Source organism: Parabacteroides sp. ZJ-118 (assembly GCF_011038785.1).
Classification (GTDB): Bacteria; Bacteroidota; Bacteroidia; order Bacteroidales; family Tannerellaceae; genus Parabacteroides.
Map to the genome: position 1 here is coordinate 1 of NZ_JAAKDT010000012.1, position 57,671 is coordinate 57,671.

A 57,671-nucleotide genomic window follows, 5' to 3' on the forward strand; every position below is an offset into this window, starting at 1 on the left:
TTATTGAGGGTCAGAAATCGGGCAATCCGCAAAATAAACAAATCCTAACGGATGAGATTCCGCCTAACTTGTTGTTTTTCGGAGTCCGAGATTCTGCCTGATTCATTCTAAATTTAACGAACTATTGATTTATTTCCCGCGAAGATAATCAAACTCTTTGTAAGAGCCGTTATATCAATCAAACAATTCCTTTTCCGTAAAAGTTCCTGCCTTCTGCTTGTGGGTTATACATCATTCCGGTCAGAGCGAGAAGTTGAAACCCCGCTCAACCAATGTGTTGTATTTTTTCTCGTTGAATTTGTAGAGGAAAGCGCCCCGTTTCGAATTTTTCTTGTCTTTGATATCCAGTTTCTCCAGAATATCCATGGCGTTTAGCTTTTTACGGAAGTTCCGTTTATCTAAAGGGGTTTGGTAGATGGCTTCATACAATGTCTGTAGTTGAGGCAAGGTAAATTGCTCGGGAAGCAAATTGAAACCGATAGGGCGGCTTGCCGCCTTCATTTTAAGGACGGACAGCGTATTGTTTATCATCTGGTTATGGTCGAAAATCAAGTCGGGAAGCTCGGACATCTTGGCCCAAGCAGCGTTATGGTTCTCCAAGATCTCGGGGCTGAAATCATCCATGTTCACCAAGGAATAGTAAGCTACGGAGATAACCCGCTCCCCCAGGTCATACGATATATCTCCGTAAGCCCCTATCTGTTCCATAAAAAGATGTTCAATGCCCGTACAACCGGTTAATACCCGTGACGCTGCTTCATCCACGCTTTCCCCGGATTTCACGAAGCCTCCCATCAGGGACCACTGTCCTTTCATTGGCTCGAACGAGCGTTTGTATAATAAAACATTCAATTCTCTATTGTTAAACCCTAGAATGATACAATCTACGGCAACATAGAATTTGACTTCGTCTTGATAAAAAGCTGCTGACATCATTTTATGGATTTTAAAGATTAACAGAGTTTGCGCGCTCCGTCGCCGATTACTACATTGTATAACTTAGGTTCGCGGCCAAACTTCTCTTTATAAGCGGAGAAAGCCTTCTTTACGAAATCATCGTACAACTCATCCTTAACCAAGTTGATCGTACAACCACCGAATCCTCCACCCATGACACGAGAACCCGTTACGCCACACTCCTTAGCGATATCGTTCAAGAAATCCAGTTCCTCGCAGCTGACTTCATAAAGCTTGCTCATGCCATGATGCGTGCCGTACATCTTTTCGCCGACAGTTTCATAGTCGCCTTCCTCCAGAGCGGCGCATACGTCGAGTACGCGTTGGATTTCCTCGATAACATATTCCGCGCGCATGTAATCTTCGGCGCTGACGTCCGCTTTTACCTCGTTCAGCATCTCCATCGTAGCGTCACGTAAGAACGCTACTTCCGGATGGTTGCGGCGAATGGCGGCTACCACGTTCTCGCAGGACTTACGGCGTTTGTTGTAGGCAGAGGATGCCAACTCATGCTTAACGACCGAATCCAATAACACAAGTTTGTAACCAACCGGGTTAAACGGATAGTATTTATACGCTAAGGAACGGCAATCCAAGCGGATCAGACTTCCGGCCTTACCGAATACGGAAGCGAATTGGTCCATGATACCGCAATTCACGCCACAATAATTATGTTCTGTAGCCTGACCGATCTTAGCCAACTCGAATTTATCGATATTTAGTGAGAATAAGTCATTCAACGCAAAAGCATAAGTGCTTTCCAAAGCGGCAGAAGAAGACATTCCGGCACCCAGAGGCACGTCTCCGGCGAATACGGTATCAAAACCTTGGATATTGCCACCTCGTTTAATAATCTCCCGGCATACGCCAAAGATATATCTTGCCCAGCTTGCGGAAGGAGCGTCCTCCTCAGTCAAGCCAAATTCAGCGTAATCATTTAAGTCGATGGAGAACGCCCGGACTTTACCTGTCCCATTCGGTTTGATCTCGGCGATCATTCCTTTATCTACGGCACCCGGAAAAACGAAACCTCCATTATAGTCTGTATGTTCACCGATCAGGTTAATACGTCCCGGAGATGTGTATAAGCTACCTTCGGTATGAAATAACTCTTTGAATTTAGTTCTGATTTTTTGTTGCATGATACTTAATTTGATTGAGGTAAATAACTGTGAATAAACAAGAAGAAATTATCCATTCAGAAAACTCTGCCGGATAATTTCTTCCTTACTATACTATGTCCTGTCCCTATTATTCAACAGGAATATCTTTGTTTACGTTCTTGCTACCAATCAAAGCGTAATAGAGCAAATAGGCCAATCCCAGGAATACCACCCAGAAGCTGGTAATGAAACCGCCGGCGTCGGCTACGGCTCCTTGGATCAACGGAAGAATACCTCCACCACAAACCATTACCATGAAGATACCGGAAGCGGCTGCCGTATACTTACCTAAACCTTCTACTGCCAAGTTGAAGATACCACCCCACATAATGGAAGTACATAAACCACAAAGCGCCATGAACATGATTCCAACAGGAACCTCAACCATACCGAAAGAGATATCAGACAAAAATACGGGCATGCTAACTTTTGTCGTAGCAGGGGCGAAGATAGCGATCAGGATAAAGATCATACCTACCGTGGCGGCTGACGACAACATCGCCTTACTGGAGATCTTGGCTCCGAAAGAGGCGCCGAACAGACGTCCGATCATCATCAAGAACCAATATGTACCCACGATAGAACCGGCTACTGTAGGATCGATACCGATCTCAGGAGAAGTAGCGAACAAATTCATGAAGTTAGGAATACCTACCTCGACACCTACATACAAGAAGATCGCGATGGCACCTAAAATGAAGTGGCGGAAAGAAAGTGCGCTGTGCTTATCCGGAGTCTTGGCCTCATTTCCCTTCGCCATATGCGGTTCCGGAATTTGCATGCAGAACAATACGATGAATACGACGGCAAAGATGCCCATAGCCAAGAACAATGCCGGGTTTGCGTCGCTGATCTGAGCTTTGGCGGCGTCACCGATCAAATAACCAACCAATACCGGAACGATCGTAGCACCGATAGAGTTCACGGAACCGGCGACCTGAATTAGCTGGTTACCTTTGTTCCCGCCACCACCTAGCGTGTTCAACATCGGGTTTACTACGGTATTCAACATACACATAGAGAAACCGGACACGAAAGCACCTGTCAAATAGACAGCGTAGCTACCCACCACACCGGAAAGATAAGAAATACTTACACCACAGAAACCTACGATGATCGCTAACAAAGCGGTTTTCTTGTAACCGATCTTCTGCAATAACATACCAGCCGGAATACCCATGAAGGCATAGGCGATAAAGTTAGCCGCGTTACCCAGCTGCGACATGAAGTTGCTGGCAGCGAACTGGTTCTTAACGATGATGCCGAATGGGTTCTGTAAACCCGTCACGAAAGATATCATGAAGAAGAGAGCCACCATCATGATAATAGGCAATGTGTAATTCTTTTTTGCTGTTGATTCCATTTCTTTTTTTGTTGTTTTAGATTATTAGATTACTTGAATTGTTCTCTTATTCTACGCTGAATTTATAAATAGTGGTACTTTGGAAAGCCTCGTCCGGGCGGAGAACTGTTGTCGGATATTCCGGTTTGTTAGGACTATCGGGGAAATGTTGGGTCTCCAGGCATAAAGCGGCCCGTTCCGGGTAGCGTTGTCCGTTCTTGCCTTCGAAATTCCCGGTCATCCAGTTTCCTGTGTATAATTGCACGCCCGGTTGAGTCGTATAAGTTTCCATTACGATACCGGTCTTGGGGGAGGAGCAGCGAGCGCAGAAAGAAAGTTCGTTACCCTCTTTGTTCAGTAGGTACGTGTGGTCATATCCCTTACCGAATATAAGCTGTTCGAAATTGTCATTGATGCGTTCGCCCACCTCATGAGGGACCCGGAAGTCCATCGGTGTACCTTCCACCTTCTCTTTAGGTCCGTACGGGATCGCCGTATCGTCTGTGGGCAGATAATAGTCGGCGTTGATCGTGAGGATATGGTCTCCTATATAAGGATCTCCCGCACCGGATAGGTTAAAATAAGAATGATTGGTCAAGTTCAAGACCGTAGGTTTGTCCGTGGAGGCTTGATAGGAGATAACGACCTCATTCTCATTTGTCAGATGATAAGTTACGGTTGTCTTTAATTCCCCGGGGAAACCTTCCTCGCCATCGGCGGAGGTATATTTCAACTCAATGGTTTGCTCGTCTGTTTGTTTGGCGTCCCATACTACCGCGTTGAATCCCTTGATCCCGCCATGCAAGCTATTGGGACCGTTATTTATGGCTAATTTGTCATAAGTAACGCCGTCGATCGTGAATTTTCCTGCAGCTATGCGATTTCCATAACGACCGCAAATAGCACCGAAATAAGGCTCTTCTGATGTTAAGTACTCTTCAATCGAATTATGGCCGGTAACGACATCGGTCATTTTTCCGTTCTTATCCGGAACCATCAGAGAAACGATTTTCGCTCCATAATCCGTGATCGCCAACTCTGCTCCAGCCTTGTTACACAGGACATAAAGGGCCGTTTCTTTCCCGTCAACCAGCTTGCTAAAGTTAGCTGCGGACAAGCCCGACAGTGTATTCATGTTCTTCATGCGTATCAACCTTATTGAAATTGCGTGTAAAAGTAACTTTCTTCTTTGTATTTATAACCTTTTTGAATAATGTTTTATAGCATGATTTTAGATTTGTCTGCCAAAAATATGTAATTACTTAAGTTTTGCGACTGAATTTTAGCCCTTGCAAAACTTGAGCTATCTACATTGATGAGCGAAGTAACTCACTGGAATCCGTCTCGTGTTCCATTGACTTGGCGTCGTATCTCAATGGTTTTCCGGTCGTATCTCAATGGAAAAAATGGGGAGGGCAGGGCGCAAAGGGCGCATCTTTACGTACCTCTGGTATAACTTTATATATACATATAGCATGGGAGATGCTTTGACCGGCTCGGAATTTAATTCATCCAACGGTTTATTTTATTTATTCCGGAAAAAACATTACCTTTGTTCTCGTTTCTTGTTTATGGAAGTTTAATAACGAAAAAAAGACGATCTATGAAAGGAGAAGGTGATGTGTTCAAAAAGTTCCGTGATTCCTTCAGCAGGATGGAGGGGCGTCTCCATATACTAGAACAACGTGTGCCGGTTGAACTTCAAATGGAGTATTTCAAATACTCGGAAAACGTACGGAAGGAAAACCGGCCTCCCCGTCCCTTATCGGAGGATCAGTGCGAGATCCTGTACAACTCTTTGTTGACGGAGGAAACCAAGGACAAGAGGAAGAAGCGGTACCTGCTATCTCAATTGGCTACTTCGAAATCCGTCCGTGCGTATCGCCTGTTGGAGGAATACACCCGGCATCCGGATCCGGAAGTGACAGATTGGGCCTACATGGCTTTGATGGAGTCTCGTATCTCTTTAGAATCCGATTTCTCCGACGAGAAACAGGTTTACATCTCGACTGGCTTGGGGGGAAAAGGGGAGAAGTTGCGTTTCTATGTCTTGATGATGTCTAAAGGCAAGAAGCCTTTCCAAGAATATCAGCGGCGGATAATCGAGCGGGAGTTCGCTTATTATCTGTCGAAAGCGGACTGTGAGATCGAGCGTTTGGAGATCGGTGAGCAGTATGTGGAGTTGGTGTTCTTGATCCCGGTGTGTACGGATATAAAAGCCGCGTTGGAGCGGGTGATCTATGAATGTAACCAATACGGCGATTTCCTCTCGAATGTATTCACGATCACGAATGTCAAGGAATTGACACCCGAGGAGATTTCCGAGATTATAAATAAGAATGGAGACGATTAAGCAAGCCATTAAGTATGGCGTAGTCGGGTTGGGCAATACCTTGGTAACGATGATCGTCATCTGGGTGATGATGAAACTCTTCGGATGCCGGGAAGGTTTATCTAACTTGACGGGATATGTGGCAGGCCTATTGAACAGTTTCATTTGGAACAAGCAATGGACTTTCAAGGGGAGTTCCACCGGATGGACGAAAGGAGCGGTTCGGTTCGCGACCGCTTTCGTTGTTTGTTATGCCTTACAGTACGGATTGGTGCTGGTCTTGAATTCCCGACTCACGATCGATCATTACTACAATCACTTGATAGGAATGGCTTTCTATACGGTGATCAATTTTTTAGTAAACAAGTTTTATACCTTTAAAGCATAAAAGGCATGAAGAAGTTAGCGGTTATAGTCCCGTGTTATAACGAGGAGGCCGTGATCGAGGAATCGTATCGGCGTACGAAAGAGGTCCTGGTCAAGTTGCCGAACCCAACGGAGATTATCTATGTAAACGATGGTAGTCAGGATAAGACGCGGTCTTTGTTGGATCATATAGCCGCTACCGATCCTCATGCGAAGGTGATCCACTTCTCCCGGAATTTCGGCCATCAACCGGCGGTAACGGCGGGTATCAATAATTGTGATGCCGATTTGGCGATTATCATCGATGCCGATATGCAGGATCCGCCGGAATTGATCCCGGATCTGCTGGAGGTGCAGGAGAGAGAGAACGCTAACGTGGTTTATTGCGTCCGTAAGTCACGGGAAGGGGAGAGCCTTTTCAAACTGTTTACTTCCAAGGCTTTTTACCGGGTGATGAATTATATGAGCGAGGTTCATTTCCCGCTGGATACGGGGGATTTCCGTTTGGTGGACCGGAAGGTGATGAATGAGTTCGACCGTTTTAAGGAACGGGGAAAGTATATCCGCGGCTTGATAAGCTGGGTGGGCTTCCATCAGGTGCCGTTTTATTATGAGCGTGAGGCGCGCATCGCCGGCGAAACGAAATATCCTATTCGTAAGATGCTGAAATTCGCGTCAACCGCAATGCTTTATTTCTCAAAGAAGCCGTTGCGTCTGGCGACGAGTCTCGGGTTCATATCCGTATTGGTCGGTATTGTCTTGGCTGTTTGGTTCACGTTAGGCAAGATCTATGGTTTTAGTAACGCCGAGGTCGGTTGGACCTCTATCATGACTTCCATTATCTTCTTTGGAGGGGTACAGTTATTGACGGTCGGCGTGTTAGGACAATATGTCGGTATCCTCTTTGATGAGATCAAGGCTCGTCCCGAATACATCATCGACGAGAAGAAAAACTATTAAAAAACATCGGAGGCGGAATATATACTCATGAATGTAACGGAAGGCATAAAGAACTTGATCATAGACTTGGGCGGTGTGCTTATTAACTTGACTCGCAACCGCTGTATCGAGGCTTTCGAAAATCTGGGCGTGGAGAATATCCGGGAACAGATCACGAATAACTATCAACATAAGGATTTGTTTGAGCGTTTGGAGTTGGGGATGATATCGGTGGCACAGTTCCATGATGATATTCGTGCCTTAGCGGGAAAGCCCCTGACAGACGAACAAATCGACACCGCATGGATCGCCATGCTGGGGGATGTCCCGGGAAACAAGTTGCGTTTGCTATTGGAGCTTCGCGAACGCTATCATACGATGCTTCTGAGTAATACGAACGAGATTCATTGGAGATGGTCCGAAGAGACTTATTTCTCTTATCAAGGTCTTCGCGCCCAAGATTTCTTCCATAAGATTTACCTCTCATACGAATTGCATATGCTGAAGCCGAATGCGGGTGTTTTCGAGTATGTATTGAAGGACTCGAATCTTTTAGCCGAGGAAACGATGCTGATCGATGACGCATCCGTGAATTGCCGGGCGGCTGAATTATTGGGAATGAAGTCTTATACGCCGCAACCCCGGGAAGACTGGTCGCATCTATTCAATTCTCGTTAAAAACGATGGGTGTAGCAGATACCGATCGCATGGCGGTAATTTACAGGATCGTCCACATTGAATATGTGGTAGCGATAATAGAGTTGGAGGTTATTGTTTGGATTTAGCTGGTAATTGCTCCCTGTGGAGAAACAGATCTTATCGGATCGCATCTTATTTCGCGTGTCATTGTAGACTTCGGTATAGACAAAAGGACGGAAACCACTCTCGCCGATCTTGTAGGAGAGGGTCAGCATCGAGCGCAGATAATTCTTGGGGTGTTCGGCATGGACCTTATAGGTGCTTTGAAAACGTTCCCGGACAGAGAGGGTAAAACGTCCGGCCGAATAAGTCCCCGTAGCGTAGAGATAATATCGGTTTCGTAACTCGTCGGATGCCTTGTATCGCACTAGAGACATATATCCGCCCCCTGCTAGAAGATATTTGTTAAACTTGTAGTTTACCTCAACGGTGGTAAGGAACCATTCCGCTTCCTTGAAATCATCTCTCGGGCGGATGTCCTCTTCTACAAGAAAGGATAAGTGCTTATAGATTTTTCCGCGTAGGCTCACCTTGAAATACACACCTGTACCCTCTATTCCGTATAGGGATGAGGTGTATCCCATTATAAAGAATAAGATCAGATAAATGGATCGTTTTGTATAGGATGTGTTTTTCATGTAAAATGACCTCCGTGTGCAAAAATAGTGTTTTTGGATGTAATATCAACACCTCGGGATATTATATCCGATTTTCTAGCTGGAGGCCTGGCTTTGGCGACTACAGGTATCGAGGCGTGGGCAGCCGCGAAAAAGATAGTAGTGTCTAAATTTTGTACACCACTGTCAAATAATTGGACAGTCTGTTTGGGAGAGTGAAATCATACTTATTTGATAATTAAATATTTAGTTGGTTTGGCACACTATTTGAATTAGATATGGTAAATTAAATAATCAAGATAACAAAGATAACAATTAAAACAAATACAGTTATGATTAAGATCGAAGGTTTAAGTAAGTTTTTCCGTACGGAAGAGGTAGAGACAATCGCATTGAACAAGGTTTCTTTGGAGGTAAAGGATGGCGAGTTCGTCGCTGTCATGGGGCCTTCCGGTTGCGGTAAGTCCACGTTGTTGAATATTCTGGGTTTGCTGGATAACCCTTCCGAGGGAAATTACTACTTGGGAGACCAAGAGGTAGGACACTTGAAAGAGAAAGAACGTACACGAGTCCGCAAGGGAAACATCGGTTTCGTGTTCCAGAGCTTCAACTTGATAGACGAGTTGAACGTTTTCGAGAACGTGGAGCTGCCGTTGACTTATCTAAAGATCAAGGCGTCGGAGCGTAAGCAGATGGTAACGGATATTTTGAAACGAATGAATATCAGCCACCGTGCGGCCCATTTCCCTCAGCAACTCTCCGGAGGTCAGCAGCAGCGTGTGGCGATCGCCCGTGCGGTAGTCTCCAACCCGAAGATTATCTTGGCCGATGAGCCAACGGGTAACTTGGATTCCAAGAATGGCGCTGAGGTCATGCAACTGCTCACCGAGCTGAACAAGGAGGGGACGACGATCGTAATGGTAACGCACTCCAAGCACGACGCAGGTTTCGCCCACCGTGTGATCAATCTATTCGACGGTAGCATCGTTTCTTCCGTCAGTGAATTTATCTAGTCAGCATAACAACCGGCTCTAGCGATCATTGGTGAGGATGCGTGATCCTGATATCTTGGGATATCGCCAATGAGAATCCCGGCCCGTAGCATTAAGAACGAACGATAACATGTGATATAAATTACGTATGAAGACTATTTTGAGGAATCTCTTGAGTGTATTGCGCCGTTTCAAGATGGCGGCACTTTTAAATGTATTAGGACTTTCGATAGCTTTTGCCGCTTTCATTTTGATTATGATGCAGGTGGACTATGACCGGAATTTTGACCGGGGATATACGGATACGGAGTCTATATTTCGGGTAGAAGCTATGTTTGAGGATGGCGGGCAGACTCTTATTTGCCGTCCGTTGGCCGATGCTTTTATCCAATCCTCGCCCCATATCGTAGCCGGAACCTTGGTGGATCTTTGGAAAGGAGACTTGTTCTTCTCTGTAGAGGAGAATGGTGTACGGAATACTTTTAAGGAACAATGCATAAATGTTTATCCTGAATTCACGAAGGTATTCGACTTTCAATTTCAGGAAGGAAATCCGGATGCGTTACAGGAGCCAAACGTTGTTTTGTTGCCGCGGAGCATGGCCCGGAAATTATTTGGGAATCAATCGGCTGTAGGCAAGCGATTGATGTTTGAGAATGGGGATCATCTAACGGTGGGTGGAGTGTATAAGGATTATCCACGGAATTCATCTGTACGGAATTGTATTTATCGAAAGATGAACCCGAAGGAAAACTTCCAAAGTTGGGGAAACTGGAATTATTTTTTCTATATCCGTTTGGACGATCCGAAGAATGCCGAGGGCTTATTTGAAAATTTCAAGGCACATTTTGATCCGGCTCTACTGAAGGACAATAGTTTCTCATGGAGGGAAACTGAGATGACTTTCCGCTTTAATCCATTGCCTGACGTTCATTATACGACAGATGTAAAATATGACCTGCCCCCCAAAGCCAGCATGCAAACTTTGATGATATTATTTGCCATAGCTATCGTGATCGTGATAATCGCCGGAATTAATTTTACAAATTTCAGTACGGCACTCGCCCCGATGCGTATGAAGAGTATTAATGCACAAAAAGTATTGGGGGGAGAAGAATCTGCGATCCGTTTCGCCTTGGCCTTAGAAGCGGTATTCATAAGTATCGTCTCTTACTTATTAGGACTACTATTCGTCCATATCGCCGGGAAGACGGAAATCGCTTCCTTGATAAATGCCGATATCTCGTTATCAATGCATATGGGGTTGATTTTGGTTGCCGCACTTATCTCAATAGCCACCGGGCTTCTTGCCGGTATATATCCGGCATATTATATGACTTCTTTCCCGCCGGCTTTGGTGTTGAAAGGTAGTTTTGGTTTGTCTCCGAGGGGACGTCAATTACGTAATGTATTGATTGGAGTGCAGTATGTAGCTTCTTTCGGATTAATCATTGGCGCTACTTTCATGTATTTGCAGAATTATTACATGCAGAATACGCCTCTAGGTTATGATAAGGAAGCGGTGATTGTTACGGATATGAACGGTAAGATCCGGAAAAGTATCGATGCTTTTGCCAGTCAAGTGAAATCGTTTTCCGGCATTGAGGAGATTACTTACGCCGAGAAACTTCTTTCCAGCCAAGATCAATACATGGGATGGGGACGGGATTACAGAGATAAAAACATACAGTTTCAATGTCTTCCCGTTGATCCCTCTTTTCTGAAGGTGATGAACGTGAAGATCTCCGAAGGGCGTAACTTTAGGGAAGAGGATAAAGCGAAACGTCATGGCGCACTTATTTTTAACGAGCGGGCCCGTGCGGAATATGAACTGGAGTTGGGAGCCTTGGTAGATAGTATGGAAATTATCGGTTTCATGCCGGATGTCAAATTCGCCTCTTTCCGTACGGAGGTAACGCCTATGGCCTTTTTTGTATGGGGTACTGATAATTGGGGGACCCAACCTGATTACGCTTATATAAAGGTAAAGGCCGGTTCTGACTTACAGGAAGCTATGCGACATGTCAAGACTACGCTTCAATCCTTTGATCCGGAATACCCGTTTAATGTCCGTTTCTTCGATGAGGTATTGAACGGGCTCTATGAGAAAGAGAGAAGCCTTAGTTCATTGATTACTTTATTTAGTTTGATCGCGATCTTTATCTCGGTGGTAGGTGTATTTGGTTTGGTCGTATTCGATAGCGAGTATCGGAAGAAAGAAATCGGTGTTCGTAAGGTGCTGGGTTCTACCACGGGCGAGATTATCGTGATGTTCAACAAGACCTATATACGTGTTTTATGTATTTGCTTCGGATTGGGCGCCCCAGTCGCGGGTTATGCGGTGAGCCGCTGGTTGGAGAACTTCGCTTATAAGACACCGATGTACTGGTGGGTCTATTTGATCGCTTTCGCGATCATAACGGTTATCACGGTATTGACTGTCACTTTCCAGAACTGGCACGCGGCGAACGCAAATCCGGTGGATAGCATTAAAACGGAATGATAAATGAGGCTATAATAAGATGAAAACGATTATTCGAAACTTTCTGAGTGTGTTGAGGCGGTTTAAAATGGCGACCGCATTGAACGTTACCGGTCTCGCTGTCGCCTTCGCTGCCTTTATCGTGATTCTCATACAAATTAATTTTGAGCGGACCTTTGATCGCTGCCATCCTACCTCCGGAAGGATTTTCAGGGTAGACTTAACGACTCCGGGTACCTTCGGGACGATATTACCCCGTGCTTTTGTGGAGGCTGTTATCCAGTCTTCCCCGCATATCGAGGCCGGGACTTTGCTGACTCCTTCTTTTGGCCAAAATGGCGTTTATCTCTCAATCGACAGGGATGGACAGCCTTTCGGATTTAAGGAGATCGTGACAACCTGCCATGCTACCCTGCCGGGAATATTCGCTTTCCCGATCGTGGAAGGTGATATCGATTGTTTGAGGGATCCTGAGAAAGTAATGGTACCGCGAAGCTTGGCGATGAAACTCTTTGGAGAAGATGCCTCCGCGATAGGCAAAACATTGCGGGCGGAAGAAAGTATCTGGACTAAATCGGTTCAGCTCCTTACGATCGGAGCGGTTTATAAGGATTTTCCGGAGAACACGCAGCTCCGGAACGTGATCTATACGGCGATCGATCCAGATTATAATGTCCGTAATTTTGGAGCGAGTAACTGGGTTTGTTATCTATTGTTAGACGATCCGGCCTTGGCTGATGACGTGGCCGATAATTTCAACCGTCACTTCGATTTCAAAAAGATTGGTCGCGAGGATGAACAAATCTGTTTAGTTCCGTTGACCGATATTTATTACAGGAATGAGACACAAGACGGGGGAACTTTCCGTAGCGGCAGTCGGGAGGTGACGAATTTATTGTTGGGTATAGCCCTGTTGATAATTGTCGTAGCGGGCATCAACTTCACGAACTTCAGCACCTCCCTGGCTCCGTTGAGAATCAAGAGCATCAATACGCAAAAGGTATTGGGTAGCCCGGAAGGTCTGCTACGGAGGGCTTTATGGGTAGAGGCCGTCCTTGTCAGTTTTATCGCCTGGTTAGTGAGTTTATCCATTGTTTGGGGATTAGATATTGTAGAGGCTCTGCCTTTTATCGATGCCGACCTGGATTTAATAGCCAATCTTCCGGTTGTCTTGTTATCCGGTGTTATCGCTTTAATCACGGGCTTGATAGCTGGTATCTATCCGGCTTTTTATATCACTTCTTTTCCCCCTGCGTTGGTGTTGAAGGGCAGTTTCGGATTGTCTCCTGCCGGAAGGAAATTACGTACAGGGTTGATCTGTATCCAATTCGTGGTATCTATCCTCTTGATAATCGGGGCCAGTTTTGTACGTGTCCAGAATGGGTACATGCGTGATTTTTCCTTAGGATTCGATAAAGATCAGGTCGCCGTGGTGGAATTGAATAGTAGGATGTATGATAAACATCATGAGACTTATAAGAATCGCCTGAAAGAATATCCGGGTATCGAGGATGTCGCTTTCTCGATGGAGAAAGTCGGGTCGAAAGACGGATACAATACAAATGAGGTAACTTATAAGGATAAAGCGATCCAATATTTTATGATTATTTCCTCCTCGAATATCTTGCGGGTGTTGGGCATCCCGGTTATCGAGGGGCGTGATTTCTCCAAGGCGGACGAGCTGTCGGACAAAGTCTCTTATATTTTTAATCGCCCGGCGTCGCTGCAAGGAGACATGCGGGCAGGTGACTCTTTCGGGAACTATGCCCCTGGACGTTTGATCGGATTTGTCGGTGACGTGAAACTGACATCCCTCCGGAGCGGAGAGAGTAATATAGCGTTCGTGGTCGGGAACTTTGGCTATACGATGCCCGTATCCTACATCCGCCTGAAAGCGGGCTCGGATATCCACGCGGCTGTCAATCATATTCGTAACGTGGTGACGGAATTAGATCCTTCTTATCCGTTCCATATCGAATTCTATGACGAAATCTTTAATCATCTTTACCGGAAAGAGGAAAATCTGCGCGATCTGGTTACGATCTTTAGTCTGCTGGCGATTATGATCTCTTTGGTCGGGGTGTTTGGCTTCGTGATGTTTGAGACTCAATACCGCCGTAAGGAAATCGGTATCCGCAAGGTACATGGAGCTACGGTAGGAGAGATCCTGTCGATGTTTAACAGGACCTATCTGCGGATCGTAGGTATTTGCTTCGTGATAGCGGCGCCGATCGCTTGGTGGGGCGTGAAGCAGTGGCTCGAGGGTTTCGCTTATAAGACCCCGATCCATGGGTGGGTATTCTTGATCGCCTTATTGCTCGTAACCGTAATCACGCTATTAACCGTAAGCTTCCAAAACTGGAAGGCGGCGAACGAGAATCCGGTAAATAGTATCAAGAGCGAGTGATCCACCATCCCATCTTCCATGCCAGCAGCAAGATAAGCAGGGAAAGGGCCAAGCAGGCCAATAGCAACCAGACGCCCCATCCGTTTACGAAAAGGATGGGAACAAAGGTGATCAACAGGATCTCTATGGGGGCGATAGGCAAGTAAGCCATCGCGTAATCATCCATCGCCTTGCTGGAAAGTTTCGGGTCGACGATCCGCAGCAAGGCGATGCCCATGGCCATCGTGCCGGTCCACCATCCCCAGGCGAAAATCATGCGCTCGAACCAGAACGTCTTGGCTAATCTTCTTCCCAGGAAAAACGTGATGCACCAGACGATCACCACGCCCGCTATGATGAGTACGATAAGTGGGAAGGCATATTTTACGATCACCCCTAACTTGATAGACGCGACGCCACAAGCTACCAGCATATCGGTGAAGGAGCTGCTGAGTCGCTGGGTCGTCTGCGGACAGATGTATCTGGATATGGTTGTCGCATCGAAGAATTTCTTCAACGCTAGCCCGATGATGAAGGCACAACTGAAAACAGGCAGCTCCAATACCGGATAATACATCTTTACGGTTTGGCTGACCAGATATCCCAAGAAGGCCACGACAACTACCAAGGCCACATGGAAGGTCAGCGTATCGATGGATATGGAGGATGTCGTAGCCTCTCCGATGGAATTCCGCTTATCCTCCGGCAGCAATCCGCTTCTCAACTCGTCCGGGAGGTCATCGAAATCCGAGATAAAAGCGGTCTGCTTATGTTTGGCTGCCCATTTGACCATCAGCAACCCTCCGATGATCGAGCAGATAACCCCCACGGTAGCCGTTGTCATGCCTAAACTGCGAGCCTCGTCCCAGCCCATTCCCTCGAATGCGGACCCGATGGCGGCGGCCGTGCCGTGTCCGCCATAAAAGCCTGTTGGCAGCATGATGCCGAAAGCGTCATTCAGATCCGGCCAGATCTGTTTGATCACGTACAATCCGAACAGGCCAGCCAATGCCCACTGCAACAACATACCCACCTGGGCGTACGCCCACATCGGCCCGACCCGTCGCGCCACCTCTCTCATGGATACGTCCGGGGAAGATAAAGGCAACGCACCGAACACCAGGGCGATAAGGATCGCCGCGTAAGTACTTAAGCCGTTGGAAAGCGGAATCCACCCTAGCCCATTCGGCCCGAACGCCAATCCCAACAAACCTGCGATCAAGCTGGGGGGTATGAATAACTGTTGGATCAGCTTTACCTTGACTCGTATGAATTTGCCAACCAACAGGAGTATCGAAATGAATCCAAGGTCCGTAAAGAGTGTCCAAGGAGTGAACGGTGCCAGGTCTACCATAATAACTGCTTACTTTATGTTTGTTTGAATATCCATCCCGCAAATATATTTTATTCCCATGAGAAATACCAGAAGTCTCAGCGAATTCTAGACCTCCATCTCTTTTTTACGGTAAGCGGAGGGTGAGCAACCCATGACTTTCGTAAACGTACGAGAGAAGTAGGCGGCATCCTCGAATCCCAGATGGGTGGCGATCTCGTTCAACTTCATATTCGTCAGCTCGATGTATTCGCAAGCCTTCTGTATTTTCAGGCGTATGAAGTAATTCTTTGGCGAGACTCCGGTCTCGCCAAAGAAAAGGGCTGAGAAGTGGGAAGGGGAATATTTGAAATAAGACGCTACCTCTCTCAAGGTAAGATTCCGGGAGATATTCTCACGCATGTAGTGTATGACTCGTGCCGTAAACGGGTATTCTTTTCGCGAGGGAATCAGAGTATGGCGGAATTGCTCCAGATAGATGAAAGAGGCTAGGAAATTGTAAAGGCACATGGAGGAATAAATCATGTACTCTTTAATATATCCCGAGGAGAAACTGCTATAGATCTCCTCAAACAGTCGCAGCCGGTCTTGCGAACGGGAATACTCATTCGGCAAAATGGTGACGGGAACCGGACACAACGGCAGGAATCGATCGCTAAGCTCGCCCTGGAAGTGTAACCAGTAGATCGTCCATGGATCTTCCTCGTCCGCCCCGAATGAATAGGGTATACCGGGAGGGAGGATGATATATTGGTATTTCTCTACGGTGTATTGTTTACCGAGGATACGATACCACCCTTTCCCCTCCGTACAATAAATGAGCATGGCGTAATCGCAGCCATGTTCTTTTTGGAGAAAATGATATTTAACACGCGGGAAGAAACCTATCTTGCGTACATACAGATTATTGATGAGCGGTTCCCCCCGGTAGCTTGCCAATAGTTCCTCGGGCAAAGAGACAAGCCGTTCTCCCTTAAATCCCTCTTTTATCCTGGCCATGATCGATAAATCATAAGATTGTACAAGTAAATCGGAACAAATGTAGCATTCCTTTCCGGATTATTGAAATAATTTTGCCAACATAAATCATATCCGGTATCTACTTCTTGGATACGATGGGAGGAGGCGATTCAGGATGGCTGAACATCGGTAACTAGGATTTAGGCCCATAAAAACACGATAAAATGAAAAAAAGAACTTATTTATCAGCCGGATTGGCTTTGTTGATCGGGACATTGCCGATTCATGCGTCTTCGGGATTGTCGGATGTCAAGATCCGTGTATTACCGGCGGTTTATAAATCGAGAGACGGGCTGACCCAAAAGGTCGAGATCTCCGTGAGACATGAGGGAGAGCCTTCTACTGTGACGATCCGTTTAGGCGAGCGAAGCCATAAAGAGAGGCTGATGTCCGGGGATAATGTATTCCGGATCGAGATACCCGAGGTTGGCGAGACCCGCCAATTACCGTTGACACTGACAAGCGGGAAAGAGAAAGAGGTGACTACAGTGACTGTGAAACCGGCTCGCCATTGGCAGATAAATATGGTGCAACACACGCATACGGATATCGATTATACCCGTTCCCAAATGGAAATCCTGGCGGAACAGCTCCGGTACATCGATTATGCGCTGGATTATTGCGACGCTACGGATAAATATCCGGATTTCGCTAAGTTCCGCTGGACTTGCGAGATCGCCTGGGCGGTTAGCGAATATTTGAAATGTCGTCCCGCAGGACAGATCGCTCGCTTGAGGCGACGGGTAAAGGAAGGTCGTATCGAATTATCTGCGATGTTCTTGAATTTTGACGAATTGCCGGATGAGCAGACACTTGCCGCTTCCCTTTATCCGATCAAGCAATTCAGGGAAAACGGGATGCGTACCGAGGTAGCCATGCAAGACGACGTGAATGGTATCGGTTGGTGTCTCAGCGAGTATTTCGCAGATGCCGGCGTGAAATACGTGAATATGGGGACCCATGGCCATCGGGCGTTGATCTGCTTTGATAAACCTACGGTGTTTTGGTGGGAATCACCTTCCGGGAAGAAGGTCTTGACTTATCGTGCGGAGCATTATCACCAGGGTAATTTTCTCGGGATTCATACGGATGACTTTGATCGGTTCGAGGAGCGTGTCTTAACTTATCTAGATGAAATGGAAGCGAAAAATTATCCGTATGACATATTAGCGGTACAGCATTCGGGATACCTTACGGATAATGCGCCGCCTTCGACTAAAAGTTGCGAGATGTCACGAAAATGGAACGAGAAATATGAATGGCCGAAATTACGCACGGCGGTAGCCAGTGAGTTCTTTAAGACAGTAGAGAGCCAATATGCGGATCGTATCGAGACCATTCGCGGAGCTTGGCCGGATTGGTGGACGGATGGTTTCGCTTCCGGTGCCCGTGAAGCCACCATATCTCGTGTGACTCACTCGGATGTTATCGCGAGCCAAGGCGGATTGTCATTTGCGAAAATGCTAGGTGCCCAATTGCCGACAGATATCATTGACCGGATTCAGGACATCAACAAAGCCCTTTTGTTTTATGATGAGCATACTTTCGGGCATAGCGAGAGCGTGCGTAACGCTTACGGGCTGGAAACTTGGGAGCAACGCTCCTTGAAACAATCGTACGCGTGGGAAGCCTATCGGCATTCCGGTCTGCTGGGAGAGGCTACCATGGGCATCTTACAATCGTTCGTGCCCCCAAGCGACGTTCCGTCTATCGCCGTGTTCAATACGCTCAACTGGAATTATAGCGGTATCGCCAAAGCTTATGTCGATCATCAGATTCTTCCGAAAGACAAGGCTTTCGAGATCGTGGACGCGGCTGGCAACGTAATCCCTGCGCAAGCCGGTGAGAGTCGTTCCGACGGTACTTATTGGAACTTTTACGTGAAGGATGTCCCTGCCTTGGGATATGTACGGTATTACATAAAGGTGAAGGACGCACCGCATCCGGAAACGCAGGGCGCTACGGAATTAAAGGAGACGCATGTGGAGAATCCTTGGTATGCCATCGATTTCAATACCCGTAAGGGTACGATTCGTAAATTATATGATAAGGATTTGAACAAACAATTGGTTACGCCGGGCGCGGAATGGGAGATGGGAGAGTTTGTTTATGAGATTATCGATAGCCGTCATCCGATGGAACAATATCGTGCTCCCCAATTCCTCCGCCGTCGTCCCGAGAAGATGCGCTTCGAGAAATATGAGAAAGGCGACATCTGGGATACCTATCGTTTCCGGGGAGAAACTGTAGCGGGACGTGAGCCGGATAATTTGATGGTGGAATTCCGCGTGTTTAACGTGACAAAGAAAATAGAGGTGGTTTATCGCCTGCGTAAAAAAGCGGTAACGGATCCGGAAGCGGTTTACATCGCTTTCCCGTTTGAGGTAGAAGACGGAAAGATCCATTTGGATGTACCCGGCGGATCGATAGAGGCGGGTGTAGAGCAAATCCCGGGCTCTTCTAACGATTGGTACACGGTGCAAAACTTCGCTACGGCTCGTAATGGAAAGTCGCAAGTCGTGATAGGCAGCCAAGAAATTCCATTGATGCAATTTGGAGCGATCAATACGGGGCGGTACAAGGCCGGAGCCGTGCCTCAGTCCACGAATATGTATTCATGGCCGATGAACAACTATTGGGTAACCAATTTCAACGCAGACCAAATGGGAGAGATGCGATGGAGTTACTTCATCAGCTCTTCGAGAGACAACTCGATTGAGTATGCGACTAAATTCGCTTGGGAAAACCGAATCCCGTTCTTGACCCGTGTTTTGTCTGCGGGAGATAAAAAGGTGGAGCCTCTCCGATCCGCTTCCATTTTCAAGATCGTACCGGAGAACTTGTTGTTGGTAAACATGCGGCCTGTGGAAGGAGAGAACGCTGTTATGCTTCAACTACGTGAGATAGGCGGGAGGCCCGCTACTTTCTCGGTAGCCTCAGATAAAATTAATTTTGTGAAAACTACGGTCTGTGATGTCGTGGGAGATCCGGTTTCGGGGAATCCATTGGGTTTCGCTCCGTGGGAGAGTAAGTTCGTGAAACTATCTTGGTAAGAGCAAGACGCTATTTTTGCGGGTAAGGCAGGTTAATCCCGCCTTTACTAGGTTATAGTCTCTTGAAGTTTCTATCAGGGGAAACTGTGGTTCCCGTAGGACTTATATGTTTTAGGCTCGTTTGAGGTTTGATTTTCTTGGTTTCAAGGGGTAATTTAGTATAAATGTGTAGTTTTTATAAAAAGTGCCGTTATTTTTAGGATAGTTTAAAAAAAGTTGTAACTTTGCCTCGCTATTTATACGGTAGACCATGGATGGTGCATAAGTCCTACGGGGACTATGTCTGTCTGTAACAACATAACATTGCAGTTGTAAACTGTATTAATCTAAACTTTAATAAAAAACAAAAGCAAGATGACAAAGAATGAATCTAAGCTATTATCCCTCCAAGGGATAGCAAAAGCCTCAGCGTTCTGTTTGCTGCTTTCTGCCTTTTCTGTAGACACCGCCATGGCCGTTCCCGTTTTCGCTGGTACGGTTGATGAAGTGAAGGCCGTACAGCAGGGCAAGAAAGTGACAGGTGTGGTTGTTGACGGTACAGGTGAACCTGTTATTGGCGCTAACGTGGTGGTGAAAGGCACCACGAATGGTACGATCACCGATTTCGATGGTAATTATACGGTCGAGGGTGTGTCTGCGAACGATGTTTTGATCGTTTCTTATATCGGTTACTTATCCCAAGAGATCCTGGTGGGAAATCAATCTTCAATAAAAGTAACTTTAAGAGAGGATACCCAAACTTTGGACGAGGTTGTGGTCGTTGGTTACGGTACGATGCGTAAATCAGACGTGACCGGTTCTATCGGTGTGGCTAAAGGAGATGAATTAACAAAGAACCAAAACTTTAGCGCACTAGACAACTTGCGCGGTAAAGTATCTGGTGTAAATATCTTCTCAAACTCCAGCCAGCCGGGTGCTTACTCCAATCGTGTCGTTATCCGTGGTATGGCGACTATCAACGCATCATCTAACCCGTTGTATGTAGTGGATGGCGTAGTAATGGAGAACTTTGACTTGGTGAACCCGAATGATATCGAGTCCATGGAGGTGTTGAAAGACGCTTCCGCTGCCGCTATCTACGGTGCCCGTGGTGCCAATGGTGTTATCATGGTAACTACAAAGCGTGGTAAGAAAGATGGTGAAGGCGTACAGGTTAGCTATCAAGGTTCTGTCAGCGCAAGCCATATCGCTCGCAAGATGGATACGATGAACGCCCAGGAGTGGTGTGACGCATTCATGATTGGTTTGGAAAACGAGAATAAGTGGCAGGGTAAAAATTGGTCTTTGAACCGTGCTGATTGGTTTAATGACCCGGATTTCTTTGATGCGAGCGGTAATCCTCTGTATGATACGAATTGGCAAGATGAGGCAACTCGTACCGCGGTTTCTCACAACCATCAGTTGAATATACAACAGGCAGGGAAGAACTCTTCAATGGGTGCTTTCTTGAACTATACGGATCAACAAGGTATTGTAAACAATACGTATAATAAGCGTATTAACGCGAAGTTGGCATACGACGCTAATCCTACGAAGTGGTTGTCTACGGCAGTCAATGTATTGGTTAATCATACATGGGGTCGCTATACGCCTGAGGATGGTGGTGGCCAAGAGGCTCGTCGTACCATGATCGAGATGATTCCTTGGTTGCCGGTTCGCGATAAGAGTGGTAAATACACCACTTCTACCTCTTCTTCCATTGGTGATGTATTAGGCTTTGAGGGTATGTCCAACCCGGTCATGATCTTGGATCTGCAAAAACGTATGCGCTACAACACGCAGGTGTTTGGTAACGCAGCTTTGACATTCCACTTGGCTGAGGGTTTGGATTTGAAGACTCAACTAGGTCTCGACCATCATAACAAAACATATAGAGGTTATTCTTCTATCGATCTGAACAACATCTCCATGCCGAATGGTTGGGCTGAGTATCAAAATTGGAATACACTCTATTGGCAGGAAGAGACTTACTTGACTTACAGTAAGGTATTAAATGATCATCGTATCAACGCCATGGCCGGTCTGTCTTGGCAAGAGCGTGTGCAAAAGTGGAATAAGGCACGAACGGAAGGTTTCTCGGATGATTTCTTTGAGGACAATAATATGTCCGCAGGTACAACTCCGTCATCTCCTGAGTCTTCCTACGATCGTTGGGCGATGAACTCTTATTTCTTGCGTTTCGCTTACACCTATAAAGATCGTTACTCCGCAACCGTAACAGGTCGTGTCGATGGTTCCTCTAAGTTTGGTGAAAACAACAAGTACGCATTCTTCCCATCCGCGGGTTTGGCTTGGAATATCTCTCAAGAGGATTTCTTGCAAGATCAAAATACGATCAGCAATTTGAAGTTGCACACTAGCTACGGTTTGACCGGTAACTCCGAGATTAGTACGTATCGATCATTGGCTCGTGTCTCTTCCGGTACGCTTTTGATCAACGATATACGTGCTCCGTATTCCTATATCAGCTCTATGGCGAACCCGGATTTGAAATGGGAGAAGACCGGTCAGTTTGATGTTGGTTTCGAGATCGGATTTTGGCAGAATCGCTTGTCTTTCGATGTAGCTTACTATAACAAGAAGACAACCGACTTACTGTTGGATTGTCCGATTCCTCACACTACAGGTTTCACAACCGTGTATAAGAACATCGGCTCTGTAAGAAACCAAGGTATGGACTTGATGATCAGCGCACGTCCGGTTCAGACTCAAGACTTCAACTGGAACTCTACGATCAACTTAAACTTCAACAAGAACAAGATCCTTCAGTTGGGTGACAATAACGAGGATATCGAGATGAATAGCTGGGTAGGTGGTTCTGAGAGTATCTTGCGTGTGGGCGAGAACATGAGTTCTTTCTATGGTTACAGACGTTTGGGCGTTTATACGGAGGAAGATTTCAACAACGGATTGTGCGAGAAGAACCAGATCGGTCGTGCGAAACGTACGGATAAGAAAGAGATTATCGGTAAAGGTATGCCGGACTGGACTGGAAGCTGGATCAATAATTTCTCTTACAAAAACTTCGATTTGACGATGGACTTGCAGTTCGTATGGGGTGTTGAGACCATGCAACAGTTCTACCACTCTACTTACGACCGTTTCGGTATCACGAATGGTTTGAGCAACATTCTATATGACGCATATAACGGATCGAACCCGAACACGATGCAACAGGCCGTTTACTTGTGTAACTCAGGTCATGCAGGTCAGGATACGACCGTGGATTCTCAATGGATCGCCGATGGCTCTTATTTGCGTTGTAACATGTTGCAGTTAGGTTACACCTTCGACTCGAATGTAATTAGCAAGATTGGTTTATCCGCTTTACGTTTGTATGCGAGTGCGAATAACTTGTTCTTGATTACGGCCAGCGATTTCAATGGTTACGATCCCGAGGGTACATCACAGGGTGATAGTAATAAGTTCGGTCAGAACATGGTATTCTTCTCTTATCCGAGAGCGAGAACTTTCACGTTTGGTGTTAATGTGACATTTTAATTCATTTAATCAGTAGAATTTTTGGAAATGAAAAAAATATTGACAGTAGCGATTGCATGCGCTTGTTTAACCGGGTTCGGCGCATGTAATGATTTCTTGGAAGAGAAACCGAAGTCTTCGTTGACAGCCCCGGATTATTACAAGACAGAGGCTCAAGCCCAGGCTAACGTGAACTATTTGTACCGTACGGGAGCCTCAAATAAGCTCACGGGTGCAGGTAGTGCTTACGTGGGGCCGTTTGCCTCTATCACAGGACAATTGACCGGTTACTTTACAAACAGTTATGAAGGTCAGGAATTGACCTGTAAATATTCTCGCGAGTTGACTCGTCAGCAGAATACGATGACTGTTTCTGTGACGATTGACGGTATATGGGATGATTGCTACAAGGCTATTAACGTAGCTAATGGCGCTATCAAGTATATCCCCGAGATCTCAATGGATCAGTCTTTGGCAAATCGTTTGATTGGTGAGGCAAAGTTCTTTAGAGCCTGGAACTACTTCAACTTGGTGAAGATCTTTGGTGGTGTCCCATTGACAGTAGAACCGTACGAATCTATGGAGAACATGTATTTGGAACGTGCTTCCGTAGAGCAAGTATATGCTCAGATCGAATCCGACTTGAAGGATGCCGTTAACGCTTTGCCGGCTGCTACTTTCTACAACAACAATAACCGTATCACGAAGTACGCTGCCGCTATGGTTTTGACTTCCGCTTACATGCAACAAGGTAAGTATGCCGACGCTGCTTCTGCGGTAAAGACGGTGATCGATTCTCCGCATGCTTTGGCAACCAACGATGACTTAGCGTTGGGTTCTGCCTATAACAAGATCCGTACGACAGACGGTTTGGATGAGTCTATCTATTCTTATGAGTACAATGCGACGATCAGCAACGGTGGCTGGTGGCCTACGTATGCGTTCAACTCAGCTGCTACGGCTATCTTTGGTACGTATTCAATCTTTGAGCGTACATACGGCCCGATAAATCTGTTCTTGAACGTATATCAGGACAACGACTTACGTATCCAGCCAAATCAGTTCTTCCATTGGAATTATACCAATCCGGATAATGGCAAGACTTGGACGGCTCCTAAGGATGCTTGTGGCTGTTGGTTCTGGTATGACGAGGAGGCTTTGTTGAACTCCGGACGTTCTACGAAAGACCGTGATATCTTCCGTTATGCGGAGGCTTTGCTCGATGCTGCTGAATCTATCGCTCAGTATCAAGGTGTAACGGCTGAGGCTGCCGGATATTTGGCGCAGGTTAAGGGTCGTGCGAACATGGATGGCAAGACGGTAACTGCGATTACTGCCGATCTTCAGAAATTAGGTAAGCAGGCCTTCATCGAGGAATGCTGGACAGAGCGTTTGCGTGAGTTCCCGTTAGAATTCAAGATTTGGGATGACTGTGTCCGTACAGGCAAGTTTCCTGTAATCTCTTCTACAGAGAAGGGTAAGGTTACATATGTTGACTTGGTTGGCGCGAAGAATGCTTCCGGTGCGACCTTCAAGTCTTCCGACTTGTTATGGCCGATCTCCTTGAACGAGATGCAACGTAACCCGAGCTTGACTCAGAATGAGGGGTATGCCGCTCAATGATAAATTTCAATAACTGATGGATAGAGAGGGAGGGAATGAGCGATCATCCTTTCCTCTTCTTTTTTTGGTAGCACGGTTAGTCCGCAAGTCGCATGAAACAACATGTAATATACAGAATTTTGAATGGGTTGTCTTAGTATTCTATCCTTTTTTCTAATTCTTTTTGTTAGATTTGCGCCTATATCTGCAGAATGCCAGAGGAATTCATAAGAAAGAAAGGGATATTTCTAAATAAATGACACGAGAACGGATAAATTACAGTATTAATTTAATAGCTATATCATGAAGAAAAAAAGCGTTTGGGCTTTGGCTTTGGTGGCGACGCTGGCGTGGGTCGGGGAATCCGCGGCAGCGGCCGTAAACGAGGCTTTTGACCCTGTAGAGTACGTGAACCCTTTGATGGGTACGCAATCCACTTTTGAGTTGTCTACAGGAAACACCTATCCGGCGATCGCTCGTCCGTGGGGCATGAACTTCTGGACCCCTCAGACCGGTAAGATGGGAGACGGATGGCAGTATGTGTATACGGCTAACAAGATCCGCGGTTTTAAACAGACCCACCAACCCAGTCCGTGGATCAATGATTATGGACAATTCGTGATCATGCCGGTGGTTGGCAAACCGGAGTTCGACCAGGATAAACGTGCGAGCTGGTTCTCTCACAAAGGGGAGATCGCCAAGGCTTATTACTATAAGGTCTATTTGGCGGAGCATGACGTGGTGACGGAACTAACACCGACAGATCGTGCGGCTATGTTTCGTTTCACCTTCCCGGAGAACGAGCATTCCTATATTGTGGTGGATGCTTTGGATAAGGGCTCTTATATCAAGGTCGTCCCGGAGGAGAATAAGATCATCGGTTACTCGACGAAGAACAACGGCGGGGTTCCTGACAATTTCAAGAATTACTTCGTGATCGAGTTTGATAAACCTTTTACGTACGAGGCTACATTTGTCGACGCCTCTTTGAGAGAGGGTGCGAGGGAACAAACGAGCGACCATGTGGGAGCCGTTATCGGTTTCAAGACGAAGAAAGGCGAGATCGTCCACGCCAAGGTGGCTTCCTCATTTATTAGCTTTGACCAGGCCGCTACCAATATGAAGGAATTAGGGAACGATAACTTCGATACCTTGGTCCGGAAGGGTAAGGATATCTGGAATGAGCATCTGGGCAAGATCGAGGTTGAGGGGGGAGATTTGGATCAATACCGTACGTTTTATTCTTGCTTCTATCGTTCCTTGTTGTTCCCCCGTAAGTTTCATGAGATCAACGCTCAAGGCGAGGTGGTTCATTACAGTCCGTATAATGGTGAGGTATTACCAGGCTATCTGTTTACCGATACCGGATTCTGGGATACGTTCCGTAGTTTGTTCCCGTTCTTGAACTTGATGTTCCCGTCTGTAAACAAGGAAATGCAAGAGGGCTTGATCAATACGTATAAGGAAAGTGGCTTCTTCCCGGAATGGGCAAGTCCGGGTCACCGCGGTTGTATGATCGGTAACAACTCGGCATCTGTCCTAGTAGACGCTTATATGAAAGGAGTGAAGGTCGATGATTTGGAGACTCTGTACAAAGGTTTGATTCATGGTACGGAAAACGTTCATCCGGAGGTCTCTTCCACAGGACGCTTGGGACATGAATATTATAATAAGTTAGGATATGTCCCTTACGATGTGAAGATTAACGAGAATGCCGCACGTACGTTAGAGTACGCTTACAATGACTGGTGTATCTGGCGGATCGCCAAACAGCTAGGCCGTCCGAAAAAGGAATTGGAATTATACGCCCGTCGTGCGTTGAACTACAAGAACCTGTACGACAAGGAGACCAAGTTGATGCGTGGTAAGAATGAGAATGGCGAGTTCATGGCCTCGTTCTCTCCGCTGAAATGGGGCGATGCTTTCACGGAGGGCAATAGCTGGCACTATTCATGGTCTGTATTCCATGACCCGCAGGGATTAATCGACCTGATGGGCGGTAAGGATTCATTCGTGATGATGCTTGACTCCGTGTTCGCTGTCCCGCCTTTGTTCGATGATAGCTACTACGGTGGCGTGATCCACGAGATCCGTGAGATGACCGTGATGAATGTGGGTAACTACGCTCACGGTAACCAGCCGATCCAGCATATGATTTACTTGTACAACTACGCAGGGCAACCTTGGAAGGCTCAATATTGGTTGCGTCAAGTTATGAATAAGATGTACACTCCGGGTCCGGACGGTTATTGCGGTGACGAGGACAACGGCCAGACTTCCGCTTGGTATGTATTCTCGGCGTTAGGATTCTATCCGGTAGCTCCGGGTACGACCCAATATGTGTTGGGTGCCCCCTTATTCAAGAAGGCTACGGTCCATTTTGAGAACGGGAACAGTTTGGTGATCAATGCCCCGGACAACAGCGGGAAGAATATCTATATCGAATCCATGACGTTCAACGGCAAGAACTACACCAAGAATTATCTGGATCACAACGACTTGTTTAAGGGTGGCGTGATCAATTTTAAGATGGATGAGAAGCCGAACAGGAATCGTGGCATTAATCCGGAGGATATGCCTTACTCATTCTCCGTAAACGAGGAAGGAATCCATAAACTTTCCCCTGTCTCTGTAAAACCTAGTAAAAAGAAGAAATAAGCAATTAAGATGAACTTCATTCATAAACCAGCAATGTCAGGCATAGCAATATGCCTGACATTTTTCGCGGGACAAGCAGGTCTTGTCTCACGGATTGCCGGGAAAGCCCTTTTGGCGTCCGCTTTCCTATGGGTGTCGTGCTCCGGTGGGGGAGGAACTTCTCCTTCGGCGATGGACCCGGTGGATTACGTGAATCCTTATATGGGAAACATCAGCCATTTATTGGTCCCTACTTTCCCGACCGTGCATCTGCCGAACAGTATGCTGCGTGTATATCCGGAACGTGCGGATTTCACGGGCGACCGTCTAGGCGGCCTACCTATTATCGTGACAAACCATCGTGAGCGTTCTGCGTTCAACCTTTGTCCGTATCAAGGTGACGAATCGGGCTTGCGATCCGTGATCGCTTATAGCTATGACCGGGAGAAGATCCTGCCGTACCGTTATCAGGTATATCTGGATAATGAGGAAATCGGTGTGGATTTCGCTCCATCCCATCAAAGTGCCGTATATTCGCTCACTTTCGGGAAAGAGGGACCGGCTTATCTGATATTTAACAGCCGTAACGGACAGCTACAAGTAAATGGCAACGCCGTAAGCGGTTATCAATATATAGATAAGAAAACGAAAGTTTTTTTGTATGCCGAGACGAACCGGGAGCCTGTGAAAGCGGGTGCATTGTCGAATGGCAGTGTCAAATATAACGAGACCTCCGTGGAAGGTTCCCATGCCGCTATCGCCCTTTTCTTCGGGGAGGACGTGAAGAAACTGGGCGTTCGCTACGGTATTTCTTTTATCAGCGAGGAACAAGCGAAGAAGAACTTGGTGCGTGAGATCGCCGCTTACGACGTGGATGTGGTAGCGAAGATCGCCCGCGACGGCTGGAACGACGCTTTAGGTAAAATACAAGTACAAGGTGGTACCCGGGATGAGAAAACTGTATTCTATACCTCTTTATACCGTTGTTACGAACGCCCGATTTGTTTGAGCGAGGACGGACGTTATTACAGTGCTTTCGACGGGAAGATCCATGAGGATGGCGGACGGCCTTTTTATACGGACGACTGGATTTGGGATACCTACCGTGCTACACATCCCCTGCGTGTCTTGATCGATAATGAGCGTGAGGACGATATCATCAACTCTTATCTCTTGATGGCGGAGCAGATGGGTACCGATTGGATGCCTACTTTCCCGGAGGTGACGGGGGATACACGCCGTATGAACTCAAACCATGCCGTCGCTACTGTGATCGACGCTTACCGTAAGGGCTTGCGTGGTTTTGAGTTGGAAAAGGCCTATATTGCTTGTAAGAAAGGTATCGAGGAAAAGACCTTGATACCGTGGTCTGCCGCTCCAGCCGGTTGGTTGGATGATTTCTACAAGGAACACGGCTATATTCCTGCGTTGAGACCGGGAGAGAAAGAAACGGTACCTAATGTATCCGTCTGGGAAAAACGTCAGCCGATCGCCGTGACTTTAGGTACCTCTTATGATGAATGGTGCTTGTCCCAGATCGCTCAGGAATTGGGAAAGAAAGACGAGGCGGATTATTATCTGTGCCGCTCCTACAACTACCGGAACGTATTTAATCCGGAGACAGGTTTCTTCCATCCGAAAGATAAGGACGGCAAGTTTATCGATCCGTTGGACTACCGCTATGATGGTGGCCTAGGTGCCCGTGATTATTACGATGAGAATAACGGATATATCTATCGTTGGGATGTACAGCATAATATTGGTGACTTGATCTCCTTGATCGGGGGCGATGAGGCGTTTACCTCTGCCTTGGATTCCATGTTCAATACGCCGCTGGGTATGTCTAAGTGGCAATTCTATTCCACGCTCCCGGACCATACGGGTAACGTGGGTATGTTCTCTATGGCGAATGAGCCGAGTTTGCATATCCCGTACTTGTATAATTACGCGGGTAAGCCTTGGATGACCCAGAAACGTATCCGTACCTTGTTGAATCAATGGTTCCGCAATGATTTGATGGGTGTACCGGGTGATGAGGACGGTGGCGGTATGTCTGCTTTCGTTGTCTTCAGCCAGATGGGATTCTATCCAGTGACTCCGGGTTCTCCTACCTACAATATCGGTAGCCCGATGTTTACCGACGTGAAAGTGGATATGGGTAACGGCAATACGTTCGAGATCCGTGCGAATAATGCGTCCGATGAAAATAAATACGTACAATCCGCTAAGCTAAATGGTGTAACCTTGAACCAGCCTTGGTTCAAGCATAGCGATATCGCCGCCGGAGGTTTGTTAGAGTTAGAGATGGGACCGAAAGCGAACAAGGAATGGGGACTGGAAACTCCTCCTCCTTCTGCCGCTCCGATGCCAAAATAATTTCGGGCGTTTGTAGATGGTTGGATCAAACTTAAAATCTATGGATAATAAAATCATATTGACAATAGGCCGCCAATTCGGAAGCGGCGGCCGTGAGATCGGACAACGTTTGGCGAAGGAGTTGGGTATCGGTTACTATGATAAGGAACTGGTTTCCGTGGCGGCCCGTGAGAGTGGATTGTGTGAGGATGTTTTTGAGAAGGTGGACGAGCGTGCCTCCAGCGGTTTATCATATGCTTTTACGATGGGGTACTCTTCTTTTATGGGAGGGATGTTTACACCTTATAATGATATTTTGTCTAATGACGGTCTTTTTAAGATACAGAGCGACGCAATCCGTAAGTTGGCGGAGACTGATTCGTGTGTGTTGGTAGGACGTTGCGCCGATTATATCCTCCGGGATGATCCGGCTTGTTTGAGTTTCTTTATCCATAGCTCGGTGGAGAGCCGGATCCAAAAGATCGTGGAAAGGCATGACGCGACGGTGGAAGAGGCAAGGAACATGATGGAGAAGACGGATAAATCCCGTGCGGCTTATTATAATTATTATACGAATAAGACATGGGGAATGGCTTCTTCTTATAATTTCTCGATTGATGTATCCGTATTGGGAATCGACGAGACCGTGGAATTTATGAAAAACTTTATCGAGCGCAGATTGAACAAGCGTCCGCCTCATTTCGGATAAATCGTGTTTCACATCTAGGTGTTATACTATTTTTTTGTACATTTGCCCCTGGCTTTTCACATAGGGGTGCCCGGTTCATGCGGGCTGAGATTATACCCATCGAACCTGATCTGGGTAATGCCGGCGAAGGGAAAATAAGGTAGAACTAGGGAATAAGGGGGGCGTTACCTCTATGTGCTCCCCGATGTTTAAACTTTAATTAGTTATTTAAGATGGAACAGATTGTTTCAAGTGGAATCATTGGCTCTTACTTCGAGAAGTTGAAGAGGAACTTGTCTGTGGATGTAGCGATCGTGGGAGGAGGACCTTCCGGTATCGTGGCCGCTTATTTCTTGGCGAAAGCCGGTAAGAAGGTGGCGTTGTTTGATCGTAAGCTGGCTCCTGGTGGAGGTATGTGGGGTGGCGCTATGATGTTCAATGATATCGTGGTGCAGGAAGAGGCTATGCCGATTATCAAGGAATTGGGCGTGAGTCATAAGGAAGGTGCTGATGGCACGTATATCATGGATTCGGTACATACCACTTCCGCTTTGATTTATCAGGCGACGAAGGCGGGCGCTACGATCTTTAACTGCTATTCGGTAGAGGACGTGGTGTTTCATAACGATGCCGTAGCCGGTGTGGTAGTGAACTGGGCTCCGGTAATCCGTGAGGGAATGCACGTTGATCCGCTGACGATCATGGCAAAGGCGGTCTTGGAAGGTACGGGGCATGATTGCGAGATCGCCCGTGTGGTAGCCCGTAAGAACGATATCCAATTGAATACACCGACCGGAGGCGTGATCGGCGAGCGTTCCTTGAACGTGGAGCTGGGTGAGCAGACAACGGTGGAGAATACGAAGGAGATCTACCCCGGATTATTCGTTTCCGGTATGGCCGCTAATGGTGTAAGCGGTAGCTTCCGTATGGGACCGATCTTTGGCGGCATGTTGATGAGCGGTAAGAAGGCGGCTGAGTTGATCTGCGAAAAACTTAAAATTTGAGAATTGAGAATTGAGAATTGAGAATTATGGATCGTTGCATCTTTAATTCTCAATTCCCTACGGTTTCCCGTTTTTCCGGGAGATTTTTATTTATCGCAAACGTACAACATTCGTGCAAAAATAAAAAATATCCTTACCTTTGTGCTATGTGTGAGAAAATGAAACATAGGATCGTACAATACGTGGTGCTGGCGGCCGGCATCTTGACATTACTCTCTGTGGTTATCCCTCACCATCATCATCGGGACGGGATGCCCTGTTATCAATCCTTGATCTCGGAGCAAGCGCATGGCGATAAAAACGCTGATACGCATGATTGTGGTTGTGACGGGCATAACTTAGCCTATTTCGGTACGCATATTTCTCACTTTACATATGGGGATGTGGATATACATCTGATGCCGTTACTTGTCTTATTCGATTACATTTATCCACCCGAACCGGCGTTTTGCGGACAGCACCTTGAGCATGAGAACGCCTCGTATATTGAGTCGCTGCACGATACTTGGATAGTGAGCGCCTCGGGACTTCGCGCCCCTCCTATGTCTTGATATCTCGTTTGTGAGAGCGGGTGAGGACTGACTTGCCCCTATTTATATTAGTATTAACGATATCAAGTTTTTTACACAATGAAGAAAATATATTTGGTAGGTGCGATGTGCGCTTATCTGTTTGCCGGTTGTGCGGGAAATGCGCCGCAAGCCGGACACGACCATGAACACGAGGGACACGACCATGAACACGAGGGTCACGACCATGAGCATGAGGCCGGTGGTACCCATCCCGGCGAGATTGTCTTTAAGAAAGCCTTGGCCGAGGCCGTTGGTCTGCAGACCGTAACGGTTAATCCTGCTTCTTTCACGGATGTGATTAAGACGAGCGGGCGAGTAACGGCGGCGCAGGGGGAGGAGTCCGTGATCGTCGCTACCGTACCCGGAGTGATCTCGTTTGGTAGCTTGCCGTTCGTGGATGGTACGGCGGTACGTAAGGGGCAGGCCGTGTTGAGTATCGCTTCTAACACTCTCTCGGATGGCGATGTGGCGGAGAGGGCTAAATTCGCTTATGAGACGGCCAAAAAGGAATATGAGCGTATGCAAGCCTTGGTAGGCGATAAGATCGTATCCGCCAAGGATTTTGAGCAGGCTCGTTTGAATTACGAGAACGCCAAGGTCGCTTATGAGGCGATAGCGGGAAAACAGACAGCTAAAGGTGTGTCTGTAGTCTCTCCCTTGAGCGGTTACCTGAAGAACATCCAAGTGAAAGAGGGTGATTATGTATCCGTAGGCCAGCCTTTGGCTACGATCTCGCAAAACAATCGCTTGGTATTGCGTGCGGACGTGTCTGAGAAATATTACAATAATCTTCCCATGATTCAAACCGCTAATTTTAGGACTCCGTATGATAACGCTCTTTATAAACTGTCTGATTTGCGCGGACGGCTATTATCTTATGGGAAGTCTTCCGATATGAATTCCTCCTATGTACCGGTGACTTTCGAATTCGACAATAAAGGGACGGTTATCCCCGGTTCTTTCGTGGAGATCTTTTTGTTGACAAAGCCGATGGCGAATGTTTTGAGCGTGCCTGTCTCCGCCCTGATCGAGGAGCAGGGTATTTATTCGGTATTTATCCGCCTGGATGAGGAAGGCTATAAGAAGCAATGGGTGACGTTGGGAGCGAATAACGGCTCGGAGGTGCAAATCCTTTCCGGATTGAAGCCGGGTGATGAGGTCGTGACCTGCGGCGCTTACCAGATCAAGTTATCTTCCGCTTCCCATGCGATACCGGCTCATAGCCATAGTCATTAGCAGGAGGGACGTTTCATGTTAAATAAGATAATTTATTATTCATTGCACAACCGGTTAGTAATCTTGGTTTGTGCGCTATTATTGATGATCTGGGGTACGTACACGGCGTTTCATGCGGACGTGGATGTGTTCCCGGACTTGAACGCCCCGACGGTCGTGATCATGACCGAGGCGAACGGTATGGCTCCCGAGGAGGTGGAACGCTTGGTGACATTCCCTGTGGAGACCGCCGTGAACGGTGCGATGGACGTACGGCGTGTGCGTTCCTCGTCTACCACCGGATTCTCTGTGGTTTGGGTAGAGTTTGATTGGGGTACGGATATTTACCGGGCTCGTCAGATCGTATCCGAGAAACTGGCGATCCTGGGAGAGAGCCTTCCCGAGAACGTCGGTAAACCGACTTTGGGACCGCAGTCGTCCATCTTGGGTGAGATGATGATTCTCGGTTTGACCGCTGATTCCACCTCGTTGCTGGACTTACGTACGATCGCCGATTGGACGATCCGCCCCCGTTTGTTGTCTACAGGGGGTGTGGCACAGGTGGCCGTGATCGGTGGTGACATGAAGGAATACCAGATATTGTTGGACCCGGCCCGTATGAAGCATTACGGTGTAGGATTGAACGAGGTATTGGATGTTTGCCGGAATATGAACCGGAACGCCAATGGGGGTGTATTGTATGAATTCTCGAATGAATATATCATCCGAGGTGTCTTATCAACTTCGAAGGTGGAGGAGATCGCTCAGGGCGTGGTGAAGACCGTGAATGAGTACCCGGTTATGCTGGGCGATATTGCTACGGTTAAGATCGGCGGTAAAAGTCCGAAATTGGGAACCGCTTCCGAGCGGACGAAGCCGGCTGTGTTGATTACCGTGACTAAACAGCCGGATACGAGTACGGAGAAATTGACGGAGAAGCTGGATGAGATTGTTGTTGATTTGCGGAAGAACCTGCCGGCGGATGTACATGTCTCTACGGATATATTCCGCCAGAGCCATTTTATCGATAACTCTATCAATAATGTAAAGAACAGTTTGTTTGAGGGTAGTTTCTTCGTGGTGATCGTTTTGTTCCTGTTCTTGATGAATATACGTACGACGGTGATCTCATTGGTAGCCTTGCCGTTATCTTTGCTGGTCTCTATCATCGTATTGCACTACATGGGATTGACGATTAACACGATGAGCTTGGGCGGTATGGCGATCGCTATCGGCTCCTTGGTGGACGACGCTATCGTGGACGTGGAGAACGTGTATAAGCGAATCCGGGAAAACCGACTCTTGCCTCCAGACCGGCAACGCTCTACCCAGGAGGTGGTTTATGACGCTTCCCGTGAGGTGCGTATGCCGATCTTGAACTCTACCCTGATTATTGCGGTGAGCTTTGTCCCCTTATTTTTCTTGAGTGGTATGGAAGGTCGTATGTTGGTTCCACTGGGGATCGCTTTTATCGTGGCTTTGTTTGCCTCTACGTTGGTGGCGCTTACCTTAACTCCGGTGCTTTGTAGCTATTTGCTGAACCGTGAAGCGGCGGGAATGAAGGAACTGCGTGAGGCTTGGATCGCCCGGAAATTGAAAGCGGTATATAAACGGGCTTTGGTGTTTGTGCTGGCTTGTCAGAAATGGGTGCTTGGTATCACGATCGCTTTGTTTGTGATCGCCTTGGTCATCTTCTTTCACTTGGGACGTAGTTTCCTGCCACCCTTCAATGAGGGTTCTTTTACGATCAATGTAAGTTCGCTTCCGGGAATTTCCTTGGACGAGTCGGATCAGATCGGACGCCGTGCGGAAGCGTTGCTGCTGCAAGTGCCCGAGATAAAGACAGTGGCCCGGAAGACCGGTCGTGCGGAATTGGATGAGCACGCCTTGGGCGTGAATGTCTCCGAGATCGAGGCTCCTTTCGAATTGCAAGATCGTAGCAGGGATGAGGTGATGAATGATGTCCGCAATAAGTTATCTACGATCAGCGGCGCTAATATAGAGATCGGGCAACCAATTTCCCACCGTATCGACGCTATGCTTTCCGGTACGGAGGCGAATATCGCTATCAAATTGTTTGGTACGGACTTGAACCTGATGTTTACGGTCGGCAACCAGATCAAGGCCGCCATCCAAACGATTCCGGGTCTGGTTGACTTGAAGGTGGAGCAGCAGATCGAGCGTCCGCAGTTGACAATTGCCCCGAAACGGGAGTCGCTGGCTAAATATGGCATTCCCTTGCCGGAGTTCGAGGAATATATCAACGTGATGTTGGGCGGAGAGGCCGTAAGTCAGGTGTACGATGATGGTAAGAGTTTCGACTTGACCGTTAAGACCTCCGACGCTAGCCGTGCGACGATGGATGATATTAGCAATCTGATGATCGATGCCGCCGGACAGAAAGTGCCGCTAAGCTACGTGGCCGATATCCGCTCCGTGACCGGTCCGAATACGATCAATCGGGAGAATGTGCAACGTAAGATCGTGATTAGTGCCAATGTGTCGGAACGCGATCTGAGGGGTGTCGTGAACGATATTCGTAACAAAGTGGATGAGAGTATTAAGCTTCCCGAGGGCTATCACATCGAGTATGGCGGCCAATTCGAGAGCGAGGAGGCAGCTAGCCGTACGTTGTTATTGACATCTCTTATGTCGTTATTGGTGATCTTCATGTTACTGTACAACGAGTTCAAGAATGTAAAGGAGAGCGGCGTGATCTTGTTGAACCTGCCGTTGGCGTTGATTGGTGGCGTGATTATCCTATGGCTTACTTCCGGCGAGATCAGTATCCCGGCGATTATCGGTTTCATTTCCTTGTTCGGTATCGCTACCCGAAACGGTATGCTACTGATCAGCCACTATACGCATTTGCGTGGAGAGGGAATGGAATTGCGCGAGTCCGTGATACAAGGTTCCCTTGACCGTTTGAACCCGATCTTGATGACGGCGTTGAGTTCCGCCTTGGCGTTGATTCCGCTGGCGTTGAATGGAGATCTTCCCGGAAATGAGATCCAGAGCCCGATGGCTACGGTGATCTTGGGTGGTTTATTAACATCTACGTTCTTAAACGGATTCATCATCCCGATTGTTTATCTGATAATGAACAAGAATAAAGAATAAGTTTTATGAAATCGTATATTATAGTCGCCGTCTTGTCTGTATTGACAGGCGGCCTTTTCGCCCAGACTTCTATAGAGGACGTACTCCGGAGCGTGGAGGCGAACAATAAGGATTTACAGGCGAACAGCCGGTTGGTTCAGTTGCGGAAGTTGGAGGCGAGGTTGGATAATAATCTGCCGGACCCTTCGGTCTCTTATTCTCATTTCTGGGGAAATAAAGAAGGAATGGGATTCACGGGCGAGTTCGTGGCTTCCCAAAGTTTTGATTTCCCGTCCGTATATGTCTGGAAGCATAAGCTGACGAAGGCGAAATCCGCAGGTTTGGATCGCCAAGGGATGGCTTTTCGCCAGCAAATCTTGTTGCAGGTGAAAGAGGTTTGCTTGGATTTGGTGCTGTTGAACCAGCAGAAGAAACTATTGGATACCCGCCTTAAGAACGCTGAGCGACTTTCCGCTTTTTATGCGACTCGTTTGGAGAAAGGAGACGCGAATATCCTCGAGACAAACAAGATCGACCTGGAATTATTAAACGCCCGGACAGAGGCCCGGATGAACGAGACATCCCGTATTGCAAAGTTGCAGGAGCTGGCTACCCTGAATGGTGGTATCGCTATCGAGTTTACGGATACGGTTTACTCCTTGCCAGATAAGGGAGCGCTTTCCTTTGATGAACTGCGGACGGAGGCGATGCGATGCGATCCGCGATTACAGACCTTGCGTAGCGACCAAACGACAGCCCTTCGGCAGTTGAGCGTGAATAAGGCGAAAGGCCTGCCCGGCTTTGAGCTGGGGTATCGTATGAATCCGGCCTCGGGTGGAGAGCGTTTCAACGGTTTCTTGGTGGGAATCACCATCCCGTTGTTCTCGAACCGTAATAGCGTGAAACAGGCGAAGGCACAGGCTCACTATACGGAAATGCAGCTGGAGAGTGCCTCATTCACGGTAGAGAGTGGGTTGAGGCAGCTATATGACCGGTCTGTCTCCTTAAGGAAATCTATCGATGAATATAAGGGTGTGCTGAAAAGGCAGAATAGCTTGGCCTTGTTGAACAAGGCTATACAGGCCGGGCAAATATCTATGATCGAGTATTTCGTGGATGTGACGGCCTATTACCAAAGCGTGCAAAACTACCTGCAATTGCAAAACCAATACCAAAAGGTCATGGCGCAATTGTATAAGTATCGATTATGATAGGGAACACAGTTGTGTTTCCTCACAAACACAACTGTGTTTTTATCTTCTCTAGGGATAGCTTAAAGTCCCGGATCAATTCTTTCATCACCTCTTCTACGGTTAATTCCTCCCGGAATAAAGACGCTACCTGTCCGATCTCTAGCTCACCTTCCCTTAGGTCGCCCTCAAAGATCCCTTTCTTGGCACGTCCTTTGCCCAATAACTCACGTAATTCTTCCACGGAGGCTCCCCGGGCTTCCGCTTCTTCCACAGCCGTGGCGAAATCTCCTTTTACCAGACGGGTAGGGGACAGTTTCTTTAATAATAACTTCGTGTCGCCTTCCATAAGGTTCAAGCAGAGTTCCTTGAAATTCTCGTGTGCCGAGCTTTCTTGGGTCAGGGCGAAACGAGTACCTATCTGTACGCCGTCGGCTCCTAGTGCGAGTGCTGCTAGCATCGCTTGACCGTTTCCGATACCTCCTGCCGCCAAAAGAGGGAGAGAGGTCGCTTTCCGGACAGCGGGAATCAGGCACATCGTGGTTGTTTCCTCCCGTCCGTTGTGTCCGCCGGCCTCGAAGCCTTCGGCAACGATGGCGTCCACGCCGGCCTCCTCGCATTTCGTGGCGAATTTAGAGCTGCTTACCACGTGAACGACCGTCATACCCTGATCCTTCAAATACGTTGTCCATGTTTTCGGGTTGCCGGCGGAGGTAAATACGATCTTCACCTTCTCCTCTACCAATATCCGCATCAAGGTATCGATTTCCGGGTACATCAGCGGGACATTCACGCCAAAAGGCTTGTCGGTCGCCGCCTCGCATTTACGGATATGCTCCTGGAGCACTTCCGGATGCATGGAGCCTGCCCCGATCAATCCTAATCCACCGGCGTTACTAACCGCTGAGGCCAACCGCCAACCACTACACCAAACCATCCCTCCCTGTACGATGGGATACCGAATGCCCAAAAGATTACAAATTCGATTCATATTATTTCTTGTGTTAATCTCGCTAAAGTTAGTGAACTATTTTTATTGGAACAACAATTTCCTTGTCGAAGTTGCCCTGAATAGGCATATAAGTTTAAAATAGAAGCGATGATCTTCACGATGAGACCCTGTCTGCCCATTCCGTATTTCCGGATGATGACGCGTCTAATAACGGTTCCCGGAGGGAAGATCTCCCTCTGGGGATCTGTTTTTGTATGAATTATGAGAATCTTTTTCCCGATTTTAAATAATAACCATTTGAAATAGAATTGTAACGCAAAACTTCGTTATCTTTGCCCGTTGTAATTCTAATATAACAATGGCATGAATAAAACGCTTATGGCCGCAGGTTTAGCGGTTATTTTGGAAGCCTGTTCCTCCTCAAAGAAAAGCGATGTGGCGGAAAGCGTCACACCCAATCCGTTTTTTACGGAGTATACGACACCGTTCGGGGTGCCTCCGTTTGACCAAATAGAGGTGGCTCATTACAAGCCGGCTCTTTTGAAAGGCATGGAAGAGCAGTCGAAGGAGATCGAGGCGATCGTAACCAATCCGGATGCGCCGACATTCGAGAATACGATCGTGGCCTTAGATCAAAGTGGCGAGTTGCTTACTAAAGTAATGTATGCTTTCAGTGGCCAATCCAGTGTGAATACCACAGACGAGATCCAAGAACTCGAACGTGAGCTTTACCCTCTACTATCCAAGCATTCGGATGATATCAGCTTAAATCCCAGGCTTTTCGCCCGAGTGAGATCCGTATATGAGAATCAAGCGAGCTTCCATCTGGATAAGGAACAGAAGAAGCTGTTGGAAGAAACCTATAAAAGCTTTGTCCGGGGAGGATCCAATCTGCCGGAGGATAAGCAGGCGAAGTTGCGTGAGCTGAACGAGAAAATATCCATGCTCCAACTTGCTTTCGCACAGAATACCCTGAAAGAGACCAACGCTTTCCAATTAGTGATCGATCATAAAGAGGACTTGTCCGGCCTGCCGGAGGACGTGATTGTCAAGGCGGCACAAACGGCCAAAGAGAATGGTCTGGAAGGTAAGTGGGTGTTTACCCTTCATAATCCGAGCGTGATGCCTTTCCTTCAATACGCCGATAAGCGTGATTTGCGTGAGAAGATCTTCAAGGCATATACGAATCGGGGCAACAATAACAATGAGAATGATAATAAAGAGGTCGTTAAGCAGTTGGTTACCGCTCGTCTGGAGAAAGCCCGATTAATGGGATATGAGGATTATGCCGCTTTCATATTGGAAGAGAATATGGCGAAGAGCGAGAAGAACGTCTACGACTTGCTCGATAAGATCTGGCCATCCGCCTTGGCGAAAGCGAAAGAGGAATTGGCCGATATCAACGCCGAGATCAAGAAGGAAGGCGGTAATTTCGAGGCCGAGGGTTGGGACTGGCGTTATTATTTCGAGAAAGCCAAGAAAGCGAAATATAACTTGGATGAGAACGAGATGCGCCCTTATTTTGAGTTGGGACATGTACGTGAGGGTATCTTCCATGTAGCCAATAAATTATACGGTATCACGTTTACCGAGATCAAGGATATCCCGAAACCGGATCCCGACGCTCTCGCTTTCGAGTGCAAGGATAAAGAGGGTACGCATCTGGGCGTGCTGTATATGGATTTCTTTACCCGTCCGGGCAAAGGAGGTGGCGCATGGTGCGGCGGTTATCGCTCACAAGCGTATAAGGAGGGGAAACGAGTGGCCCCCGTGGTTACTACCGTATTTAATTTCAGTAAACCGGCGGATGGACAACCGGCGCTTTTGACGGCTGACGAGACCGAGACCGTATTCCATGAGTTCGGTCATGCCTTGCACAGTTTATTCTGCGACGTTCATTATTATGGCGTTTCCGACGTGCCTCGTGATTTCGTGGAGCTACCCTCGCAAGTCGATGAGCATTGGGCCGTAGAGCCGGAGGTGTTGAAAGTATACGCTAAGCATTACCAGACCGGTGAGGTTATACCGCAAGCCCTTGTAGACAAGATGATCAAGAGTGGGAAGTATGGGCAGGGCTTCGCTACGACCGAGTATCTGGCCGCCTCTTATCTGGATATGGATTACCATGTGTTGAAAGAGATCCCAGCCGATTTGGATGTCGAGAAGTTTGAGGCGAAGGTCCTGGGCGATCGGGGTCTGATCCTTCAGATACCGTCTCGCTACCGCTCCACTTATTTCGGACATACGATGGAAGGCGGGTATACCGCTGGTTATTATAGCTATATCTGGGCGGAAGTGTTGGATTGCGACGCTTTCCAAGCTTATAAGGAGACGGGCGATATCTTCAACCCGGAGGTTGCCTCTAAATTCCGTAAATACATACTGACCCCGGGCGGCATCGACGACGCTATGGATATGTACGTGAATTTCCGCGGTAAACAGCCTAGCATCGATCCGTTGTTGGAGAACAGAGGACTAAAATGATCATGATCAGAATAATTCATAACTCATAAATCAAAAAATCAGTAAAGATGAAACAATTAATTATGGCAGCAGGATTTGCTGTTATGCTTACCGCCTGCGGTACTTCCGAAAAGAAGACCGTGGAGGAGGAGAACCCGTTCTTCGCGGAATATACGACCCCGTTTGGTGTTCCTCCTTTTGATCAAATCAAGTTCGAGCACTACAAACCGGCTCTATTGCAAGGTATGGAAGAGGGACGTAAGGAGATCGAGGCGATCGTGAATAACCCGGAGGAGCCGACATTCGAGAATACGATTGTCGCATTGGATGAGCAGGGTGCGTTGCTTCGGAAGGTCCAGATCGTTTTCGGTGGACAGAATAGCGTGAATACGAATGATGAGATGCAGGCGTTAAGCCGTGAGATGTCGCCGCTATTGTCAAAATATGGCGATGATATCAACTTGAATCCGAAATTATTCGCTCGTGTGAAGGCTGTATACGATCGGAAGGATGCGTTGGGCCTCGATAAGGAGCAAATGAAGTTGTTGGAGGAGACTTATAAGGACTTCGTTCGGGGTGGCGCTAATCTTTCCGCTGAGGATCAAGCGAAATTGCGAGAGTTGAATAGCAAGATCTCTATGTTACAGCTTACGTTCGGACAGAATATGCTGAAAGAGACGAACGCTTTCAAATTGGTGATCGACAAGCGGGAGGATCTTTCCGGCCTGCCCGAGACCTTGATCGCTAACGCCGCTCAAGCGGCCCAAGATGCCGGAATGGAAGGCAAATGGGTATTTACCTTACAAAACCCGAGCGTAATGCCGTTCTTGCAATATTCCGATAAACGTGAGTTGCGTGAGAAAATTTTCAACGCTTATATCAACCGTGGTAACAACAATAATGAGAACGATAACAAGGAAGTGGTTCGTGATTTGGTCGCCGCTCGTTTGGCGAAAGCGAAGTTGATGGGCTATGACGATTACGCTTCTTTCGTGTTGGAGGATCGTATGGCGAAAAGCTCGGATAAGGTTTATCGATTGCTAGACGAGGTTTGGAAGCCTGCTTTGGCGAAAGCGAAAGAGGAATTGGCCGATATCAACGCCGAGATCAAGAAAGAAGGCGGCAATTTCGAGGCCGAGGGATGGGATTGGCGTTATTATTTCGAGAAAGCGAAGAAGGCCAAATTCAATTTGGACGAGAACGAGGTCCGTCCTTACTTGAAGTTGGACAATGTACGTGAGGGAGCTTTCTATGTAGCTAATAAATTATACGGTATCACGTTCACCCCGATCCATAATATCCCGTTGCCTTATCCGGAAGCGCAGGCTTTTGAGTGCAAAGATAAGGATGGCTCTCATTTAGGCGTTATTTATTTCGACTTCTTCCCTCGTGCCAGCAAGCGTGGTGGCGCATGGTGTGGTTCTTATCGTCCGCAGGATTATAAGGATGGCAAGCGTGTGGCCCCGGTCGTAACGATCGCTTGTAACTTTAGCCAGCCGGCTCCGGGACAACCCGCGTTGTTGAGTGCCGATGAGGCAAATACATTGTTCCATGAGTTCGGTCATGGTTTGCATAACTTGTTCCGTGACGTGCGTTACTCAGGAGTTTCCGGCGTTCCCCGTGATTTCGTGGAGTTGCCTTCACAGGTTATGGAGCATTGGGTCTTCGAGCCGGAAGTGTTGAAGGTGTACGCTAAGCATTACCAGACTGGCGAGGTGATCCCAGCCGAGTTGATCGAGAAACTGGATAAGAGCGGTAAGTACGGGCAGGGCTTCGCTACGACGGAGTATCTGGCGGCTTCTTATCTGGATATGGATTTCCATGCCGTCAGTGGTGACGCGGCGGATAAGAAAGTGATCAAGTTCGTTGACCAGACGAATAATGTTCCGGCCGACTTGAACGTGATGGATTTCGAGCAACAGACGCTAGGCCGTCGCGGTTTGCTGAAACAAATCCCCTCCCGTTACCGTACGACTTACTTCAACCATACGATGGGTGGCGGCTACACCGCCGGCTATTATAGCTACATCTGGGCCGAGGTATTGGATTGCGACGCTTTCGAGGCATTCAAGGAAACCGGTGACATCTTCAACCAAGAATGTGCCGATAAATTCCGTAAATATATCCTGACCCCGGGCGGTATCGACGACGCTATGGATATGTACAAGAACTTCCGAGGCAAAGAACCGGGCACGGATCCGTTGCTGAAGAATAGAGGGCTGAAATAATATTCTGTCATTTTGTTTATCGGGAGAGATCCGTTACCCTTTTGTAAGGGCGAACCGATAAAAGGAAGTGATCATAGCTGAAACTCGGTACGGAGAAGCATACGATCGAGGGGTGGAAGATTGATGAATGAGTTGCTTCGTAAACGTATCGAGAGGGCGGGAATCTCTGTTTGATACGGAGTTGGCCTTTTGGATACGTCGAGTCGCTCGGCGAGCTGTGAGAGCCGGACGATATCCGCCTGGGATAGGGAGGCTAAGTCACTGGAATCCGTCTCGTGTTCCATTGACTTAGCGCCGTGTCTCAATGGTTTTCCGGTCGGGTTTCAGTGAAAAAAAAACGGGAGAGGCAGGGCGCAAAAAATGGTGATTGTGGCTTGCACGGGTCTTACCAGAGACTTTATAGAAAAGTTGTGAGGGTGAGTTATCACCGAACAAGGGAATCTCTTTGAACGGGATGTCCTTATTATGGATTGAAAACAAAGCCCTCCCTTTTGCTTATAAAATGAAAGCTTTGTTAACCAAACGTCCGATAAAAACATTTTTCCCGTGAAAGTGTCAATTATTTTATGCTTGTTTGAACAATATGTTAGGGATTGTCTGTATCTTCGCGGCAAAGTCAAAAAGTTGATTCGACAATGGAAGTATTGAAGCACGAGTGTGGTGTCGCCATGGTCCGGTTACTGAAGCCTTTGGAGTATTATCACGAGAAGTACGGTAGTTGGATGTATGGACTGAACAAGCTCTATTTGCTGATGGAAAAGCAGCATAACAGGGGGCAGGAAGGAGCGGGCTTAGCCTGCGTGAAGTTAGAGGCAAATGCCGGAGAGGAATATATGTTCCGTGAACGGGCCGTCGGGACCGGAGCTATCACCGAGATATTTGCCGCGGTTCACGGACACTACGAGGATTTAACCCCCGAACAACTCAACGATCCACTATTCGCCAAAGCCCACCTACCTTTCGCCGGAGAGCTTTATATGGGGCATCTCCGTTACAGTACCACCGGGAAATCCGGGATCTCTTATATCCATCCCTTTTTACGACGCAATAACTGGCGCGCGAAGAACCTTGCCGTTTGCGGAAATTTCAACCTGACAAATGTCCATGAGGTATTCGAGGAGATCACGGCGATCGGCCAGCATCCCCGGAAATATTCCGATACCTATATCATGCTGGAGCAGCTGGGACATCGACTGGACAGGGAAGTGGAGCGCCTGTACCAAAAGTGTGAGGCGGAAGGATTGAGAGGGATGGATATCACGCATGCCATCGAGGATCAAATGGATTTGTCGAACGTGCTGAAACGCTGTGCCCCGGGCTGGGATGGAGGTTTCGTGATTTGCGGTATCACCGGTAGTGGCGAGTCGTTCGGCGTGCGAGACCCGTGGGGAATCCGTCCGGCCTTCTATTACGCGGATGATGAGATTATCGTGTTGGCTTCCGAGCGTCCGGTTATACAAACCGTGATGAACGTGCAGGTAGCGGATATCCGGGAGTTGAATCGGGGAGAGGCGATACTCGTCAACAAGAAAGGCGAGTGGTATACCTCCCAGATCGTGGAGCCGAAGGAGAACAAGGCTTGTTCCTTCGAGCGTATCTACTTCTCGCGCGGTAGCGACGTAGATATCTACAGGGAAAGGAAGCGTTTGGGTGATAATCTCGTGCATCCGATCTTGAAAGCGGTGGATTACGACTTGAATCATACCGTCTTCTCTTTTATCCCGAATACGGCCGAGGTCGCTTATTTCGGAATGCAGGAGGGATTGAACAACTATTTGAACAAACTGAAAAAAGAATGGATCGCCGACCGCGGTCACCCGCTCAGGGAAGAGGAACTGGAACAAATCCTTTCCATACGAATCCGCTCGGAGAAGGTAGCTATAAAAGATATAAAATTACGTACGTTTATCGCTGAGGGCAATAGCCGCAATGATTTGGCGGCGCACGTATATGATATCACTTACGGAAGTATCGAACCTTTTATCGATAATCTGGTCGTGATAGATGACAGCATCGTGCGGGGTACGACCTTACGCCAGAGCATTATCGGCATCTTGGATCGCTTGCATCCGAAGAAAATCGTGATCGTAAGTTCTTCTCCACAGGTACGTTACCCGGATTATTATGGTATCGATATGTCCCGGATGGACGAGTTTATCGCTTTTAAGGCCGTGGTGGCCCTGTTGCGTGACCGGGGAATGGAATACGTGATCTTGGACGCTTATCAGAAGGCGAAGCGGCAACAAACAGCGGCGGATGGTCCGTTGGTGAATTACGTAAAGGAGATATACGCTCCATTTACGGCGGAGGAGATATCCGTTAAGATGGTGGAGTTGCTTACACCGGCCGGGACACGGGCGAAAGTAGAGATCGTCTACCAGACCTTGGAGGGCTTGCATGCCTCTTGTCCGGAGCATCCGGGTGACTGGTATTTCTCCGGTGATTACCCGACGCCGGGCGGGACTCGGTTGGTGAACGAGGCTTTTATCCACTATATGGAAGAAGAATATTTAGTGAAATGACACAACATACAGATTCTATGCAGATAAACAAGACAGCAACTTTGAGGTTAGACGACGGTACCGTCTTTCAGGGCCACTCTTTCGGCTATGAGAGACCGGTGGCCGGCGAGGTCGTGTTCAATACCGCTATGACCGGATATCCGGAGAGCTTGACGGATCCTTCGTATGCGGGTCAGTTGATGGTGTTGACTTATCCGCTCGTTGGCAACTACGGTGTCCCGCCTCGTACGTTCGGGCCGAATGGGATCGCCACGTTTATGGAGAGCGAGAAGATCCACGCCGAGGCGATTATCGTCAGCGATTACAGCCATGAGTATAGCCACTGGAACGCTGAGTGCAGCTTGGGCGACTGGCTGAAGGAGGAGAAGATCCCGGGCATATACGGTATCGATACGCGTGCGTTGACGAAGAAATTGCGCGAGCATGGCGTGATGATGGGACGCGTCGTTATCGGTGATGCCGATAACGAGATTGAAGATAAAGAATTGAAAATGGAGAATTATGAGAATGTGAACTACGTGGATCGGGTATCGTGCAAAGAGATTATTTGTTACCTGCCTGATGGTACGAGCCAGACCTGTTCTTTATCAGAAGCTCCTAACTCTCGATTCTCGATTCTCGATTCTCAATTCCGAAAGAGCGTCGTGCTTTTGGACTGCGGCGTGAAGCATAACATCATCCGTTGCCTGTTGAGGCGTAACGTGGCGGTGATCCGTGTGCCTTGGGACTACGACTTCAATCGACTGGAATACGATGGCTTGTTTATCAGCAACGGCCCGGGCGATCCGGATACCTGCGATGCCGCTGTCCGGAATATCCGTAAGGCGCTGTCCGGAAATAAGCCGATTTGTGGTATTTGCATGGGTAACCAGTTGTTAGCGAAAGCCGGCGGGGCTTCTATCTATAAATTGAAGTACGGTCATCGCAGTCATAACCAGCCGGTACGCATGGTGGGCACGCAGAAATGCTTCATCACCTCGCAGAACCACGGTTACGCCGTGGATAACGATACGCTGGGCGAGGAATGGGAACCGTTGTTTGTCAATATGAATGACGGGACGAACGAGGGTATCAAGCATAAGACGAAGCCTTTCTTCTCCTCTCAGTTCCATCCCGAGGCTTGTGGAGGGCCGCTGGATACGGAGTTCATATTTGATAAATTCGCGGAATTGTTGTAGCCGGGGATTTACGCTTACCCTAAAAGAGAACATCAAAAAAGCAAAGCCATGAAAGAAGATATAAAGAAAGTCCTGATACTCGGTTCCGGAGCCTTGAAGATAGGTGAGGCGGGCGAGTTCGATTATTCAGGTAGCCAAGCCCTGAAGGCGATTAAGGAAGAGGGGATCCAAACGGTATTGATCAATCCGAATATCGCTACGGTACAGACCTCGGAAGGAGTCGCGGACACGGTTTATTTTCTGCCCGTTACTCCTTTTTTTGTGGAGAAGGTGATCGAGAAGGAACGTCCGGAAGGTATCCTGCTCGCTTTCGGGGGGCAGACGGCGTTGAATTGTGGCGTGGTCCTTTATCAAAGCGGTGTGTTGGAGAAGTATGGCGTGAAGGTATTGGGCACCCCGGTGCAGGCTATCATGGATACCGAGGATCGGGAGTTGTTCGTGCGCAAGCTGGATGAGATCGACGTGAAGACGATCAAGAGCGAGGCCGTGGAGAGTGCCGCTGACGCTCGTCGTGCAGCCGCCGAGCTGGGGTATCCGGTTATCGTCCGCGCCGCTTATGCGCTGGGGGGCTTGGGTTCCGGTTTCTGCGACAATGAGGAAGAGTTAGACGTGTTGGTAGAGAAGGCTTTCTCTTTCTCTCCGCAAATATTGGTGGAGAAAAGCTTGAAGGGCTGGAAAGAGGTGGAGTACGAGGTGGTGCGCGACCGCTTCGACAACTGCATCACGGTATGTAATATGGAGAATTTCGACCCGCTGGGGATCCATACGGGAGAGTCTATCGTGATTGCCCCCTCGCAGACCTTGAGCAATACGGATTATCATAAATTACGTGAGTTGGCGATCCGTATCATTCGCCATATCGGTATCGTGGGTGAGTGTAACGTGCAGTACGCCTACGATCCAGAGAGTGAGGATTACCGGGTGATCGAGGTGAACGCCCGCTTGAGCCGTTCTTCGGCCTTGGCCTCTAAAGCGACCGGTTATCCCTTGGCTTTCGTGGCCGCTAAATTGGGCTTGGGCTACGGGTTGTTCGACTTGAGAAATTCCGTGACGAAAACGACTAGCGCTTTCTTTGAGCCGGCTCTCGATTATGTGGTATGTAAGATCCCTCGCTGGGACTTGGGCAAGTTCCACGGCGTGGCTCGCGAGTTGGGTTCCAGCATGAAGTCGGTTGGCGAGGTGATGGCGATCGGACGCACCTTCGAGGAGGTCATCCAGAAGGGTTTGCGTATGATCGGGCAGGGTATGCACGGTTTCGTGGAGAATAAGGAGCTGGTGATCGAAGATATCGATAAGGCGTTGCACGAGCCGACCGACCTCCGTATCTTCGTTATCTCGAAGGCATTCCGTGCCGGTTATACGGTAGACCAGATTCATGAGCTTACCAAGATAGACCGGTGGTTCCTGCAAAAGCTCTACGGAATCATGTGCATTTCCAAGGAGCTGCACAAATTGACAATGGACAATGGACAATTGACAATGAAAGAGGAGTATCGTACCTCCAATAATTGTCCATTGTCGATTGTCCATTGTCAATTGCTTCGCACCGCGAAGCAGCTGGGTTTCTCAGATCTCCAGATCGCCCGCGCGATCGGTCTCGAGGGGGATGCGGAGAAGGGTATGATGTTGGTTCGCCAGTTCCGTAAGGAGCATGGCATTCTTCCGGTGGTGAAACAGATCGACACCTTGGCCGCCGAGTATCCGGCGCGGACGAATTACCTGTACCTGACGTATAGCGGTACGGAAAACGACGTGACCTACTTGGGCGATCATCGCTCGATCGTCGTGCTGGGTTCCGGCGCTTACCGCATCGGCAGCTCGGTAGAGTTCGACTGGTGTGGCGTGCAGGCCCTGCAAACGATCCGCAAGGAGGGTTACCGCTCGGTGATGATCAACTATAATCCCGAGACGGTGTCGACCGACTATGATATGTGCGACCGCCTTTATTTCGACGAGCTTACCTTCGAGCGTGTGATGGATATCCTTGAGCTGGAGAACCCCTACGGCGTGATCGTCTCCACCGGCGGCCAGATCCCGAATAACTTGGCGATGCGTTTGGACGAGCAGCGCGTGAATATTCTGGGGACATCCGCCAAGAGCATCGATAATGCCGAGGATCGCGAGAAGTTCTCCGCCATGTTGGACCGTATCGGCGTGGATCAACCCCGCTGGAAGGAGCTTTCTTCCATGGAGGATATCAATGGCTTCGTGGCAGAGGTAGGCTTCCCCGTGTTGGTCCGCCCGAGTTACGTGCTGAGTGGCGCCGCCATGAATGTCTGCTCGAACCAAGAGGAGTTGGAACGTTTCTTGCGATTGGCCGCCAACGTCAGCCAGAAGCATCCGGTGGTGGTAAGCCAGTTCATTGAGCATGCGAAAGAGGTGGAGATGGACGCCGTGGCCGATCATGGCGAGATCGTGATGTATGCCATCAGCGAGCATATCGAGTTTGCCGGGGTTCATTCCGGCGACGCCACGATCCAGTTCCCCGCGCAGAAGCTGTATGTCGAGACCGTCCGCCGGATCAAGCGTATCAGCAAGCGGATCGCGAAGGAGTTGAACATCTCCGGCCCGTTCAATATCCAATACCTGGCGAAGGGCAATGAGATCAAGGTGATCGAGTGTAACCTTCGCGCCAGCCGTTCTTTCCCGTTCGTGAGCAAGGTGCTGAAGATAAACTTTATCGAGCTGGCTACCCGTGTCATGTTGGGTTTGCCTGTCGAGAAGCCGAACAAGAATGAGTTCGACCTGGATTACGTGGGCATCAAGGCCTCCCAGTTCTCGTTCAATCGCTTGCAGAAGGCCGATCCGGTATTGGGGGTCGACATGGCTTCCACGGGCGAGGTGGGCTGTCTGGGCGACGATGTATCCGAGGCGGTGCTGACGAGTATGCTCGCCGTCGGGCAACGGGTCCCGGAGAAGAATATCCTTCTGTCTACCGGTGCGCCGAAGCAGAAGGTAGCCATGCTGGATGCCGCCAAGATGTTGGCGGCGAAAGGCTACGATCTATTCGCCACGGGAGGCACGCACCGTTTCCTGGAGGAGAATGGTATCCGGAGTACGAAGGTGTACTGGCCGAGCGAGCAGGGAGAACCACAGGCGCTAAAGATGCTTCATGAGAAGCGGATCGATATGGTCGTGAATATCCCTCGCGACCTTTCCGCCGGAGAGCTCGACAACGGCTATAAGATCCGCCGCGCCGCTATCGACTTGAATATCCCGTTGATCACGAATGCCCGTCTGGCGAGCGCTTTCATCCAAGCCTTCTGTACCCTGGGCGTGGATGATATCTGCGTCAAGAGCTGGCAAGCCTATAAATAAACGGGGTTTTGATGAAAATCGAGTGGTATTTATTTCGTAAGTTCGCGAAAACAAACAAAAACAACCACTAATATGGATACAGCGATATTTATAGCTCGCAGGATCGCGGCGCAATCGATTCTGCTCCGCGAGGAAGCCGTCGAGAAGCTGGCCTCGATCTTAATCCGTACAGAATTGAAAAAAGGCGACCTGTTTTTGAGCGAGGGAGAGGTTTGTACGCAACTCGGCTATGTTTATAGGGGAATGGTTCGCCAGTTTTACTTCAAGAACAAGAAAGAGCTGACCGAGCATTTCGCCAGAGAGGACCACATCTTCATCTGCATCGAGAGTTTCTTGCGCCAGCGTCCCGCCAATTTGTTGGTGGAGGCCTTGGAGAACACGGTACTGTATGGCATTCCTCATGATCCCTTGCTGGCGCTGTGCGCCGAGGATTACGAGATCGAGGTCATGTATCGCCGCCTGTTGGAGAACTCGCTGATCCTGTCTCAGCGGAAGGCGGACTCCTTTCGTTTCGAGACCGCCAACGAACGTTACGCCCGCCTATTGAAGGGACACCCGGAGATCGTGCGGCGCGCCCCCTTGTCTCATATCGCCTCTTATTTGCTGATGACTCCCGAGACGTTGAGCCGGGTCCGGGCGAATTTGCAGTCATGACAGCCCGCGGAGACGAGGCGTAGCCCCGCCTCCGCGAGCCGTACGATGATTCGGGACGATACCCCGGGTCTCCTATCGTTTCAGGGCTTCCAGCAACCGGTCGATCGCATCGGCGGGAGTAGGCTCGCTCTTTAGCAACTGCACGAACTTGCTGCCGATGATGGCGCCGGAGGAATGGGCCGTCGCCGCATCGAAAGTAGCCTTGTTGCTGATGCCGAAACCTACCAAACGGGGATTATGCAGCTTCATGGCGTTGATGCGGCGGAAATAGGCCAGCTTCCGCTCGTCGAAGTCTCGCTGGACCCCGGTCGTGGCGGCGCTGGATACCATATAGATAAATCCGCTGGTATGGGCGTCGATCAGCCGGATTCGCTCCTCGGAGGTCTCGGGGGTGATCAGCATGATCATTTTCAGGTCGTGGCGATCGGCGATCTCCTTGTAGCTGGAGATGTAATCGGCATAAGGCAGGTCGGGGATGATCATCCCGTCCACGCCGGCTTCCGCGCAGCTGGCGCAGAATCTCTCGAAACCGTATCGCATGATGGGGTTCAGGTAGCCCATCAGGATGACCGGGATCCGTACCTCGTCGCGGATCGCTTTCAATTGCTCGAACAGGAGGCGGAGCGACATCCCGTTGCGCAACGCGCGCGTGGATGCCTCTTGGATGACGGGGCCGTCCGCCATCGGGTCCGAGAAGGGGATTCCTACTTCCACCAGGTGGATGCCTTTGGCCTGCAAAGCCTTCAGGATGATCGCCGTATCGTTCAAGTTCGGATAACCGGCGGTGAAATAGACGGAGCATATTCCGTCTTTCCGGGTCTGGAATAAGTGTGTGATGCGATTCATTTTGAAATGTGTTGGATGAAATCTTTTAGTTTATCGATGTCTTTCAATCCCGGCTCGGTCTCGAAGCCACTGTTGAGGTCGATACCCGCGAGCCGCGGATGCCGGAAGTCGCGGATCGCCTCCGCGTTTTCCGGGCGGATGCCTCCGCTGAGCAAGAAGGGGGTTTCTCCCTTATACTCGGTCAGGATGGACCAATCGAAACGTCTGCCCGAGCCTCCATAGCCCTCGCATCTCGTATCGAAAAGGAAATAGTCCACCCGCCCCTCGTACGCCCTTGTTCTCTCGAGGTCCTCTTTCGCGGCGATGGGGAGGGCCTTGATCAGGGAATAGCCCCTTTTTCGCAAGGTGTGGCACTCCTGCGGCGATTCGTTACCGTGGAGTTGCAGGTAATCCAGCCCGCACGCGGTGGCGATCTCCATCATGCTTTCCGGGCTAGCGTCGACGAAGACGCCCACTTGCTTGACGGAGGGCCGGCCGGTGAGGGCGGACAGCGGTGACAAGCGACTTGCCGCGTGCGACGGCGCGCTGTCGCGCGCCACCCTGCGCTTCGTCGGGATCTGCCCGACGAAGCGCAGGGAGCGCTCATAGAAGATAAAACCGATCCAGTTGATGGCCAGGGCGGCTACCTCCCGGATATTCCGGGGCTCCCGCATTCCGCAGACTTTGATGATCATGCCAGTCCTCCTATGAAACGGGCCAGGGTGTCGCCCGGCCGCTCGGTTTTCATGAAGGTCTCTCCGATCAGGAACCCGCGGAAGCCGGCCTCGCGCAACCGGCGCACGGTATCGCTCTCGGAGATCCCGCTCTCGGATACCAGAAGGGGGGAGAAGCCTCGTCGCGGCTTGCCGACCAGCTTGAACGAGTTGTCCACGTCCGTATGGAAGGTGCCGAGGTCGCGGTTGTTCACGCCGAGCATGTCGATCTCTGCGTCCAGGTAGCTGAGCTCCTCCTCGCCATGGATCTCCAGCAAGACCTCCAGCCGCAGGCTGTGGGCGGTCTCGGCCAGTATCCGGCATTCCTCCTCCGTAAGGGCGGCGGCGATCAGCAAGACCGCGTCGGCGCCCATCGCCCGCGCCTGGAAGAGTTGGTAGGTGTCGATGATGAAGTCCTTGCGGAGCAGGGGGAGGTCCGTCAGCGTGCGGGCCTTCCGCAGGTCGCCCAGGGAGCCTCCGAAGAACTCCCCGTCCGTAAGGATCGAGCAGGCGGAGGCGCCTCCGGCCTCGTAGGCGGGCACCACGTCGGCCACGTCCGCCGCGGGGCGCAGCCAGCCTTTGGAGGGGCTTTTGCGCTTGAACTCGGCGATGATGCCGGAGGGGGAGGATTCCAACGCCGTGCGCATGGAGCGCGTGTCGCGCTCCATACGCTCGCCGCCCAGCGCCAACAGGGTCTGCAGACTCACGGCCTGTTTCTGCCGGGCCACCTCGACGCGCTTGTTGGTGATGATCGTTTGTAAGATGTCTTTTCTCATGGGATAGCTTTTCTGTGTGTTAGTAATGGTTCAAGGCGATAAACTTGCGGAACGTGGCCAGCGCTTTCCCGCCCTCCAGCGATTCACGCGCCTCGGCGATGCACGCCTCGATCTTCTTCTCCGGACAGATCACCTGAATGGCGAAGGCCGAGTTGGCGATCACGCAGCTCTTCTGGGCCTCGGTGGACCGGTTCGCCAGCACGGCGTCGAAGATGTGGGCCGCCGCCTCCGGGGTATCGCCGCCGTCGAGGTCCGCCTCCGCACAACGTTTGAACCCGAGCGCCTCCGGGGTATAAAGCTTCTCTTTCTCGGGCATGGCCACCTTGAAATCGGCCGTGAGGGAGATCTCGTCGTAGCCGTCCAGGCTGTGCACCACGGCGAAACGGGTGCCGCTCTCCTGATAGGTGTAGTTGTACAGGCGGAGCAGCGGGAGGTTATATACGCCCAGCAATTGGTACGCGGGCATGACCGGGTTGACCAGCGGGCCGAGCATGTTGAAGAAGCTGCGTACGCCGAGGCTCCTCCGTACCGGGGCTACCGCTTTCAGCGCCGGGTTGAACAAGGGGGCGTGGAGGTAGGCGATCCGGCAGGTATCCATGGAGGCGCGCAGCTTGTCGATGTCGCTCGTGAACCTTACGCCGTGTTGCTCCATCACGTTGCTGGCGCCGCTCACCGAGGTGGCCCCGTAGTTGCCGTGCTTTACGACCGGGTAACCGGCGCCGGCCACCACGAAGCAGGAGCAGGTGCTGATGTTGAACGTGTTTTTCCCGTCGCCTCCGGTCCCTACGATATCGATCGGTTTGTACGCGCTTAAATCCACCGGCACGCGCATCTCCAGCAAGGCCTCCCGGAAGCCGCTCAATTCCTCTACGGAGATGCTACGCATCAGGAATACGGTGATCAGGCTGGCGATCTGGGAATCGTTGTAGCGTCCCTCCGCTATGCCCTGGAGGATCTTCCGGGCCTCTTCTCTGCCCAGGTACTGGTGCTCGAATAATCGGTATAAAATCTGTTTCATATTGTATCTTTTATAATGTAATGTATGTTCGAAAAAATCGTGCGACTCCTTGCGAGCGGCCTTTCACCCGCACGAAATACCTCGCGAATCCCCGCGAGGCGTCTCTCACCCTCGAAAGGTGCCCGGCGAGCCTTCGCCGGCAGGTCGCTCCAGCCAATTCCGGATGATCGTCTTCCCTTGAGGGGTCAACACGGATTCCGGATGGAACTGGATGCCTCGCACGTCGTACGCGCGGTGGCGCAGGCCCATGATCTGTCCCTCTTCCGTATCGACCGCCGTGATTTCCAGGCAATCCGGGAAGTTTTCCTTGGAGACCACCCAGGAATGATAACGCCCGACCCGTATGCCCGGCTCCAGCCCCGCGAAGATCGGATCTTTGGCGACGATCCGGATGTCGGAGCAGACGCCGTGACGTACGTCGGCAAGGTTTACCAACGTGGCGCCAAATGCCTGGCCGATGGCCTGCTCGCCTAGGCAGACGCCCAGGATGCTCTTTGTCGGGGCGTAGCGGCGGATCAGGGGGAGGAGGATGCCGGCCTCCTCGGGGATGCCCGGCCCCGGGGATAACAGGATCTTATCGAAACGCGCGACCTCCTCCAGCGAGATCTTGTCGTTGCGGCGTACCTCGGCGTCCGCGCCCAGCTCCTTCAGCATGTGTAGCAGGTTGTAAGTGAAGGAATCGTAATTGTCAAATACTAATGTCTTCATTATTGTATGGATGATTAATTGATCAGTTTCTCCGCCAGGTCTATCGCCTTCTTCAGGGCGCCCAGCTTGTTGTTTACCTCTTGCGATTCGCGCTCATCGTCGCTTTTCGCCACGATCCCGGCTCCCGCCTGGTAGTACAGCACGTTGCCCCGGCTGACGAAGGTCCGGATCGTGATCGCCTGGTTCAGGTCGCCGTCCAGGCCGATGAAACCGATACAGCCGCCGTAAGCGCCCCGGTTATGAGGCTCGATGTCGGTGATCAGTTGCATGGCCCGTACCTTGGGCGCCCCGCTCAGCGTGCCGGCGGGGAAGGTGTCGACGTAGGTCCTCACCGGGTCGCTGCCGGAGTCGATCTCGCCGCTCACGCGGGATACGAGGTGGATGACGTGGCTGTAGTATTGCACCTCCTTGTAGAAGTCCACCCGCACGTCGTGGGCGTTCCGGCTCAGGTCGTTGCGGGCGAGGTCTACCAGCATCACGTGCTCGGCGTTCTCCTTGGGGTCGGCGAGCAGGGCCTCGGTCCGTCGCTTGTCCAGCTCGATGTTGCCGGTACGGAAAGCGGTCCCGGCGATCGGGTCGATGCTGGCGTGTCCGCCCGTTACCTTGCAGTGCGTCTCGGGGGAGGAGCCGAAGATCCGGAAACCGCCGAAGTCGAAATAGAACAAGTACGGGGAGGGATTGATGCTGCGCAGCGCCCGGTACACCTTGAAGTCGTCTCCCTTGAAGGGTTGCTCGAAGCGGCGGCTCAATACGATCTGGAAGACATCTCCCCTGAGGCAGTGCCTGATGCCCCTGCGGACCATCGCCTTGTATTCCTCGCTGCTGATCGGCGAGGTCTCGGGGCCCGCCTTCCGGAAGTTGTAGGAGGCGAAGTTACGGTTCTCGATCAGCGCGAGGATCTCGTCCAGCCCGCTATCCTCGCCCTCCTGGATCATCTCCACCAGCGTAAGCTCGTTCTTGAAATGGTTGAACACGAGCACGTATTTGTACAACAGGTACAACATATCGGGGGCGTCGTTCTCCTCGTGATGGACCTCCATGACCGGGATGTTCTCGAAATAACGGACGGCGTCGAAGGCCGTGTAACCAAATAACCCGCAGACCTTCTTGTCCGCTCCCTCTACCCGGAAGCGGCCGAGGAAAGCGTTCATCGCCTCGGGCACGCTATAGGTCTCGCTGAGCGGGGTGACCTCGCGGGTCTTGTCCGGGAAGGTCGCCGTGCATTCGCCGTTGTTGATACCGACGCTCGCCAAGGGGCGGAGCGCTATGAAGGAAAGGCTGTTCTCGTTTCCGTGGAAGTCCGAGCTTTCCAGCAGGGCCGATTCCGGGTAGATGTCCCGCACCTTGAGGTAGATGCTCACGGGAGTATGAAGGTCGCCCATCACCTTCTTGCTGATTGTCTTAAACGAATAATTCATGATAATCTATGATTGATGTAGGTATTCATATCTTTATCGCCGCGGCCGGAGACCGTCAGTACCACCACCTCTCCCGGCTCGAAGCTTATCTTGGCCAAGGCGCCTAAGGCATGGGCGCTCTCCAGGGCCGGTATGATCCCCTCCAGGCGGGTCAACTCGAAAGCGGCCTCCAACGCCTCGTCATCGTCGATCGCCAGGACTCGCGCGCGGCGCCTTGCGGAGAGGTTCGCGTGGATCGGACCGATGCCCGGGTAATCCAGGCCGGCGGAGACAGAATAAGGCTCCTCGATCTGTCCGTCCTCGTTCTGCATGACCAACGTGCGCGCCCCGTGGATGATGCCCACCTTGCCCAATTGGATCGTGGCGGCGCTCATGCCGGAGTGGATGCCCTTGCCGCCGGCCTCGGCCAGGACGATCTTGACCCGCTCGTCGTCCACGAAGTGATAGATCGTGCCGGCGGCGTTGCTTCCCCCGCCTACGCAGGCGATCAGGTAATCCGGGTGATCCCTTCCCTCCTTCTCCAGCAGTTGCCTCTTGATCTCCTCGCTGATGACGGATTGCAACCGGGCTACCATATCCGGGTAAGGATGGGGCCCTACCGTGGAGCCGATGATGTAATACGTATCCGAGGGATGGCAGCACCAGTCGCGGATCGCCTCGTTCGTGGCGTCTTTCAGGGTCATGTTTCCCGAGGTCACGGGCACGACGGTGGCTCCCAGCATCTCCATCTTCTGCACGTTGGCATGCTGGCGTTCCACGTCTGTCTTCCCCATATAAACGATACATTCCATATTCATCAGGGCGCATACCGTGGCCGTAGCCACTCCATGCTGCCCGGCACCCGTCTCGGCGATGATACGGGTCTTCCCCATGCGGCGTGCCAGGAGGATCTGGCCGATCGTGTTGTTGATCTTATGCGCCCCGGTATGGTTCAAGTCTTCCCGTTTCAGATAGATCTTGCATCCATATTTCTCGCTCAACCGTCTGGCCAAGTAAAGAGGGGAGGGGCGGCCTACATAGTCGCGCGATAACCGGTCGAACTCCTCCTTGAAGCCATCGCTTTCCAAGACCTCTAGATAGGTATTCCGCAAATCTTCCACGCATTGATGAAGGATCTCGGGGACATAGGCCCCGCCGAACTCACCATAGTAACCATTTTTGTCAACTTGATACGTTTTCATCTTTTTATCTATTTCAGTTATTTTCATCTTGAGCTTACCCCGCGAAAAAAGAGGCCTGCCGCAAGTGCGACAGACCTCTTCATATCTTCATGTGGTGTGCTTTACGTATACATACGAGTCCTCGTCCCTTACGACCTTCTGAGTTGTATGGAGCGCCACCACCAATATGTATTTACTACGAATGTTCTCACGAC

40 protein-coding genes and 1 riboswitch are annotated in these 57,671 nt (G+C 49.6%); of the genes, 24 read left to right on the plus strand and 16 right to left on the minus strand.

Annotation, left to right across the window (positions count from 1 at the left end):
- Positions 1–240: 240 nt before the first annotated feature.
- The 4 genes from G7Y39_RS05105 to G7Y39_RS05120 all read right to left on the minus strand — a co-directional run bounded on the left by G7Y39_RS05105 (position 241) and on the right by G7Y39_RS05120 (position 4,606).
- Entirely contained in the window at positions 241–933 is a 693-nt protein-coding gene (locus tag G7Y39_RS05105; protein ID WP_165155793.1) for an NUDIX domain-containing protein, read from the minus strand.
- A gap of 20 nt (positions 934–953) precedes the next feature.
- Positions 954–2,099, minus strand: a complete 1,146-nt coding sequence (gene galK, locus G7Y39_RS05110) for a galactokinase (protein WP_165155711.1) — start codon at positions 2,097–2,099, stop codon at positions 954–956.
- Positions 2,100–2,208: 109 nt separating this feature from the next.
- Positions 2,209–3,483, minus strand: coding sequence for an MFS transporter (locus G7Y39_RS05115; RefSeq protein ID WP_165155713.1), 1,275 nt, complete (start codon positions 3,481–3,483; stop codon positions 2,209–2,211).
- 46 nt (positions 3,484–3,529) lie between these two features.
- Positions 3,530–4,606, minus strand: coding sequence for an aldose epimerase family protein (locus G7Y39_RS05120; protein ID WP_165155715.1), 1,077 nt, complete (start codon positions 4,604–4,606; stop codon positions 3,530–3,532).
- Positions 4,607–5,065: 459 nt separating this feature from the next.
- On the opposite strand from G7Y39_RS05120, the gene G7Y39_RS05125 reads away from it, so the two are divergent.
- From G7Y39_RS05125 to G7Y39_RS05140, 4 genes are read left to right on the plus strand one after another with little or no spacing between them, the layout of a single operon-like run.
- Entirely contained in the window at positions 5,066–5,815 is a 750-nt protein-coding gene (locus tag G7Y39_RS05125) for a hypothetical protein (protein WP_165155717.1), read from the plus strand.
- The gene (locus G7Y39_RS05130; RefSeq protein ID WP_165155719.1) at positions 5,802–6,182 is read left to right on the plus strand and encodes a GtrA family protein; all 381 of its coding nucleotides are present in this window, start codon (positions 5,802–5,804) and stop codon (positions 6,180–6,182) included. Before G7Y39_RS05125 ends, G7Y39_RS05130 begins: the two co-directional genes overlap by 14 nt.
- 5 nt (positions 6,183–6,187) lie before the next feature.
- Entirely contained in the window at positions 6,188–7,120 is a 933-nt protein-coding gene (locus G7Y39_RS05135) for a glycosyltransferase family 2 protein (protein ID WP_165155721.1), read from the plus strand.
- Between the two features lie 27 nt (positions 7,121–7,147).
- Positions 7,148–7,777, plus strand: a complete 630-nt coding sequence (locus tag G7Y39_RS05140; RefSeq protein WP_165155723.1) for an HAD family phosphatase — start codon at positions 7,148–7,150, stop codon at positions 7,775–7,777.
- On the opposite strand, the gene G7Y39_RS05145 is transcribed toward G7Y39_RS05140, so the two are convergent.
- A complete protein-coding gene (locus G7Y39_RS05145) occupies positions 7,774–8,436 on the minus strand; it encodes a DUF2490 domain-containing protein (RefSeq protein ID WP_165155725.1) in 663 nt (220 codons plus the stop codon). The genes G7Y39_RS05140 and G7Y39_RS05145 overlap by 4 nt on opposite strands.
- A gap of 311 nt (positions 8,437–8,747) precedes the next feature.
- Here G7Y39_RS05145 and G7Y39_RS05155 point away from each other — a divergent pair, with 311 nt between their 5' ends.
- From G7Y39_RS05155 to G7Y39_RS05165, 3 genes are all read left to right on the plus strand, one after another.
- Positions 8,748–9,428, plus strand: coding sequence for an ABC transporter ATP-binding protein (locus G7Y39_RS05155; RefSeq protein WP_165155727.1), 681 nt, complete (start codon positions 8,748–8,750; stop codon positions 9,426–9,428).
- A gap of 127 nt (positions 9,429–9,555) precedes the next feature.
- Positions 9,556–11,910 carry an ABC transporter permease gene (locus G7Y39_RS05160; RefSeq protein ID WP_165155729.1) on the plus strand — a complete coding sequence of 785 codons (2,355 nt, stop codon included), beginning with the start codon at positions 9,556–9,558 and terminating at the stop codon, positions 11,908–11,910.
- 19 nt (positions 11,911–11,929) lie between these two features.
- Positions 11,930–14,296, plus strand: coding sequence for an ABC transporter permease (locus tag G7Y39_RS05165; RefSeq protein WP_165155731.1), 2,367 nt, complete (start codon positions 11,930–11,932; stop codon positions 14,294–14,296).
- Here the strand turns inward: G7Y39_RS05165 and G7Y39_RS05170 are convergent.
- A complete protein-coding gene (locus G7Y39_RS05170; RefSeq protein WP_165155733.1) occupies positions 14,283–15,629 on the minus strand; it encodes a sodium/glutamate symporter in 1,347 nt (448 codons plus the stop codon). The genes G7Y39_RS05165 and G7Y39_RS05170 overlap by 14 nt on opposite strands.
- An 87-nt stretch (positions 15,630–15,716) precedes the next feature.
- A complete protein-coding gene (locus G7Y39_RS05175) occupies positions 15,717–16,607 on the minus strand; it encodes an AraC family transcriptional regulator (protein WP_165155735.1) in 891 nt (296 codons plus the stop codon).
- Between the two features lie 185 nt (positions 16,608–16,792).
- On the opposite strand from G7Y39_RS05175, the gene G7Y39_RS05180 reads away from it, so the two are divergent.
- The 11 genes from G7Y39_RS05180 (at position 16,793) to G7Y39_RS05230 (ending at position 37,544) form a co-directional block, all read left to right on the plus strand.
- Positions 16,793–19,681, plus strand: coding sequence for a glycosyl hydrolase family 38 (locus G7Y39_RS05180; protein WP_165155737.1), 2,889 nt, complete (start codon positions 16,793–16,795; stop codon positions 19,679–19,681).
- 354 nt (positions 19,682–20,035) lie between these two features.
- Positions 20,036–23,182, plus strand: a complete 3,147-nt coding sequence (locus tag G7Y39_RS05185; RefSeq protein ID WP_165155739.1) for a TonB-dependent receptor — start codon at positions 20,036–20,038, stop codon at positions 23,180–23,182.
- Between the two features lie 27 nt (positions 23,183–23,209).
- Entirely contained in the window at positions 23,210–24,784 is a 1,575-nt protein-coding gene (locus G7Y39_RS05190) for a RagB/SusD family nutrient uptake outer membrane protein (RefSeq protein ID WP_165155741.1), read from the plus strand.
- 282 nt (positions 24,785–25,066) lie between these two features.
- Positions 25,067–27,421 (plus strand): GH92 family glycosyl hydrolase, encoded by a 2,355-nt coding sequence (locus G7Y39_RS05195; protein WP_165155743.1) that lies wholly within the window; start codon positions 25,067–25,069, stop codon positions 27,419–27,421.
- 171 nt (positions 27,422–27,592) lie between these two features.
- Positions 27,593–29,776: a GH92 family glycosyl hydrolase gene (locus tag G7Y39_RS05200; RefSeq protein ID WP_241159965.1), complete on the plus strand. Its 2,184-nt coding sequence runs from the start codon at positions 27,593–27,595 to the stop codon at positions 29,774–29,776.
- A gap of 40 nt (positions 29,777–29,816) precedes the next feature.
- Entirely contained in the window at positions 29,817–30,464 is a 648-nt protein-coding gene (locus G7Y39_RS05205; protein WP_165155745.1) for an AAA family ATPase, read from the plus strand.
- Positions 30,465–30,516: 52 nt separating this feature from the next.
- Positions 30,517–30,613: riboswitch (TPP riboswitch) on the plus strand.
- Between the two features lie 63 nt (positions 30,614–30,676).
- The gene (locus G7Y39_RS05210; RefSeq protein ID WP_165155747.1) at positions 30,677–31,447 is read left to right on the plus strand and encodes a sulfide-dependent adenosine diphosphate thiazole synthase; all 771 of its coding nucleotides are present in this window, start codon (positions 30,677–30,679) and stop codon (positions 31,445–31,447) included.
- A gap of 146 nt (positions 31,448–31,593) precedes the next feature.
- Positions 31,594–31,998, plus strand: a complete 405-nt coding sequence (locus G7Y39_RS05215) for a DUF6769 family protein (protein ID WP_165155749.1) — start codon at positions 31,594–31,596, stop codon at positions 31,996–31,998.
- 78 nt (positions 31,999–32,076) lie between these two features.
- A complete protein-coding gene (locus G7Y39_RS05220) occupies positions 32,077–33,255 on the plus strand; it encodes an efflux RND transporter periplasmic adaptor subunit (protein ID WP_165155751.1) in 1,179 nt (392 codons plus the stop codon).
- A gap of 15 nt (positions 33,256–33,270) precedes the next feature.
- On the plus strand, positions 33,271–36,354 hold the full coding sequence (locus tag G7Y39_RS05225; RefSeq protein WP_165155753.1) for an efflux RND transporter permease subunit: 3,084 nt from the start codon (positions 33,271–33,273) through the stop codon (positions 36,352–36,354).
- 5 nt (positions 36,355–36,359) lie between these two features.
- A complete protein-coding gene (locus G7Y39_RS05230; protein ID WP_165155755.1) occupies positions 36,360–37,544 on the plus strand; it encodes a TolC family protein in 1,185 nt (394 codons plus the stop codon).
- 22 nt (positions 37,545–37,566) lie between these two features.
- On the opposite strand, the gene G7Y39_RS05235 is transcribed toward G7Y39_RS05230, so the two are convergent.
- The gene (locus G7Y39_RS05235) at positions 37,567–38,514 is read right to left on the minus strand and encodes a nitronate monooxygenase family protein (RefSeq protein ID WP_165155757.1); all 948 of its coding nucleotides are present in this window, start codon (positions 38,512–38,514) and stop codon (positions 37,567–37,569) included.
- Between the two features lie 324 nt (positions 38,515–38,838).
- Between G7Y39_RS05235 and G7Y39_RS05240 the strand changes: the two genes are divergently transcribed.
- Together G7Y39_RS05240 and G7Y39_RS05245 are read left to right on the plus strand one after the other, a co-directional pair.
- Positions 38,839–40,959, plus strand: a complete 2,121-nt coding sequence (locus G7Y39_RS05240) for a M3 family metallopeptidase (protein ID WP_165155759.1) — start codon at positions 38,839–38,841, stop codon at positions 40,957–40,959.
- 47 nt (positions 40,960–41,006) lie between these two features.
- Positions 41,007–43,166, plus strand: a complete 2,160-nt coding sequence (locus G7Y39_RS05245; RefSeq protein WP_165155761.1) for a M3 family metallopeptidase — start codon at positions 41,007–41,009, stop codon at positions 43,164–43,166.
- Positions 43,167–43,237: 71 nt separating this feature from the next.
- Here the strand turns inward: G7Y39_RS05245 and G7Y39_RS05250 are convergent, their stop codons facing one another.
- Complete coding sequence (locus tag G7Y39_RS05250; protein WP_165155763.1) at positions 43,238–43,450, minus strand: hypothetical protein; 213 nt, start codon at positions 43,448–43,450, stop codon at positions 43,238–43,240.
- A 351-nt stretch (positions 43,451–43,801) separates the two neighbouring features.
- Between G7Y39_RS05250 and G7Y39_RS05255 the strand changes: the two genes are divergently transcribed.
- The 4 genes from G7Y39_RS05255 (at position 43,802) to G7Y39_RS05270 (ending at position 50,838) form a co-directional block, all read left to right on the plus strand.
- On the plus strand, positions 43,802–45,688 hold the full coding sequence (locus G7Y39_RS05255; protein WP_165155765.1) for an amidophosphoribosyltransferase: 1,887 nt from the start codon (positions 43,802–43,804) through the stop codon (positions 45,686–45,688).
- Positions 45,685–46,866, plus strand: coding sequence for a glutamine-hydrolyzing carbamoyl-phosphate synthase small subunit (gene carA / locus G7Y39_RS05260; protein ID WP_165155767.1), 1,182 nt, complete (start codon positions 45,685–45,687; stop codon positions 46,864–46,866). Before G7Y39_RS05255 ends, carA begins: the two co-directional genes overlap by 4 nt.
- 48 nt (positions 46,867–46,914) lie before the next feature.
- A complete protein-coding gene (carB, locus tag G7Y39_RS05265; protein ID WP_165155769.1) occupies positions 46,915–50,184 on the plus strand; it encodes a carbamoyl-phosphate synthase (glutamine-hydrolyzing) large subunit in 3,270 nt (1,089 codons plus the stop codon).
- A 72-nt stretch (positions 50,185–50,256) separates the two neighbouring features.
- Positions 50,257–50,838, plus strand: coding sequence for a Crp/Fnr family transcriptional regulator (locus G7Y39_RS05270; RefSeq protein ID WP_165155771.1), 582 nt, complete (start codon positions 50,257–50,259; stop codon positions 50,836–50,838).
- A 72-nt stretch (positions 50,839–50,910) separates the two neighbouring features.
- Here G7Y39_RS05270 and trpA read toward each other — a convergent pair whose 3' ends face one another.
- From trpA to trpB, 7 genes are all read right to left on the minus strand, one after another.
- Positions 50,911–51,684, minus strand: coding sequence for a tryptophan synthase subunit alpha (trpA, locus tag G7Y39_RS05275; protein WP_165155773.1), 774 nt, complete (start codon positions 51,682–51,684; stop codon positions 50,911–50,913).
- Positions 51,681–52,358, minus strand: coding sequence for a phosphoribosylanthranilate isomerase (locus tag G7Y39_RS05280; RefSeq protein ID WP_165155775.1), 678 nt, complete (start codon positions 52,356–52,358; stop codon positions 51,681–51,683). Before G7Y39_RS05280 ends, trpA begins: the two co-directional genes overlap by 4 nt.
- Positions 52,355–53,152 (minus strand): indole-3-glycerol phosphate synthase TrpC, encoded by a 798-nt coding sequence (trpC, locus tag G7Y39_RS05285; RefSeq protein WP_165155776.1) that lies wholly within the window; start codon positions 53,150–53,152, stop codon positions 52,355–52,357. The genes G7Y39_RS05280 and trpC overlap by 4 nt, the downstream gene beginning before the upstream one ends.
- A gap of 19 nt (positions 53,153–53,171) precedes the next feature.
- Complete coding sequence (gene trpD / locus G7Y39_RS05290; protein WP_165155777.1) at positions 53,172–54,170, minus strand: anthranilate phosphoribosyltransferase; 999 nt, start codon at positions 54,168–54,170, stop codon at positions 53,172–53,174.
- Between the two features lie 105 nt (positions 54,171–54,275).
- Complete coding sequence (locus G7Y39_RS05295) at positions 54,276–54,878, minus strand: aminodeoxychorismate/anthranilate synthase component II (protein ID WP_165155778.1); 603 nt, start codon at positions 54,876–54,878, stop codon at positions 54,276–54,278.
- A 14-nt stretch (positions 54,879–54,892) separates the two neighbouring features.
- A complete protein-coding gene (locus G7Y39_RS05300) occupies positions 54,893–56,296 on the minus strand; it encodes an anthranilate synthase component I family protein (RefSeq protein ID WP_165155779.1) in 1,404 nt (467 codons plus the stop codon).
- On the minus strand, positions 56,293–57,477 hold the full coding sequence (trpB, locus tag G7Y39_RS05305; RefSeq protein WP_165155780.1) for a tryptophan synthase subunit beta: 1,185 nt from the start codon (positions 57,475–57,477) through the stop codon (positions 56,293–56,295). The genes G7Y39_RS05300 and trpB overlap by 4 nt, the downstream gene beginning before the upstream one ends.
- Between the last annotated feature and the right edge of the window lie 194 nt (positions 57,478–57,671).

Bases quoted from the DNA above. Each gene is read 5' to 3' on its own strand.
- G7Y39_RS05165 (WP_165155731.1), top strand. From the start codon at position 11,930: ATGAAAACGATTATTCGAAACTTTCTGAGTGTGTTGAGGCGGTTTAAA.
- G7Y39_RS05180 (WP_165155737.1), top strand. From the start codon at position 16,793: ATGAAAAAAAGAACTTATTTATCAGCCGGATTGGCTTTGTTGATCGGG.
- G7Y39_RS05220 (WP_165155751.1), top strand. From the start codon at position 32,077: ATGAAGAAAATATATTTGGTAGGTGCGATGTGCGCTTATCTGTTTGCC.
- G7Y39_RS05160 (WP_165155729.1), top strand. From the start codon at position 9,556: ATGAAGACTATTTTGAGGAATCTCTTGAGTGTATTGCGCCGTTTCAAG.
- G7Y39_RS05135 (WP_165155721.1), top strand. From the start codon at position 6,188: ATGAAGAAGTTAGCGGTTATAGTCCCGTGTTATAACGAGGAGGCCGTG.
- G7Y39_RS05115 (WP_165155713.1), bottom strand. From the start codon at position 3,483: ATGGAATCAACAGCAAAAAAGAATTACACATTGCCTATTATCATGATG.
- G7Y39_RS05140 (WP_165155723.1), top strand. From the start codon at position 7,148: ATGAATGTAACGGAAGGCATAAAGAACTTGATCATAGACTTGGGCGGT.
- G7Y39_RS05195 (WP_165155743.1), top strand. From the start codon at position 25,067: ATGAAGAAAAAAAGCGTTTGGGCTTTGGCTTTGGTGGCGACGCTGGCG.
- G7Y39_RS05300 (WP_165155779.1), bottom strand. From the start codon at position 56,296: ATGAATTATTCGTTTAAGACAATCAGCAAGAAGGTGATGGGCGACCTT.
- G7Y39_RS05230 (WP_165155755.1), top strand. From the start codon at position 36,360: ATGAAATCGTATATTATAGTCGCCGTCTTGTCTGTATTGACAGGCGGC.
- G7Y39_RS05215 (WP_165155749.1), top strand. From the start codon at position 31,594: ATGTGTGAGAAAATGAAACATAGGATCGTACAATACGTGGTGCTGGCG.
- G7Y39_RS05295 (WP_165155778.1), bottom strand. From the start codon at position 54,878: ATGAAGACATTAGTATTTGACAATTACGATTCCTTCACTTACAACCTG.
- G7Y39_RS05240 (WP_165155759.1), top strand. From the start codon at position 38,839: ATGAATAAAACGCTTATGGCCGCAGGTTTAGCGGTTATTTTGGAAGCC.
- G7Y39_RS05125 (WP_165155717.1), top strand. From the start codon at position 5,066: ATGAAAGGAGAAGGTGATGTGTTCAAAAAGTTCCGTGATTCCTTCAGC.
- G7Y39_RS05130 (WP_165155719.1), top strand. From the start codon at position 5,802: ATGGAGACGATTAAGCAAGCCATTAAGTATGGCGTAGTCGGGTTGGGC.
- galK (WP_165155711.1), bottom strand. From the start codon at position 2,099: ATGCAACAAAAAATCAGAACTAAATTCAAAGAGTTATTTCATACCGAA.
- G7Y39_RS05235 (WP_165155757.1), bottom strand. From the start codon at position 38,514: ATGAATCGAATTTGTAATCTTTTGGGCATTCGGTATCCCATCGTACAG.
- G7Y39_RS05145 (WP_165155725.1), bottom strand. From the start codon at position 8,436: ATGAAAAACACATCCTATACAAAACGATCCATTTATCTGATCTTATTC.
- G7Y39_RS05250 (WP_165155763.1), bottom strand. From the start codon at position 43,450: ATGGAACACGAGACGGATTCCAGTGACTTAGCCTCCCTATCCCAGGCG.
- G7Y39_RS05280 (WP_165155775.1), bottom strand. From the start codon at position 52,358: ATGATCATCAAAGTCTGCGGAATGCGGGAGCCCCGGAATATCCGGGAG.
- G7Y39_RS05105 (WP_165155793.1), bottom strand. From the start codon at position 933: ATGTCAGCAGCTTTTTATCAAGACGAAGTCAAATTCTATGTTGCCGTA.
- G7Y39_RS05225 (WP_165155753.1), top strand. From the start codon at position 33,271: ATGTTAAATAAGATAATTTATTATTCATTGCACAACCGGTTAGTAATC.
- trpA (WP_165155773.1), bottom strand. From the start codon at position 51,684: ATGAATCGCATCACACACTTATTCCAGACCCGGAAAGACGGAATATGC.
- G7Y39_RS05200 (WP_241159965.1), top strand. From the start codon at position 27,593: ATGGACCCGGTGGATTACGTGAATCCTTATATGGGAAACATCAGCCAT.
- G7Y39_RS05175 (WP_165155735.1), bottom strand. From the start codon at position 16,607: ATGGCCAGGATAAAAGAGGGATTTAAGGGAGAACGGCTTGTCTCTTTG.
- G7Y39_RS05245 (WP_165155761.1), top strand. From the start codon at position 41,007: ATGAAACAATTAATTATGGCAGCAGGATTTGCTGTTATGCTTACCGCC.
- trpD (WP_165155777.1), bottom strand. From the start codon at position 54,170: ATGAAACAGATTTTATACCGATTATTCGAGCACCAGTACCTGGGCAGA.
- G7Y39_RS05270 (WP_165155771.1), top strand. From the start codon at position 50,257: ATGGATACAGCGATATTTATAGCTCGCAGGATCGCGGCGCAATCGATT.
- G7Y39_RS05255 (WP_165155765.1), top strand. From the start codon at position 43,802: ATGGAAGTATTGAAGCACGAGTGTGGTGTCGCCATGGTCCGGTTACTG.
- trpB (WP_165155780.1), bottom strand. From the start codon at position 57,477: ATGAAAACGTATCAAGTTGACAAAAATGGTTACTATGGTGAGTTCGGC.
- G7Y39_RS05205 (WP_165155745.1), top strand. From the start codon at position 29,817: ATGGATAATAAAATCATATTGACAATAGGCCGCCAATTCGGAAGCGGC.
- G7Y39_RS05185 (WP_165155739.1), top strand. From the start codon at position 20,036: ATGACAAAGAATGAATCTAAGCTATTATCCCTCCAAGGGATAGCAAAA.
- carB (WP_165155769.1), top strand. From the start codon at position 46,915: ATGAAAGAAGATATAAAGAAAGTCCTGATACTCGGTTCCGGAGCCTTG.
- G7Y39_RS05155 (WP_165155727.1), top strand. From the start codon at position 8,748: ATGATTAAGATCGAAGGTTTAAGTAAGTTTTTCCGTACGGAAGAGGTA.
- carA (WP_165155767.1), top strand. From the start codon at position 45,685: ATGACACAACATACAGATTCTATGCAGATAAACAAGACAGCAACTTTG.
- trpC (WP_165155776.1), bottom strand. From the start codon at position 53,152: ATGAGAAAAGACATCTTACAAACGATCATCACCAACAAGCGCGTCGAG.
- G7Y39_RS05120 (WP_165155715.1), bottom strand. From the start codon at position 4,606: ATGAAGAACATGAATACACTGTCGGGCTTGTCCGCAGCTAACTTTAGC.
- G7Y39_RS05170 (WP_165155733.1), bottom strand. From the start codon at position 15,629: ATGGTAGACCTGGCACCGTTCACTCCTTGGACACTCTTTACGGACCTT.
- G7Y39_RS05210 (WP_165155747.1), top strand. From the start codon at position 30,677: ATGGAACAGATTGTTTCAAGTGGAATCATTGGCTCTTACTTCGAGAAG.
- G7Y39_RS05190 (WP_165155741.1), top strand. From the start codon at position 23,210: ATGAAAAAAATATTGACAGTAGCGATTGCATGCGCTTGTTTAACCGGG.